We start from the raw sequence: 57440 nt of genomic DNA on the forward strand, positions 1-57440 counted from the left end.
GAGGTTGAACCGGCCGCCCCCCGTGGTTGACCAACCCCCCTCCCCCCCCCGTCCCTCGGAAGGGTTTGGGGTGGGGGGGTGGTGGGGGTGGGGGGGGGGGGGGGGGGTGGGTCCCCCCCCCCCCCCCCCCCGCGACCCCTCAGTGGCGGCGGTCCACCGAGCGCCTGCGGACGATGTACACGGTCGCCGCCGCTGCCGCCGCGACCATTGCGGCGCCTGCCGTGATCTCGGCGGTGTTCAGCCCGTCGAAGCTGCCGCCCAGGCCGCCGCTCACACCTGACGGGGCGATGCTGGTGGGCCGTGTGGAGCTGGCCGTGGGAGTGGACGAACCGCCGGCGATGGTGAGGTCGAGGGTGCCGATCCGTCCGATGCAGTTGAACTGGACGGAGTAGACGGCACCCGGCCTGGCGTCCCCGTCGACCACGGCCGTGGCCGCGCCGTTCTGGGGAATGGTGACGGTGTCGAAGATGCCGGAGGTCACGGTGGTCGTGCTCGGGCAGCCGCCCGCGGTCAGCGTGACACGGCCGCCCGCGGCGATCGTCGAGGGCGTGACGGCGTAGTCGTACGGCGTGTTGTTCACGGCGAATGCGGCGGTAGGAGCGGTCAGGGCGAGTGCGGCCGCTCCGAGCAGAGCGGCGGATGCGGCACGTATCGCACGCATGGTCGGACCTCCGGGTCCCCGAGGAGCAGTAGCGGACCGGTTCCGCAGGGGGCAGGGGGTGCTCCTCGATCAACGAAACGCTAAGAGGGGCCGCCGACGTACGCGATCGGTGTAGTGCAAACGGGTTACACGGTGCGCCTGTGCGGGGGAGTGTGCGGCGTGTCTGCGGGGCGGCCGGGGTGGCGGATGAGATCGGGGGTGACCGCCGTAATCCGTTCGCGCACGGGCCGGCGTACGAGGGCTTCGAGCGCCTCGTCGAGACCTGAGGTCTGTGGGAACGAAGGTTCGACCTCGAACGCGGAGAGCGTCTCGGTCGTGGCTCCCGCTCGGCGTCGAGGTGGGCAGGGCGTCCAGTGCGCGGGGGTGAGGGACGCGAGCCGCCTGTGGGCGCCCCAGTCGGGTGCGGCGCTCGCGAGCCCCTCCTCGGCCGCCTGCGTCACCGTCCGGCTCGCCGCCGAGTGCGTCGCGCCGTCCGCCGCCTGGTTCTGGATCGAACAGGGGTTCGTCTCGCCCTCGGCGCGCCCCTGGAAACCGCGTGGGGGCTGTCGCGGATCCGGGCCGATGCGGAATTGGCGGTGATGGAGGATTCCGGGCACCAGGGAAGCGCCTGGCTGCGGACGCAGGTGCGTGCTGCACTCGACTCCTGCCGCTGACCGGTCCTGTTCGGGGAGGGACGGAAGCGCCGCACGGTTCGTTGACTTCAAGCCAATTCCAGGCGGGGCTTCTTGGGGTGAATTGGCCCGGCTCCCACGGGATTTCATCCATTCGCGTCCGCGACTTCGAAGTTTCTTGCCGGTGCGTTGAACGCAGGCCGCCCCCACGTCCGTACCTAGGGCCATGAAGGCGCCCCACGGCGCCGGAACCGGCTGGGAGAACTACGGGAGTGGACATGAACACCTGGCGGAACGCCTCGCTCGCGGTGACTGCGGCGGCCGTACTCGCGCTGACGACGGCGTGCGGTCAGGAGCAGGGCACCGAGACCCCCAACGGACAGGCGGTCGGTGCGGCCAATCCGGCGCAGCCCGGCAGCGGTGGATACGGAGCGGACTACGGCTCGGACACCGGCGCGGGTGCCGGCGCAGCCGCAGGTGCGGCCAAGCCCGCCGGTCAACTCGCCGTCTGGGAGAGCAAGGACCTCGGCCAGGTCGTCACCGACAGCGCCGGCTTCACGCTCTACCGGTTCGACAAGGACACCCCCAAGCCGCCGAAGTCGAATTGCGAAGGCGACTGCGCGAAGGCGTGGCCCGTCGTCGCCGCCGGCGGCGCGACCGCGGCGCCCGGCGTCGACCCGTCCCTGATCGGTGAGGTGGCCAGGGCGGACGGCACCAAACAGCTCACCATCGGCGGATGGCCGATGTACCGCTACGCCAAGGACACCAAGGCCGGTGACGTCAACGGCCAGGGTGTCGGCGGCACTTGGTACGCCTCCGCCCCCGACGGCAAGAAGGCCGCCCCCGGTGGCGGCGCGGAGGCCGGCGGCGAGGCCGCGGACCTCGCCGGCCTGTCGGTCCGCAAGGACCCCAAGCTCGGCGAGATCGTCGTCGACAAGAACGGTATGACGGTCTACCGCTTCACGAAGGACTCGGCCTGGCCCATGAAGACGGCCTGCACCGGCGAGTGCCTCAAGAAGTGGCCCGTCGTCGCCCCGGTCGACAAGAACGACACCGAGGGAATCCTGAAGAAGGGCTTCGTCACCTTCGACCGTCCCGACGGAATCAAGCAGCAGACCATCGACTGCTGGCCCATCTACACCTTCGCGGGCGACGCAAAGCCCGGCGACACCAACGGCCAGGGTGTCGGCGGCACCTGGTACGCCGTCTCGCCCGAGGGTAAGCCGGTCGGAGCGCCGAAGTAGTCCCCACGCCGCGTATCCGGCCAGCGACGGCCCGCCTCACATCCTTCGGGTGGGGCGGGCCGACCGCATGTGCCGGGCTCCTCGTGCGCATGCCGTGTGCCTGACGACGGGACGGCTCCTGGCGCCCGGCCGGGAACGAGGGTGACCATCCGTCATGAGCCAGACGCATGACGAGGTGTGACCAAGAACGGACCGCTAATTTCCGTTTGGGGTCGCTCTCTTGGCGGGCGATCAGTAGCCTCGGCTCGAACGCTGGCCATGGACATGGCCTATCCGCCGTGGCGACTTGTTGGAGACATCGATGGAGCGTCCCGCCTGGGCCCCGCAGGGCATCGACATATCGGTGCCGAGCGTGTCCCGCATTTACGACTTCTACCTGGGCGGCTCCCACAATTTCGAGGTCGACCGGGAAGCGGCGCGCAAGGCGATGGAGTTCATGCCGGGCCTTCCCAAGATCATGCAGGCAAACCGTGCCTTCATGCGCCGTGCCGTCACCTACGCCGCGAGCGAGGGCATCACCCAGTTCCTCGACATCGGCTCCGGCATTCCCACGTTCGGCAACGTCCACGAAGTCGCCCGCAGGGCGAACCCGGACGCCCTCGTGGTCTACGCCGACCACGATCCCGTCGCCGTCGCCCACAGCCGGACCCTGCTCGACGGGGACAACAAGTCGGCGGTCGTGGCCGGTGACCTGCGCAAGCCGCGGCAGATCCTCGACAGCGACGAGGTGACGGGCCTGCTCGACCTGGACCGTCCGGTGGCCCTGCTGCTCGTCGCCGTACTGCACTTCCTGGAGGACGCGGACGACCCGGCGTCCGCCGTGGCGGAGCTGCGCGACGCGCTCGCTCCCGGCAGCATGCTGATCCTCACCCACGCCTCGTACGAGGGGATCCCGCTCCCGGCGGAGCAGGCCGGCGGCGCGGTCGGCGTCTACCGGGACATCCGCAACCCGTTGGTCATGCGCAGCCGCGAGGAGATCGCGGCGTTCTTCGAGGGATACGAAATGGTCGACCCGGGCCTGGTCGCCATGCCGCACTGGCGGCCGGACACCCCCGCCGAGCAGGAGGACCCGTACGCCTTCTCCGGTTTCTCCGGTGTGGGGCGCAAAGCGTGAAACCGTCGTCGAAGGTGACCGGATCCGCGGGGGATGCGGACGCCCTCCAGGACAGACTCAGGCGGTTCGCGACGATCTGGAGCCGGGCGATCTTCCCGGTGACGGCCACGTCGCTGACGCGGCCCGAGTTCGAAGAGCATCTGCTGCCTGTCGCGCAGGAGTTGAACCGGGTGCTGCACGAGCGCCCGTTCAACCCGCAGGCCGCGCAGCAGGTCGGCAAGGCGCTCGTCGACGCCCACTGCACGGACCCCGACGCGCTCAGCCGCACGCTCGGCGTCGTCGACGCGTATCTGGTCCTGTACTGCGGCGACCCGGAACAGACCGTCGAGGAGAGCAGGGCACGTTGCGCCCGGCTGCAGCACGCCGTCGCCGCCGGCTTCGCCCAGGCCCTGCGTGAACGCACCCTGGCCGAGCAGGAGTCCATCGCCCGCTCCTCGATGCTGGCACGCAGCGACGCGCTGCAGGCGATGCACGCCACGGAGGTGCGCTTCCGTGCCGTGTTCGACGGCGCCGCGATCGGGATAGGCATCGCGGACCTCGACGGCAATGTCCTGGAGGTCAACGACACCCTCACCCAGATGTTCGGTGGTCTCGAGCACCATGTGCGCGGCCGCCGTGTCACCGACTGGGCACACCCCGAGGACCGGCCACAGGTGTGGGACCTCTATGGGGAGCTGGTACGCGGCGAACGCGACCACTTCCGGACGGAGAAGCCGTTCTACCGCAACGACGGCACCGTGCTGTGGACCAATCTGACCGTCTCGCTGCTCCGTGACCCCGAGGGCCAGCCGCAGTACCAGCTGGCCCTGATGGAGGACACCACCGAGCGGCGGCTGCTCAACCTCCGGCTGCGCTACGAGGCCACCCACGATGCGCTGACGGGACTGCCCAACCGCACCCTGTTCTTCGAGCGGCTGGAGAAGGCGGTGACGGCGGGCGACGGAGCCCGGTTCGGTCTCTGCTACCTCGACCTCGACGGCTTCAAGGCCATCAACGACAGCCTCGGGCACGCGACCGGCGACCGGTTGCTGGTGGAGGTCGCCGACCGGCTGCAGAGCTGCGCTACCGCCCCCGGCGAAATGGTCGCCCGGCTCGGCGGCGACGAGTTCGTGGCACTGACGACGGGGCCCGACACCGCGCGCGAGGTCGACGAGCTCGCCGCCCGGGTCCTGGGCGCACTGGCCACGCCGATCAACGTCGACGGCCGGGAGTTCACGGTGCGCGGCAGCATCGGCATCGTCGAGGGTCCGGCGGGCGAGCGCACCACCGCGGAGGTGCTGCGCAGCGCCGACATCACGATGTACCGGGCCAAGTCGGCCGGCGGCAACCGCTTCGAGCTCGCCGACCCCGAGGCGGACGCCCGCGCCATCACCCGGCACGGGCTCACCAACGCGCTGCCCGCGGCGCTGGAACGCGGCGAGTTCTTCATCGAGTACCAGCCGCTCGTGCATCTCGGGGACGGCACCGTCCACGGCGCGGAGGCCCTGGTGCGCTGGTGTCATCCGCAGCACGGCGTTCTCGGCCCCGACCGTTTCATCCCGCTCGCCGAGCACACCGGTCTGATCGTGCCGCTCGGCCGCTGGGTGCTCCAGGAGGCCGTACGCCAGGCCCGGTACTGGAGCAGACGGCACACCGACGGCGGCCCGCTGCGCATCAACGTCAACCTCTCTCCGGCGCAGCTCCATCACCCGGGGCTCGTCGCGGACACCGTCGACGTCCTGGAGCGCTCGGGACTGGAGCCCGGGGCGCTGTGCCTGGAGGTCACCGAGTCGGCGCTCATCGGCGCGGACGAGGACCTGCTCAAGCCGCTGCGCCAACTCGCCGAGATGGGGGTGGACATCGCGCTCGACGACTTCGGCACCGGATACTCCAACCTGGCCAATCTGCGCAGGCTTCCGGTCAGTGTGCTCAAGCTGGACCGCTCCTTCACGCAGGGGATGCAGCAGCACCCGGCCGACCCCGTCGATCTGAAGATCGTCGAGGGCATCGTGTCGCTGGCGCACAGCCTGGAGCTGGCCGTCACCGTGGAAGGCGTCGAGACCGGGGCGCAGGCGGAGCAGCTGCGCGAACTGGGCTGCGACACGGCGCAGGGCTGGTACTACGCACGGCCCGGCGCACCCGATCGCATCCACTCCCTGGTGCTCTCCGACGCGGTGTAGGGCGTCCGGCGGATCACAGCCGGGCGCCGGTCACCACCGTCCGGGGCGTCAGGCGGCCCGCGAGTCCAGCAGCACGCGCTGCAACTCGCGGGCCGCCCGCGGCGGGGCGACATCGCTGCGATGCGCGAGCGCGATCGTTCTCCGCAGCCCCGGCCGGGCGAGCGGTGTCACCCGCAGGTCCCCGCCCGCCCCCTCGGCGACCATGCTCGGCACCACCGCCACACCGAGCCCGGCCCGTACGAAACCCAGGACGGCGTCCATCTCGCCGCCCTCCACCGTGAACGACGGCTCGAACCCCTCCGCCCGGCACGCGGCAACGGTCAGCTCCCTCAGGTCGTAGCCGTGACGGAACATCACCAGCGGCTCGCTCGCCAGATCGGCGATCCGCACCGGCCTGCGCGGAGCCCGTGACGCCCGTGACGACACGACCACCAGATCCTCCTGCAGCAGTTCCACCGTCGTGAGCGCGGGGGACGGCGACGGCAGCGGCAGCACGACCAGCGCCAGATCGAGCGAGCCGCGCGCCAGCTCCCGTACGAGGTCGTGGGAACCGGACTCCTCGATCAGCAGCTCGATGCCCGGATGCAGATCACGGAAGGTCCGCAGCACCTGGGGCAGCAGCCCGGTGCACAGACTCGGCGTCGCCCCCAGCCGGACCCTTCCGCGGCGCAGCTGCGCCAGCTCCTGCACCTCGCGGCGTGCCGTCTCGGTGTCCGCGAGGATCCGGCGGGCGAGCGGGAGCAGCGCCTCCCCGGCGTCGGTGAGCGCGATGTTGCCCCGTGCCCGGCCGAACAGATCGGCGCCCAGCTCCTTCTCCAGGGCCCGGATCTGCTGCGAGAGCGAGGGCTGGGAGACATGGACCCGCTCTGCGGCGCGGGTGAAGTGGCGGGTCTCGGCGACCGCGACGAAGTAGAGGAGCTGCTGCAGCTGCATGACACCACTCTAGGGGTGCATAGGCTGTACCTATCAAGATGAGCGGAATCATGTCTTGGACCTCTGGTGGCCACGGCGCCTAGCGTCGGAGGCATGGCTCTGGCAACGCGGACGGAACGAAAACCGTCCATGACGCGCACGTTCTGGGGATCGACCGTCGGCAAGAAGGCGGTCATGGCCGTCAGCGGACTGATCATGCTCGGCTATCTGGTCGCCCACATGTTCGGCAACCTGAAGATCTTCTTCGGGGCGGCGGAGTTCAACGCCTACGGCCACTGGCTGCGCACCATGGGCGCCCCGCTCCTGCACCACCACTGGGCGCTGTGGCTCGTCCGCGTCGTCCTGCTCGCCGCAGTCGTCGCACACGCCGTCAGTGCGTACCAGCTCAGCCGGCGCGACATCCGGGCCCGGCCGAACGCCTACGTCCACAAGCGGCCGCGCGCGAGCTACGCGACGCGCACCATGCGCTGGGGCGGCATCATCCTCGCGCTGTTCATCGTCTGGCACGTCCTCGACCTGACCACGGGCACCGTGCACACCGGCGGTTTCGAGGAGGGCCACCCCTACCAGAACGTCGTGGACACCTTCTCCACCTGGTACGGCAACGTCATCTACTGCGTCGCCGTGATCGCCGTCGGACTCCACATCCGGCACGGCTTCTGGAGCGCCGCCCAGACCCTCGGCGCCGGCAACGCCACCCGCGACCGCGCGCTCAAGGCCGTCGCCAACGCGCTGGCGCTCGTGCTGACCGCCGGATTCGTCTCCGTCCCCGTCGCCGTCATGACCGGACTGGTGAACTGACATGAACCACTTCTCCGACTACGCAGTCGGCACCCCGATCGCCGACACCACCGCACCCCGAGGGCCGGTCGCCGAACGGTGGGACACCCGCCGCTTCGAGGCCAAGCTGGTCAACCCGGCCAACCGGCGTGGCCACACCGTCATCGTCGTCGGCACCGGACTCGCCGGCGGTGCGGCCGGTGCCACACTCGCCGAACAGGGCTACCACGTCGAGCAGTTCTGCTACCAGGACTCCCCGCGCCGTGCCCACTCCATCGCCGCCCAGGGCGGCATCAACGCGGCCAAGAACTACCGCAACGACGGCGATTCGGTCCATCGCCTCTTCTACGACACCGTCAAGGGCGGTGACTTCCGCGCCCGCGAGTCCAACGTCCACCGCCTCGCCCAGATCTCCGTCGAGATCATCGACCAGTGCGTGGCCCAGGGCGTCCCCTTCGCCCGCGAGTACGGCGGACTCCTCGACACCCGCTCCTTCGGCGGCGTCCAGGTCTCCCGCACCTTCTACGCCCGCGGCCAGACGGGCCAGCAGCTCCTCCTCGGCGCCTATCAGGCGCTGTCCCGGCAGATCGCCGCCGGCACCGTCACAATGCACCCCCGCACCGAGATGCTCGACCTGATCGTCGTTGACGGCCGGGCCCGCGGCATCGTCGCCCGCGACCTGATCACCGGCGGGATCTCCACGTACTTCGCCGACGCGGTCGTCCTCGCGACGGGCGGCTACGGCAACGTCTTCTACCTGTCGACGAACGCCATGAACTCCAACGCCACCGCCGTTTGGCGCGCCCACCGTCGCGGCGCGTACTTCGCCAACCCCTGCTTCACCCAGATCCACCCCACCTGCATCCCGCGCACCGGCGACCACCAGTCCAAGCTCACGCTGATGAGCGAGTCCCTGCGCAACGACGGACGTATCTGGGTCCCGAAGGCCCGCGGCGACCACCGCCCCCCGCACGAGATCCCCGAGGACGAGCGCGACTACTACCTCGAGCGGATCTACCCCTCCTTCGGCAACCTGGTGCCCCGCGACATCGCCTCGCGCGCGGCCAAGAACGTCTGCGACGAGGGACGTGGTGTCGGCCCCGGCGGCCAGGGTGTCTACCTCGACTTCGCCGACGCCATCGCGCGGATGGGCCGCGCGAAGGTCGAGGAGAAGTACGGCAACCTCTTCGAGATGTACGAGCGGATCACCGCGGAGAACCCGTACGAGGTGCCGATGCGGATCTACCCCGCCGTGCACTACACGATGGGCGGGCTGTGGGTCGACTACGACCTGCAGACCACCGTGCCCGGCCTCTTCGCCATCGGCGAGGCCAACTTCTCCGACCACGGCGCCAACCGGCTCGGCGCCTCGGCGCTGATGCAGGGTCTCGCCGACGGCTACTTCATCCTTCCGTCCACGATCAACGACTACCTGGCGCGGGGGACGTTCGACGCCGTCCACGCCACGCACCCGGCCGTGGCGGAAGCCGTCGCCGAGACCGAGGACCGGCTGAACCTGCTGCTGAGCATCGACGGTGACCGCACCCCCGACTCCTTCCACCGCGAGATCGGCGAACTCATGTGGGAGTTCTGCGGCATGGCCCGAAGCGACGAAGGACTGCGCAAGGCACTCGACCGGATCCCGCAGATCCGTGACGAGTTCTGGCGCCGCATCAAGGTCCCGGGCACGGGCGCGGAGTTCAACCAGTCGCTGGAGAGGGCCAACCGCATCGTCGACTACCTGGAACTCGCCGAGTTGATGTGCCTCGACGCGCTGCACCGGACCGAGTCCTGCGGCGGGCACTTCCGCGAGGAGTCCCAGACCCCGGACGGCGAGGCCGCCCGGCGCGACGAGGAGTTCTCGTACGCCGCCGCGTGGGAGTTCCGGGGCACCGGCGAGGCACCCGCACTCCACAAGGAAGACCTCGTCTTCGAACACGTCCACCCCACCCAGCGGAGCTACGCATGAAGCTCAAACTGCGCGTCTGGCGCCAGAAGAACGCAGCGGCCGACGGCGCCATGGCCACCTACGAGGTGGACGGGATCTCCCCGGACATGTCGTTCCTGGAAATGCTCGACACCCTCAACGAGGACCTCACCCTGCGCGGCGAGGAGCCCGTCGCCTTCGACCACGACTGCCGCGAAGGCATCTGCGGCGCCTGCTCGCTCGTCATCAACGGCGACGCCCACGGCCCCGAACGCACCACCACCTGCCAGCTGCACATGCGGTCCTTCGACGACGGCGACACCATCGTTGTCGAGCCGTGGCGCGCCGCCGCCTTTCCGGTGGTCAAGGACCTGGTCGTCGACCGGTCCGCCTTCGACCGGATCATCCAGGCCGGCGGATACATCAGCGCACCGACCGGCTCCGCGCCCGAGGCGCACGCCACTCCCGTGCCCAAACCGGATGCCGACCTCGCCTTCGAGCACGCCGAATGCATCGGCTGCGGCGCCTGTGTGGCCGCCTGCCCCAACGGCTCGGCGATGCTCTTCACCTCGGCCAAGGTCAACCACCTCAATGTGCTGCCGCAGGGCGCACCCGAGCGGGAGACCCGCGTGCTCGACATGGTCGCCACCATGGACGAGGAGGGCTTCGGCGGATGCACCCTGACCGGCGAATGCGCGACGGCGTGCCCCAAGGGCATCCCGCTGCCGTCGATCTCGGCGATGAACCGGGAGTGGCTGCGTGCCGCCCGTAAGGTCAGGCGCTGACCGCGGGCCGAAGCCCGGCGTCGTAGACCGTCCCGTAGTCGGGGACGACGACCCGGGCCGCGGGGGCAAGGCGCCGGACCTCGGCGGTGAAACCGTCGAGGTCCATCGCCGGATCCCGCTGCGGCGGGTCGGTCAGCGGACGTTCGAAGTGGTCCCAGTGCACGGGGACCACAGTCCCCGGGGCGCCGAGGGTCTCCAGCAGCCGCGGCAGATAACGGTGCGTGGCGCGGCTGGAGTTGACGGCAGCCATCAGGACGTCCGGTCGCAGACCGCTCGCCGACCGCTCGTCGAAGTCACTGGCTCCCATCAGGAAGTACGACGGGCCCCCGGCCACGGTCAGCTGGAACGCCAGTGTGTCGCCCTCGGGGAGATCGGAGATCGTCCGCGGTGCCCGGCGGGGCGGGGCGGTCAGTGTGCCCGGCGCGAAATAGGACCAGGTGGCGTTGCGGCTGTGCCGGCTCGGGACGACCTCCACCGTGTATCCGCCGAAGTCCAGCACCTCACCGCCCCTGACCACACTGATCTGCCCCGCGTCCACGCCCATCGCCCGCAGCACGTGATACGTCGTCTCGGTCCCGATCACCCGCGCGCCCGTGGACTTCGCGAGGAACGGCACGTCGTTGATGTGGTCCCAGTGGGTGTGGCTGACGAGTACCACCTCGGGCCGGCCGCCGTGCCGTCGTACGAGATCGTGGTCGCAGACCAGTTCCGTCGTCGGGTCGAAGCTGCCCTTCGGGCCGAACAGCCCGGTCGGGAAACGGGTGATGTACGGGTCGAAGAGCACGGTCCGCCCGCCGACACCGATGTGCCAGCCCGACGTGCCGAGCCACCGCAACGTCGCCGCGTCCGCCCGCACGTCCGCGCGGCGGCCGTCCGCGCGCGCCGCCCCCGCCGGCAACAGGGGCGCCGCCGCTCCGACGGCCGCCCCACGCAACAAGGTCCGCCGTACGAATGCGCGCCGACCGTTGTCCTTCCCACCGCTCAACAGTTCGCTCATGGGCGGCAGAAGATCAGCCCATGCCCGGGTGTGTCCAAGACCGAATCAGCAACGCCGCGATACCCCAGGGCGTATGAGTGCAGGTCAGACGGCGTGATCCGAGTGCCGACCACGCAGGAAATCCACGGCGGTCCGGGCCGCCGTGCCGATCGCCACATCAGTGCTCGTACGGTTCGCCACCGGATCGGGTGTCCGGGCGAACACCGCGACCGCATACCGCCCGCCGTCCGGGTACTGCGCCACCCCGATCTCGTTGTGCAGCCCCGGCAGCGTGCCCGTCTTCGCCGCGACCCGCACGCCGTCGCCGAATCCGGCCGCGAGACGGTGCCGGAACACCTGGCGGCCCATCACCTCACGGACCCAGGAGCAGACTTCGGCCGGTCCCGCCTCGTCCCGCCAGATCATGCGCAACAGACGTGTCATCTCGCGCGGGGTGCTCGCGTTCGTCCGCGCCGGGTCGAACACCGACAGGCTGTTCACCTCGGCCGGGGCCAGGGCGGGGTACAGCGCCGCGAACTCCGCCTCGTTCCGCGCACCCACCTCCGCCAGCATCGAGGCCAGCAACTGCCGTGGACCGCCCGCGATCCGCGTGTTCACGAGGCCCAGTTCCTTCGCCAGCAGCGCCACCGTGTCCAGGCCCACCCGCTCCAGCAGGAGATCGGCGGCCGTGTTGTCGCTCACCGACATCGCGAAATGCGCCAGGTCGCGCAGGGACAGCTCCACATCGTCGAGACAGCCCGCCGTGCCCCAGCCACCCAGTCTGTGGGCCGCCGTCACCCGCACCCTCTCCCGGGGATCGAGCTGGCCGGAATGCGACTGCCGGGCGAACTCCAGCACCAGCATCACCTTGAACACCGAGGCAAGGACGACCGGTTCATCGACTCCGCACCCCGTCTCACCGGGCCCGTCGATGTCCGACGCGTGCAGCACACCCTCGGCCCCGGCCGCATCGAACACCGTACGCAGCCTCTTCGCCATCAGCATGTCCGGGGTCACTCCTGTCGTCTAGAGTCGTCACGTGGATCTTCTGCGCCACCTGCGCATCTTCTCCGTCGTTGCCGACGAGATGCACTTCGGGCGGGCCGCCGAACGCCTCGGCATGGCCCAGCCCCCACTCAGCCGCGCCGTCCGCAGACTGGAGGACGACCTCGGCGCCGAACTCTTCGACCGCACCCGCCGCCAGGTGCGGCTCACCCCGGCCGGAGCCGTACTCCTCGACGAGGCACGGGAGTTGCTCGCCCGCGAGGAGCGGACCAGAACGCTGGTGCGCCGGGCCCACGACGGCGGCCTCGGCACCCTGCGCGCCGGGGTGCAGCCGGACACGACGGCCGCTGCGCTCGGCGCGCTGCTCGCCGCGTGCGAGGAGCATGCCCCCGGGCTGCGTGTCGATCTCCAGGAGCTGGCGACGGATGAGCAGTTGAGGCTGCTGACGTCCGGCGGCCTCGACGTCGGCCTGGTGCACGCCCCGGTCGGCGCCACCGACCTCGTGCAGGGCCCCGAGGTCGCCACCGAACTCGGAGTGGTGCTGCCACGCACCTCGCCGCTGACGGGCCTCTCCGAGGTGGCGATCGGCGACCTCGCGGGCCACGACCTGGTCCTGTGCCCGCGCTCGACCGCACCCGGCTGGTACGACGGCGTCCTCGACGTCTGCCGTGCGGCGGGCTTCGTCCCCGGCCGGGTCCGGCACGCCACCAACCCCGAGTTCCTCGTGGGTCTCGTGGCCGCGGGTCGCGGCGTCGCCTTCGACCAGGGCCCGCTCGCCCGCAAGGAACCGCGGGTGACCTGGCGCCCGCTGGCCGGGCGGCCACTGGCCCGCCGGATCTGCGGCGCCTGGCCGCGGCAGTCACCGCACCCCGGCGCGCGCGAGTTCGCCGCCGTCGCGGCGAACGTGCTGGCACGTGAGCACGGCATGGCCGGCGCCGGCCCGGTGGGCGCGCCCGGCACGGACGCCACTGTGCGCCCGTGGTCCGTCGTCTTCGCCTGAACCGGCTGTGCCCGGCGCCGGTCAGCGACCGAGCGACCTGGCCAGATACGGTGCCGTGCGACTGCCCGCCGCCCGCGCCACCTCCCCGGGCGCGCCCGCCGCGACGACCGTCCCGCCCTCCGCGCCGCCGCCCGGGCCCAGGTCGATCACCCAGTCCGCGCCCGCGACCACGTCCATGTCGTGCTCGACCACCACCACCGTGTGGCCCGCTTCCACCAGACCGTGCAGCTGACGCATCAGCACCTCCACATCGGCCGGGTGCAGACCGGCCGTCGGCTCGTCCAGGACGTAGAGCGTGTGCGCCCGGCGCAGCCGTTGCAGCTCACTCGCGAGCTTGATGCGCTGCGCCTCGCCGCCCGACAGCTCCGTCGCCGGCTGCCCGAGACGCAGATAGCCGAGCCCGACGTCCAGCAGCGTGCCCAGGCTCCGCGCCGCCGCCGGGACGTCCTCGAAGAAACCGGCCGCCGCCTCGACCGTCAGATCCAGCACCTCGGCGATGCTCCGCCCGCGATAGTGCACCTGGAGCGTCTGCGGGTTGTAGCGCGCGCCGCCGCAGTCCGGGCACGGCGCGTACGTACTGGGCAGGAACAGCAGCTCCACCGAGATGAAGCCCTCGCCCTGACACGTCTCGCAGCGGCCGCCGGACACGTTGAACGAGAAGCGGCCCGCCTTGTAGCCCCTTTCCCGGGCCTCCGCCGTGGCGGTGAACAGTTTCCGCACCACGTCGAACAGGCCCGTGTACGTGGCCAGATTGGATCGCGGCGTGCGCCCGATCGGCTTCTGGTCCACCGTCACCAGCCGTCCCACGCCGGACAGTTCACGCGTGATCGAACCGACCAGTGTGGACTTCCCCGACCCCGAGACCCCGGTGACCGCTGTCAGCACCCCCAACGGCAGCGTCGTGGTCAGCCCGCGCAGATTGTGGCGGGTGACCGGACCGAGCGGCAGACGGCCGGAGGGCTCGCGCGGCGTCCGCGCAGGCGCGGGCCCCCTCTCGAACAGAAAGCGACGGGTAGCCGACTCCGCTACCCCGGCCAGCTCCCCGGGCGGACCGCTGTGCAGCACCCGGCCGCCGTGCTCGCCCGCCTGCGGCCCCACATCGACCAGCCAGTCGGCCCGTCGCACCACATCGAGATGGTGCTCCACCACGAAGACCGAGTTGCCGGCCGCCTTCAGCCGGTCCAGCACCACCAGCAGTGCCTCCGTGTCGGCCGGGTGCAGCCCCGCCGACGGCTCGTCCAGGACGTAGACGACACCGAACAGCCCCGACCTCAGCTGCGTCGCCAGCCGCAGACGCTGCAGTTCCCCGCTGGAGAGCGTCGGCGTCGGCCGGTCGAGACTCAGGTACCCGAGCCCCAACTCGGTGACGGTGGCCACGCGGGCCAGCAGATCGGTGGTCAGGACACGGGCGGTCCCGCCGTCCGGCGCCCGCAGCAGCACCTCGGCCACCTCCGTCAGAGGAAGTGCGGCGAGTTCGGCGATCGTCCGCCCGGCGAAGGTCACCGCCAGGGCCTCGGGCCGGAGCCTGCTGCCGGCGCACACCGGGCACGGCTCACTCGTCAGGAACCGTTCGGCCCGGGCGCGCAGCGTCTGGCTCCGCGAGTCGGAGAAGGTGTGCAGCACATAGCGCTGCGCGCTCATGTACGTGCCCTGGTATGGGCGTTGGATGCGATCCGCGTCCCGCTTCGGGTGCACCGTCACGACCGGCTGCTCGTCGGTGAACAGGATCCAGTCCCGTTCCTTCTGCGGCAGATCCCGCCACGGCCGGTCGACGTCGTACCCGAGCGCGTCCAGGATGTCGCGCAGGTTCTTGCCCTGCCAGGCACCGGGCCAGGCCGCGATCGCGCCCTCACGGATGGACAGTGCGGGATCGGGGACCAGCAACTCCTCGCCGGTGCGGTGCACGCGGCCCAGACCGTGGCACTCGGGACAGGCACCGGCGGCGGTGTTCGGCGAGAAGGCGTCCGAGTCGAGCCTTGCCGCCCCCGCGGGGTAGTCGCCCGCCCGGGAGAACAGCATGCGCAGCGAGTTCGACAGGGTGGTGACCGTACCGACCGACGAGCGCGACGTGGGGGAGGAGCGGCGCTGCCTCCAGGGAGACCGCGGGCGGCAGGCCGGTGATCTCGCCGACCTCCGGGGCGCCGACCTGGTGAATGAGCCGGCGGGCATACGGGGCGACGGACTCGAAGTAGCGACGCTGGGCCTCCGCGTAGATCGTGCCGAACGCCAGCGAGGACTTGCCGGAGCCGGACACACCGGTGAAGACGACGAGTGCGTCTCGCGGGATGTCGACGTCGACGCCGCGCAGATTGTGCTCCCGGGCGCCGCGGACGCGCACATACAGGTCGTGGGGGCTGTGCATGACGGACGATTCTAGGCGTTCGCGCTGGTCAGGCCCGTACCGTCCGCTCGGTGCGGCGCGCGACACCGGCCAGCCGCCGAAACGAATCCAGCAGCGCCTCCCGGTCGTACGTGCTCGTGGTCACCAGAACCTCGTCCGCGCCGCTGTCCCCGATCAGCGCCTCCAGCGCATCGGCCACCTGCTGCTCCGTGCCCGCCACATGGCCGCCGAGTCCCGCTTCGTAGAAGCCGCGCTCCTTCTCGGTCATCGCCAGCGTCTCGATCCGCTCCGGCGACAGCAGCGGCGGGAAGACACCGTGCGTCCGGGAGTACGCCAGCGACCAGGCCTCCGGCATCAGCAGCCTGCGCGCCTCCTCCTCGGTCCCGGCGACCGCCACGGTCCCCGCGACGACCACGTACGGCCGCTCGGACCAGAGGGACGGCCGGAATTCCCTGCGGTACGCGGCCACGGCACCCAGCAGCCGGTCGCGCCCCCTCAGATCGCCGATCACCAGCGGCAGCCCGGCCCGCGCCGCGATCCTCGCCCCCTCGCCGGTCGCCAGGAGATACGGCGGGACCCTGAGGCCCTCCGCGGGACGCGCGTGCACCTGCGGATACGTCCGCTGCTCACCCGTGAACCAGCCGAGCAACTCCTCCAGCTGCGCCGCGAAGTCGTCGGCGTCCTTCTTGTCCCGGCCCAGCGCCCGTCGTATCCCGTCCGTGAAGCCGACCGAACGGCCCAGACCCATGTCGATCCGGCCGGGAAAGAGCGACTCCAGCACACCGAACTGCTCGGCCACCACCAGGGGTTGATGGTTGGGCAGCATCACACCGCCCGTGCCGACCCTGATCGTGGAGGTGGCGGCGGCCACCGCGGCCGCAAGCACGGTCGGGGCGGAGCCCGCGACCCCGGGCACGCTGTGGTGCTCGGAGACCCAGAAGCGGTGATAACCCAGCGCCTGAAGATCCTGCGCGAGGCGGACCGTGCCCCTCAGCGCCTCCGCGCCGTCCTCGCCCTCACGGGTGCGGGAGCGGTCGAGTACGGACAACCGGGTGGACGCGATCAGGGTGCTCACCCCTCGTACAACGCCCGCCTCGCGTGAGGATTCCCCACCCCGTTGCCTACTGTGGTGGCGTGACAGGACAGAGCAGGCCACTGGCCGTATTCGACCTCGACGGGACCCTCTCCGACGCCGGGCACCGCCAGCATCTGCTGGAGCGCAGGCCGCGGGACTGGGACGGGTTCTTCGCCGCGGCACCCCAGGACCCCCCGCTGGCCGAGGGCGTGCGACGGTGCCTCGACGCCGCGGCGGAGTGCGAGGTCGTGTATCTCACCGGCCGGCCGGAGAAGTGCAGGCAGGACACCCTCGACTGGCTCGCCGCGCAGGGCCTGCCGGACGGCAGGATCTTCATGCGGCGCAACGACGACCGGCGGCCGGCCCGCAGGACCAAACTGGACATCCTGCGACGCCTCGGCCGCGACCGTGAGATCCGGATGCTGGTGGACGACGACGAGCTGGTGTGCGAGGACGCCGCGCGTGCGGGCCTCCCCATCGTGCGCGTCACCTGGGGCGCCGGCAGCACGAGCGCGGCGATGAAGGACGCCCAGGAGCGCGAGGGACGCACCTGACGGACGCCGCGGGCACCGCCCGCGGCGTGTCAGGCGCCGTCCTCCAGCCGGAAGCCGACCTTCAGCCCCACCTGATAGTGCTCGATCCGGCCTTCGACGATATGGCCGCGGACCTGCGTCACCTCGAACCAGTCGAGTCCGCGCAGCGTCTGGGACGCCCGGTCGATGCCGTTGCGGATGGCCTGGTCGATGCCCTCCTGGGAGGTGCCCACGATCTCGGTGACACGGTAGGTGTGGTTCGACATGCGTCGCGCTCCTCTCGATGCGTTCACTCCACGGTGCCCCACCATGAGGAGTCGCGCGAGGCGTCGGGTGCGGGCCGGTCGTCCCCGGACGCGCCGAGCGAGAGGCGGGAGACGACGCGGTAGCGGTCGCCCCGGTAAAGCGAGCGGACGTACTCCACCGGGAGGCCCTCCGCGTCCGAGGTGACGCGTTCGAACAGCAGCGCGGGTGACAGGACCGGCACCTCCAGCAGCTCCGCCTCCGCCTCACTCAGCACCGTGGGCTCGATGGACTGCTCGGCCCGCGCCGTGACGATCCCCCGCTCGACACGCAGATACCGGTAGAAGCCGCCCTCCATCTCACGCGCGGTCAGCCCGGGTACCAGCTCGGCCGGTATGTGCAGATGCTCCAGCGCGATCGGGGTGCCGTCGACGAGCCGCAGCCGGGCCACGTACACCAGCCCGGCTGCGGGGGACAGCCGTAGTCTGCGGCCGACACGGGCGCCCGCGGTGGTCGTACGGAACTCGAGCACCCGGCTCGACCAGACGCCGGCAGCCGGTGGCGCCACGGCCGGCGCCCCGTCGGTGACCAGCTCCTGGGTGACCTTGGCGGCAGCGACGAACATGCCACGGCCGTGCTCCCGAACGAGCTGTCCCGCGGCGACGAACTCGTCGACCGCCGCACGCAGCGTGGGCCGGGAGACGCCGAGCCGCGCGCACAGGACGCGTTCGGAGGGGACGGCGTCACCGGGCCGCCGGTCCTCGACGAGCGCCAGCAGATGCGCACGCACCCGCTCCCGCTTGAGCGCTGCTCCGGGTGAGCGGTCGTCCCCCATAACCCGTTCCCTCCGCGAGCGGTGCCGGGCCCCGAGGATACGGCCTGAGGGAGCGAGCGCCCAGGTCATGCCGCCGTCAGCTGGGCGCGGAAGGCGGCGACGGTCTGCCGTGCCTGCTGCAGCCCGATGCGCTCGAACTCGCCGTCGAGTTCGTCCAGTTCGGCCAGCGTCGTGTGCCGGGCGCGGCCGCTGCGGGAGCGGGACTTGGCCAGTCCCAGCCGGGCCAGTGCGGTGCCGCGCGCCTCGTTCATCTCGCGGAACTCGGCCAGTGCCACGGCATAGACGGCGCAGGCCTCCTCGTAACGCCCTGCCCGGAACAGGACGTTGCCGCGCATCTTGTGGTTGTAGGCGAGTGCCCCGGCCAGCTCCATCGCGCGGCAGATGGCCTCGCCCTCGCTCAGCAGCGCGAGCGCCCGGTCCGTGTCCCCCTGCAGTGACAGCACATCGGCCATGCCCCGCAGGGACCAGGCCCGCCCGCGGGAGTCGTCGGCACCGGTCGCGATCCGCACGCATTCGGTGAACAGGTCCAGCGCCGTGGCGTGGTTGCCCGTGTTGCGGTGCATCTGCGCGATCCCGGACATCGCCCACACCACATGGCGTGACTCGCCATGCTGCCGTGCCTGTCGGAGCAGCTCCTCGTGCAGGTCGGCCACGGCGTCGTAGTCGCCCTGTATCCGGCCGGTCTCGGCGAGACCGGCGAGCGCGTAGCCGTGGGCGAGCCGGTCGCCCGCGGCGTCGGCGAACGCGACGGCTGCGGTCAACAGCCTGCGGGCGAGCGGCAGGGTGCCGCACTGGCGGGCGAGCGTCCCGCCGCTCCACAGGGCCCAGGCCATGCCGGCCGCGTCACCCGCGCGCCGGGCGCAGCGGTAGCTGTCGTGCCATGCGGAGCGGGCTTCGGCGGCGTGCCCGAGCCGTCGGGCGGCCTCGGCGAGCGCCAGCGCCGCGCGTGCCTTGTCGAGATCCGACTGTGCGTCGCGGCGGGCGCGTTCCGCGGTGGCGAGGACGTCGTCGTACGAGGAGTTCACACTGAGCGCCGCGCCCAGTTCGCCCTGGTACTCCGGGGCGAATGCCTTGCCGTACATGGAGAGGTGGCCTCCTGACCGTGGGGGGTTCGATCAAGAAGCTACGGGCGGGCGGGGGTGCGGTGGATCAGCCTGCCTATGTGTTTCCGCATCGGTCGCAGGTGCTACTCGACAGCGGAGGGTCATCATCGCGACGTACGGGCTACCCGCCTGACCTGCAGGAATATGCGGCGTGGGGCAAGGGTGTGTGCTGTCGCCACCCTGGGTGACGGTCGTCACCCGGAGGCGGCCATGGCGTGCCGCCGCCAACTGGTCAACTGGTAAAGGTAGTTGGTTGCACCACGGCGGAAGGGGGTGCGTGAACAGGCCCTTCTTTCCGGGGTATTGACCTCTCCAATGGTCTATGCCACCTTCGGGTCGCACTGCTGGATGGTTGACCAATTGGTCAACTTGCTCTCGAGGTAGCCCCGTCAACGGGAGCCGCCCCCCACGCATCGACCTCCCGAGAGGAACTCCAGGTGACGACCACGAGCAGTAGTACCGACCGGCCTTCGGGCCGCGCGCACACCCTCCGCACCCGACGTGCCGGCCTGCCACGTCGCATCCCCCTGCGCCTGCGCGCCGCGCTCGCCGCGGCAGTCGTGGCCGGGATCGGCAGTGCCACCCTGGCTGCCCCTCCGGCGGCAGCCGTCGCCGACCCCGCCCTCTTCGACGACTTCGCCTACGCCTCGCACGCCGACCCCGCCCTCGCGGCCCACGGCTGGAGCGTGCGCGCGAACACGGGCGGCCCCGGCGTGCCGGGTGCCACCTGGGCGCCCGAGAACGTCACCTTCGCCGAGGAAGGTGCCAACTCGGTCATGAACCTGGAGACTTCGACCGCGGGCACGGGGCAGTCCACCGAGCAGACGGAGATCCTCACCCGCGCGATGAAGTTCAGGAACGGCACCTACGCAGCCCGGGTCCACTTCTCCGACGCCCCGAGGTCCGGCCCCGACGGCGACCACGTCGTCCAGACGTTCTTCACCATCAACGACCTCACGGCACCGATGGCGGACGACTATGCCGAGTACGACTTCGAGTACCTGCCGAACGGCGGTTGGGGCGAGCCCGCGAACATCCTCTTCACCACCTCGTGGGAGACCTACCGGCCCGACCCGTGGGAGGCGGTCAACCAGCATTCCGAGGTCCGGGCGAGCTACGCAGGCTGGCACGACCTCGTCGTCACCATCGACGACAGCGCCATCGTCTATTACGTCGACGGCCGGGAGTTCGGGCGGCACGACGCGCGATATCTGCCCGAACGCCCGATGAGCATCAACTTCAACCAGTGGCTCATCGACTTCGCGGGCCAGAGCAGTACCGCGCCGCGCGCCTACGACCAGAAGGTCGACTATGTGCTGCACGTGAAGGACCGAGTGCTCACCCCGGCTCAGGTCGGCGCCGAGGTCGCAGCCTACCGGGCCGCCGGGGTGGCCTTCGAGGACACAGTTCCGGCCGCCGAATAGCCGTGTTCCCGGGGCGGGCGCGGTCGCCGAGGCCGCCCCGGCCACGGCCGTCGGCGGTTCTCCGGGCTTGACCCGCCCTTTGGTCCATACCAAAATCCAGCCACACGCCCGTGCGAGCGACAGCTCCGCCCCCCACGTCGGGTCCATCCTCCGTGCCCTCACGCAGAAGGTGACCTACGTGAAGAACCGCTCGTTCACCCTGTCCACCGCCGTCGCGTGCGCCCTCACGCTCGGCGCCTGCGGGATCCTTCCGGGCGGCTCCGACACCCGCACCGTGCACATCTGGCTGATGAAGGGCAGCGTGTCCGAGGGCTTTCTCGACCGCTTCACCGAAGCCTTCGAGCAAGACCACCCCGACATCGAACTCGACGTCACCTTCCAGGAGTGGACGGGGATCGGCAAGAAGGTCACCGCAGCGCTCGACGGAGATGACGCCCCGGAAATCATCGAGGTCGGCAACACCCAGGTCGCGCAGTACGCCGACAGCGGCGGACTGCGCGACCTCACCCTCGAATCCGTGCGCGATCTCGGCAGCGAGGAATGGCTGCCCGGCCTCGCCGAACCGGGCAGCATCAGCGGATCCCAGTACGGCATCCCCTGGTACGCGGCCAACCGCGTCGTCATCTACAACAAGGACCTCTTCTCCGCCGCCGGCATCGACGCGCCGCCCAGGACCCGGACCGAATGGCTGAAGATCTCCGAACGGCTCAACACCGGTGGAAACGACGGCATCTACCTCTCCGGACAGGACTGGTACACCCTGGCCGGATTCATCTGGGACGAGGGCGGACAGCTCGCCGTCGAGAAAGGGGGCGAGTGGAAGGGGACGCTGGACACCCCGGCCGCGCTGCGCGGCATGAACTTCTACAAGCAGCTCCAGTCCCATGGCAGCGGACCCAAGGACGCCGACGAGGAGACCCCGCCCCAGGCGCAGGTCTTCGCCAAGGGCAAGGTCGCGCAGATGATCGCGGTGCCGAGCGCCGCCACCCTCATCGAGCAGGCCAACCCCGCCCTCGCCGGCAAGCTCGGCTTCTTCCCCGTCCCCGGCAAGACCGCTTCCGCACCGGGTTCGGTCTTCATCGGCGGGTCCGACCTGATCGTCCCCGACAACTCCGAGGAGCGGGCCGCGGCAGTGGAGGTCGTCTCCGCGCTCGCCGGCGAAACCTGGCAGATCGACCTCGCCCGCACCATGAACTACGTGCCGAACAAGACGACGCTCGCCGACGACCTGCAGGACGAGGAGAGCACAGCCGCGATGGCGGCGGGCGCGGCCAGAGGCAGAGCCACACCGAACTCACCGCAGTGGGCGGGCGTGGAGGCCGACAATCCGATCAAGCCCTACATGACGGCCGTCCTCCAGGGCCAGGACCCGGCACGTGCCGCACGCACCGCGTCCCAGAGGATCACTTCGGCGCTGTTGCCGTAGCACGGGCGGGACAGGTCCTGGCAGCAGGTCCGTCGGGTGAACGGGCCCGGACACCGAATGCCCGGCATTCAACGTTCGCACATCCACTCTCCGCCGGGCGGTCATGTCGAATCCAGCCGGCCACGGAAGAAGTAAGGAGCCGGGCCGTCGCAGTCGCGGTCCGTCCCCTACGTCCGGCACAGGAGACCGCCATGCCAGCAACCCCCCTCGCCGTCCCCGCCCCCCTGCCCGCGCAGGCCGCGCCCGTCCCCGCCCCCGTGCGGGCCGGCAACGCCGGTGAACCCCGTTACGTCGTCTCGCTCGCCCGCGACCAGGAGGACGTACGCGCGGCGCAGCGGCTGCGCCACCAGGTGTTCGCCGGCGAGATGGGCGCCAGGCTGGACGGCCCCGAGCCCGGCCTGGACATCGACGCTTTCGACGCGTACTGCGACCACCTCCTCGTGCGCGAGGCGGACTCCGGCGAGGTCGTCGGCACCTACCGGCTGCTGCCGCCCGAGCGTGCGGCGATCGCGGGCCGTCTCTACTCGGAAGGCGAGTTCGACCTCTCCCGTCTCGCACCCATCCGCGACGACCTCGTCGAGGTCGGCCGCTCCTGCGTCCACCCCCTGCACCGCAACGGCGCCGTCATCGCGCTGATCTGGGCCGGACTCGCCCGCTACATGACCCGTACCGGACACAACTGGCTGGCCGGCTGCTGCTCGCTCCCGCTCGCCGACGGCGGCACGCTCGCCGCCGCGACCTGGGACACCGTGCGCACGAAAAACCTCGCACCCGAGGAGTTCTGGGTCACCCCGCACAAGCTCTGGAACGCCGACTCCGTCGCGCTGCCCGCGGGCCGCACCGAGCTTCCGCCGCTGCTGCGCGGCTATCTGCGGCTCGGCGCCTGGGTCTGCGGCGCCCCTGCCCACGACCCCGACTTCAACGTCGCCGACCTCTACGTCCTGCTGTCCCTGCGCCGCACCAACCCCCGCTACCTGCGCCACTTCCTCTCCCTCGCCCCGGTGCGATGAGCGTCTGGCTGCCCACGGCGCCCTGCACCCCCGAGGTCTGCGCCACCCACACCGGCCGGGCGGCAGGCCCCCTCGTCGCCGCCCTGCGCCTGCTCGCCGGGACGGCGGCCGTTCTCGCCGGAGTCCTGCTGGCCCCCGCCGCGGCGCTGCTGGCGCTCGTGGCCGGTGCGCGTGTACGCCATGGACTGACCCGCTGCTGGGCACGCACCGTGCTCCGGGCCTTCGGCGTACGCGTCACCGTCACAGGCATCCCGCACGGCGAACGTGCCTCGCTCGTGGTCGCCAACCACATCTCGTGGCTGGACATCCCGCTGATCGCGGCCGTGCTGCCGGGACGGATGCTCGCCAAGACCGAGGTGCGCCGCTGGCCGGTCCTCGGCCCGCTCGCGGCGCGCGGCGGCACCCTGTTCCTCGAACGGGACCGACTGCGGGCCCTGCCCGGCACCGTCGCCGCGATGACCCGCGCGCTCGACGGCGGCGCCCGAGTGATCGTCTTCCCCGAGGGCTCGACGTGGTGCGGCCGGGGCCAGGGCCGGTTCCGCCCCGCCGCGTTCCAGGCGGCGCTGGACGCGGGCGTCGCCGTCCAGCCCGTCCACATCGCCTACGGCCCCACGGGTGCGGCCGCGTTCGTGGGGGAGGACCCGCTGGGCGCCTCCCTGTGGCGGGTCGCGACGGCCGGCCGGCTCACCGCGGAGATACGGCTGCTGCCGCCGATACTCCCCGGGAACCGCGCCGACCGCCGCTCGCTCGCCCTTACGGCTCAGCTCGCGGTCGCCAGGCTCAGCGCGAACCGCCCCGCCTCGTCCGTCCACCAGTGCGTCAGTTCCATGCCCGCAGTGGCGAGTTCGTCGCGCACACCCTCCTGACGGAACTTCGCCGACACCTCCGTGCGCACCTCCTCGCCCGCCTCGAACGGCACGATCAGATCCAGTTCGCGGATCTTCACGCTGAGCGCGGACCGGGCCCGCAGCCGCATCTCGATCCACTCGTGTTCCCGGTCCCACAGCGCCACATGGTCGAAGTCGCCCGGGTCGACGTCCGCACCCAGTTCCCGGGCGATGACGGCGAGCACGTTCTTGTTGAACCGGGCCGTCACCCCTGCCGCGTCGTCGTAGGCCCGCACCAGGACGTCCTCGTCCTTCACCAGATCCGTGCCGAGCAGCAGCGTGTCGCCGGGCGACAGCAGAGCGCGCACCGAGTCGAGGAACGTCGCACGTTCGGCCGGCAGCAGGTTGCCGATCGTGCCGCCGAGGAAGGCCACCAGCCGCGGCCCCGGTGTGCCGGGCAGAGCCAGCCCCCGGGTGAAGTCGGCGATCAGCGCGTGCACATTCAGCTCCGGCCGCTCCGCGAGCAGGGCCTGTGCGGCACCGGTGAGGGCGCTCTCGCTCACGTCCACGGGCACGTAGGTGTGCAGATCCGTGAGTGCGTCCAGCAGGAAACGGGTCTTCTCCGAGGAACCGGAGCCCAGTTCCACCAGCGTGCGGGCTCCGGTGGCGGCCGCGATCTCCCCTGCCCGCGCGGCGAGGATCTCCCGCTCCGCCCGGGTCGGGTAGTACTCGGGCAGCCGGGTGATCTCCTCGAACAGCTCGCTGCCGCGGGCGTCGTAGAACCACTTCGGCGGCAGCACCTTGGGCATGCGGGTGAGGCCGTGCAGCACGTCGGCGCGCAGAGCGGCGCCGGTGGCGTCCTCGGGCAGGGTACGGGTCAGCAGGAACGGGCTCACTGGGTCGGCTCCTTGAGCTCTGTCAGCAGGAGGTCGGAGCGCGTCGCCGTCAGCAGCGTGCGGTCCGGTACCTCCTGCCAGCGGGGATCGTCGTCGTAGGGTTCCGAGGCCACGACCGTGCGGCCATGGGGCCCGTCGAGGTACCAGAGGGTGTCGCCCCAAGCGGTCGCGGCGATCGCGCGGCCGTCGGTGAGGAGGAGGTTCAGCCGCGAGCCCGGCGCAGCTGCGGCCACATCGCGCACGGTGTCCCCGAGCGCTTGGCCGAGGCTGTCGCCGGCGCGCAGCCGGTGCAGTACCAGCGCCCATACGAGGGCGGAGTCGCAGCGCGCCTCCAGCGACAGCAGCTCGGCCGCGGGCAGGTGCGAGGACAGCGCCCCCATCGAGGCGGGCCAGCCCTTCACCGCACCGTTGTGGCTGAACAGCCAGTGCCCGGACGCGAACGGCGCGGCCGCCGCCTCGTCGTCGGCCCCGGCCTCGGTGGCGTCGCGCACAGCCCCGAGGAACGCGCTGCTGCGTACGACGCGTGCGACATCGGCGAAGGACTGGTCGGCCCACACGGGTCCGGCACGCCGGTAGCGGGCGGGCACCGGGTCACCGTCCGCGTACCAGCCGACACCGAAACCGTCCGCGTTGACCGTGCCGTACCGCTGCCGCCGCGGTGCCCAGGACTGGCGCACCAGCGAGTGCTCCGGTTCCACGAGCACCGTGCCGAGCGGCTCGTCCGGTCCGAGATACGCGAGATGGCGGCACATCAGGCCGGTCCCTGCGGGTGCACCTCGGCGTCCCGGGCGGTGCGGAAGCCGGAGAAGATCTGCCGGCGCACCGGCAGGTCCCAGTTGCGGAACGTGCCCCGGCAGGCCACCGGGTCGACGGCGAACGAGCCGCCGCGCAGCACCTTGTGCGCGCTGCCGAAGAACACCTCGGAGTACTCGCGGTAGGGGAAGGCGGCGAAGCCCGGGTACGGCAGGAAGTCGCTCGACGTCCACTCCCACACGTCGCCGATCAACTGCCGCACCCCGAGGGGCGACGCGCCCTCCGGGTAGTTGCCGGCCCGTGCGGGCCGCAGATGGCGCTGGCCGAGGTTCGCGTGCTCCGGCTCCGGGTCGGCGTCACCCCACGGGTAGCGCCGGGACCGTCCCGACCCGGGATCGTGCCGCGCCGCCTTCTCCCACTCGGCCTCGGTCGGCAGACGCCGGCCCGCCCAGCGCGCGTAGGCGTCGGCCTCGTACCAGCTGACGTGCAGCACCGGCTCGTCGGCGGGGACTTCCTCGGTGACCCCGAAACGACGCCGCAGCCACACGTTGCCCTCACGCCGCCAGAACAGGGGCGCACCGATGTCGTGGGCCCGGATCTGGTCCCAGCCGTCCTCGGCCCACCACCGCCGCTCCGTGTAGCCGCCGTCGTCGATGAACGCCTGATAGGCGCCGCACGTCACGGGCACGGTGTCGATCCAGAAGCCGGGCACGTCCTGCTGGTGCGCCGGGCGTTCGTTGTCCAGCGCCCACGGCTCCGTCGACGTGCCCATCGTGAACGGGCCGCCCGGCACCAGGACTTCGGCAGGCAGCGGACCCACCGGATGGACGGGCGGCTCCGGCGCGGTCAGCGCCGCCGGCCCCCGGCGCAGCTGATGAGTGATCAGCATCGTCTCGTCGTGCTGCTGTTCGTGCTGGGCGATCATGCCGAACGCGAAGCCCGCGTCGACGAGGGGGGTGCCCTCGAACGATGTGCGTTCCAGGATGTCGAGCACCCGGCCGCGTACGTCGGATGCGTAGACACGCGCCTCGGCCGGCGCCAGCAGCGGCAGCGTCGGCCGCGCCGCACGCGGATGCTCGAAGGCGTCGTAGACGGAGTCGATCTCGGGGCGCAGCGCTTCGATTCCGCCGACCGTCCGCAGCAGCCACTGCTCCTCCTGGTTGCCGATGTGGGCCAGGTCCCACACCAGCGGCGACATCAACGGCGAGTGCTGTGCCGTCAGTTCACCGTCGTCGACGCATGACGTGAGGGCAGCGGTGCGGGTACGGGCGGTGATCAGCGCATCAAGGGCGCGCTTGCGCAGGTCGTCGGTCATGTCGCAGGCTCCTTGGCCACGGAGGGGATGCGCAGATCGTCGGCGGGACAGCGGCCCCGCAGTACATGGCGCTCGTTGAAGGCGGCGACGCGCTCGATAAGGGCCGCCGGCGCACCGATACGGTCCAGCGCCTCCAGCGCGACGGCGAAGCAGACGATCGCCGCGCTGTGCAGTTCGGGGTCGCCCAGACCGTGCCGGGCGGCGGCCACCCACAGCGGATTGCGCGGCGCGGGCGCCGAACCGGCGTACTCGCCGAGGGGTTTGACCGCCCGGTACACCGTCTCGGCGGCCTCGGGGTCGTCGAACAGGGCCGTGGTGACGGCGACCGGCACCATCCAGGTGTCCTCGCCGTGCTGCGCGTCGAGCATGCGCAGCTCCAGATGGCCCCGCGGCCGTACCGGTGGGAAGAGCGTGGTCAGGTGGTAGTCGAGGTCGCCCCTCGTGGGCCGCGAAGTCTTCGCCCGCAGCCACTGCCGGAACGTGAGCCCGTCCGGGGTGTCCCAGGCCCCTTCCGCGCGGCGCACGCACATCACCGGCGCGTCCAGCGCGTGCGCGGCCCAGGCCGCGCGGGGCTCCCCGGCCGGGTCGGGAGCCATCGGGCGTACGGGGTCGAGGGCGGCCCATACGGCCTGCCGCGTCGAGCGCCAGCCCGTGCGACGGCCCTCGCGGGCAGGGGAGTTGGCGAATGCCGCGAGGAGGACGGCCCCCAGGAGGTGGGCGAGCCGCCAGCGGCGTGCGTGTCCGAGCGGGCCGGGTTCCTCCTCGCCCGCGTCCAGGCAGACCTGGATGGACGCCGAGGTGCACATCATCGCGCGCCCGGCGGGGCCGGAACGGTCCAGATACCGTTCCATGGCGTCGTAGCGGGGCTCGTGCAGCAGCCTGCGGGGCGGATTCCAGGGGTCGAGACCGAATCCCGCCGTGGTCAGACCTTCCGTGCGCAGTGCTGTTCGCACGGCCTGCAGATCGGTTGCGGTGGAGTCGATGCACTCCATCAGCGTCGCGGCGGGAGCCGAGCTGAGCTCCAGCTGACCACCCGGCTCGAAGGTCAGGGCCGAGGTAAGCGGCAGGGCGCGTACCCGGTCGAACGCCACCGCGAGGCGTTCCGGTGGTACGGGTGTCCGGGGCCGGTCGAGATCATGGACGAGCCATTCCAGCTCCACGCCCACGGTGCGTGGTGGACCCGTCTTGAAGCAGATACATCGAAGCAGGTCCTCGGCTTCGTCCTCGGATATCGGTGACCCGAAGTCGCCGGTATCTGGCGGGTGCATGATCGACTCCTCCTGTCGAAGGGACTCTGTAAACCTAAGGCCACCGCTGCCGCTTCGCACAAGGGTGCCCCTGAGGAGCGGAAATACGGTTGCCGGTGCCGACGCCGCTCAACGAGCATGTCGGCCATGAGTGCACGACTGCGGGGGATCGCGAAGCAGAACGAGGAGATCGTGGCGGCCGGGATGTACCGGCTTCCGGACGGCCGTGAGGTCCGACTGGAAGAGGCGATCACCGCGGCGCGGACCGGCACCCGGCTGTACGGGCCCGACCCCGTCCAGGTCGCACCGGACACCGGCCGTACCACCGTCTTCGACGTGACGGGCGAGTCCAGCACCGAGGCCGCCCGCCGGATGACCGCGGCAGACACCGGGTCCGTGGCCGTACTCAACTTCGCCTCCGCGCGCAATCCCGGCGGCGGCTACCTGAACGGTGCCCAGGCCCAGGAGGAGGCCCTGTGCCGGGCCTCCGCCCTGTACACCACGCTGCTGCAGGCGCCCGCGTACTACGCGCACCACCGGGAGGACCGCAGCCCGTTCTACTCCGACCGGGTCATCCTTTCGCCCGGCGTCCCGGTCTTCCGCGACGACCGCGGACGCCTCCTGGAGGTGCCGTACCGGGCCACGTTCCTCACCTCGCCCGCACCGAACGCGGGCGTGATCACCCGCCGCACGCCGCACGAGGCGCACCGCATCCCGGCAGCGCTCGCCGCCCGCGCCGAGCGGGTCCTTCAGACCGCGGCCGCGGGCGGTCACCGCCGCCTCGTACTCGGCGCGTGGGGCTGCGGAGTGTTCCGCAACGACCCGGCGGAGGTCGCCGGGGCCTTCCGCGGTCTGCTGGCGGCCGGCGGACGGTTCGCGGGCCACTTCGACGAGGTCGTGTTCGCCGTGCTGGACCGCACGGCGTCCCGGACGACGCTGGGCGCGTTCCGTACGGTTCTCGCGGGGCTGCCGGGGCCGACGCGTCAGTTCCAGCCGTAGAGCTCCCGCAGCCGCCGCACCACCCGGTCGAAACGCGGCCGGTCCAGGGCGCACGCCTCACGGCGCATACCGTCCTCGTGGACGCGCAGCACCCGGTCCAGATCCACCCACGACTCGCGCCCGGCGCTGTCCCAGGGGCCCGCGCCGATCGCGACCCATTCGCGGTCGTCGTCATGCCGCTTGCTGGACAGTTGCACGGCGAGCAGCGTCCCCGCCGCCTCCCTGGCCACCACCAGCACCGGCCGGTCCTTGCCCCGTCCGTCGTTCTCCTCGAACGGCACCCAGGTCCACACGATCTCGCCGGGATCCGGATCGCCGTCGCGGTCCGGTGCGTAGGAGGTGCGGACCCGGCCGACCTCGACCGGATCGGCCTCGGCGGTGGCCGACGGGCCGCCGCGGCCGCGAGGGGAGGGTGAACCGGGGGAGCCGTCGGGGCGGAAGGAGATCGTCACCGGCCCACCGTAGAGTCCCACCGCCCGCCGGATCCAGCCATCCGGCGACGACGGTCCGCTGCCCTCCTGCCGCCTCTCGCGGTACGTCCCGTGCGGGCGCCGCGGTGCACGACGTACGGCGCCCCTGCCCGCGTGCCCGAAACACTCCACCCGACCCGGCCCCTTGGCCGCCGATCTTCAACACCAGGGCCCCGAGGGCGACTTACCGTCGCCCGCGGCGGCGGGATGTTTCCGGCCATCGCCCTCAGTCGCCACAGGGCCGCTCTGGAAGGATGACGCGGGCGATGAGCCAGTCACCCGAACTGCCCGTGGAACGCTCCGCCCCGACCAGTGCCGATGTCGCCCGGAGGGCGGGAGTGTCCCGGGCCACCGTCTCCTACGTCCTCAACAACACGGCGTCGGTACGCATCAGCGAACCCACCCGGACCCGTGTTCGCACGGCCGCCGAGGAGCTGGGCTACGTACCTCATGCCGCGGCCCGCAGCCTGCGCGCCGGCCACACGCGCACCGTTCTGCTCCCCACCGCGCATCTGCCGCTCGGCACGCACTCCCGCCGCTTCCTCGACGAGTTCCAGGGCGCGCTGCGGCACCTCGACTACACCGTCGTCCAGTACGGCAGTCTCGGGCTCGACAAGGACGAAGCCGCCCGCGCCTGGGCCGAGTTGCGGCCCGTGGCAGTCGTCTGCCTCGGCGGGACGGAGCCGACGGCCGGCGGCGTGCACGTGCTCCGGCGCTCCGGGGCCAGGGCCGTCGTCACCATCGGCCGGCGCCCCGTCGAGGGCGCGTATTCCCTCGTCATGGACCAGAGTGCGATCGGCGGATGCGCCGTCGGTCATCTGATCCGGCGCGGCCGGCGTGCGATCGGCGTGATCATGCCGGCGGAACCGGCCCTCGAGCCGTTCGCCGAGCCCCGTCTCGCAGGCGCTCGGGCGGCAGCCGACGGCACCGGCGCGCGCGTCGTGCCCCTGACGATGGCGTACGAGGAGGAGTCGGCGAAATCCCTCGCGGCGGGCTGGCGCGCGCTCGGACTGGACGCCGTCTACGCGTACGACGACGAGTACGCGATGCTGCTCATGCGCGCCCTCCAGGACGAAGGGCTTGACGTGCCCGGTGAGACCGCGGTGGTCGGCGCGGACGATCTGCTGCTCGGCAGACTGCTGAGGCCCCGGCTGAGCACAGTGCGCATCGACATGATCAGCGGTCGCAGTCTCGCCGAGCTGGTGGACCATGTGGTGCGCGAACCCGGTGCCCGGCCCGAACCGGGCGAACTGATGGCCGCCCGCCCCGTGCACCGCGAGTCCAGCTGACCCCCGGGGCCGCCGGCGGGGCCGCGGGCCGCGGCCGACGACATGCGGGCGCGGCGGTGGGTGTCTAGCGTCGCCTCCATGAGCATTCAACCGCAGCGTTTCGGGATCCTGGTCCTCCCCGAGCATGCCGAGGGCGTCGACCCGGTCACCGCGTCCGAGGGCGTCATCCGCTCCGCGGTCGTGGACGCCACCGGGGCGCGCGGGGCATCGGGCTATCCGCGCTACGTCGGCGACGGGGTGGAGGCCGACATCGACCCGGAGACGCGCACGGTGGAGGCACTGCTGGTGGACGGCGCCGAACTGGGCTACGGCCTGACGGTGCGGGTCGTGGAGGCCACGGACGTGTGAGAGCCGGCCGCCCGGGCAGGCGGCCGTTGACAGTCGGCGGTGCCCGGCACAGACTCGGGCGACTCGATTGTGGACCATCGTTCACCGGACGAACGACGGTCCTGGCCCGGGAGAGATTCGATGAGCATCCGCGACGTCTACATCGTCGACGCCGTTCGCACGCCGATCGGAAAGTTCGGGGGCGCGCTGTCCTCCGTACGCCCCGACGACCTCGCCGCCCACGTCGTCAAGGCGCTCGTCGACCGCACACCGGAACTCGACCCCGCCCGCATCGACGACGTCGTCTTCGGCGACGCGAACGGCGCCGGCGAGGACAACCGCGATGTCGCCCGCATGGCGGTGCTCCTGGCGGGACTGCCCGTGAGCGTGCCGGGCGTGACCGTGAACCGGCTGTGCGGCTCCGGGCTGGAGGCGGTCATCCAGGCCGCCCGGGCCATCGCGCTCGGCGACGCCTCGATCGCGCTGGCCGGCGGCGTCGAGTCGATGTCGCGTGCGCCGTGGGTGCTGCAGAAGCCCGAACGTGCGTTCCCCGCCGGTCACCAGCAGTTGCACTCGACCACGCTGGGCTGGCGGATGACCAACCCGCGCATGCCCGCCGAGTGGACGGTGCAGCTCGGCGAGGGCGCCGAGCTGGTCGCCGACAAGCACGGGATCGGCCGCGAGCAGCAGGACGCCTTCGCGCTCGCCAGCCACCGCAAGGCAGCCGAGGCATGGGCCAAGGGGCTCTACGACGGCGAGGTCGTGGCCCACGACGGTGTGGAACTCGCGCGCGACGAATGCATCCGCGACAGCACCTCGATGGAGGCGCTCGCCAAGCTGAAGCCGTCGTTCCGCACCGATGGCACCGTGACAGCCGGCAACGCCTCCCCCCTCAACGACGGCGCCGCCGCGCTGCTCCTCGTCGACGACGAGGGACTGCGGGCGACCGGCAGGGAGCCGCTGGCGAGGATCCGCGCATCCGCTGTCACCGGGATCGAGCCCCAGCTGTTCGGGCTGGGACCGGTCGAGGCGGTGCAGCGGGCGCTGGCCAAGGCGGACAGGTCGTTCGGCGATCTGACGACGTTCGAACTGAACGAGGCATTCGCGGCGCAGTCACTGGGCTGCCTCGCCGAATGGCCGGAACTGGATCCGGCGGTCGTCAACCCGCGGGGCGGCGCCATCGCCATCGGCCACCCGCTCGGTGCGTCGGGTGCCCGTCTCGCGGGCGCGGTCGCGCACCAGTTGGCGGCCGCGGGCTCCGGCACGGGCGTCGCGGCGCTGTGCATCGGCGTGGGGCAGGGCCTCGCCCTCGTCCTGGAACGCTGACGCCTCTCGGCACGCACGACGGCCGGGGCGCACGGCGGGTGAGCCACCCGCTCTCGTCGCCCCGGCCGTTCCTGTACCGAAAGAGGGTCAGGCCCCGGCAGGACCGCCCGGCTCCGCCGCGCTGCTCTGCTGCGCGCTCTCGATCGACTTGCGGACCTCGTCCATGTCCAGCGCTCGCGCCTGGCCGATGACGTCCTCCAGCGCGGTCTCCGGCAGCGCGCCCGGCTGCGCGAAGACCGCCACGTTGTCACGGACGATCATCAGCGTCGGGATGGAACGGATCTCGAAGGCCGCGGCCAGTTCCTGCTGCGCCTCGGTGTCGACCTTGGCGAAGACGAGGTCGGGGTGCCGCTCCGATGCGCCCTCGTAGACCGGGGCGAACTGACGGCAGGGGCCACACCAGGAAGCCCAGAAATCGATCAGGATGAAGTCGTTGTCGGTGACGACCTGATCGAAGTTTTCCTTGGTGAGCTCAAGCGTGCTCATGGCCTGTGTACCTCTTCCTGATGTCCGGTGGACTCGCCCCGCACAACGGTGCCCGGGGCCGTGCTATTCCTGCCCCTGCCCATGTGGCCAGGAGGCACACCCAGCACCAGACTGACTCTATGACCCAAGCTGTGGAGTACGACGTCGTAGTGCTCGGAGCCGGCCCCGTGGGGGAGAACGTGGCCGACCGGACCAGGGCGGCGGGCCTGAGCACCGCGGTGGTCGAGAGCGAACTGATCGGTGGCGAATGCTCGTACTGGGCCTGCGTTCCCAGCAAGGCGCTCCTGCGTCCCGCCCTCGCCCGCGCCGACGCCCGGAAAGTTCCCGGGATCAGTGCCGCGGTGCAGGGGCCCCTGGACGCCGAGGCCGTGTTCGCCCGGCGGGACGAGAGGGTCGGCGACTGGAAGGACGACGGGCAGGTGGACTGGCTCGACTCGATCGGAGCCCGTGTCTACCGCGGCCACGGACGACTGCACGGCCCGAAGTCCGTCGTCGTCGACGGGGCCGAGGGCGAACACCACCTGCTGAGTGCTCGGCACGCCGTGGTCGTCGCCACCGGCAGCCGTGCGGTGCTGCCCGGCATCCCGGGCCTCGCCGGCGCGCGGGCTTGGACGAGCCGCGAGGCCACCAGCGCACGCCACGTCCCCGGGCGGCTCGCGATCGTGGGCGGCGGAGTGGTCGGGGTGGAGATGGCCACGGCCTGGCAGGCGCTCGGCTCACAGGTGACCCTCCTCGTCCGTGGCGACGGCGTGCTGCCGCGCATGGAGCCGTTCGTCGGCGAGTACGTCGTCGAGGCGCTGAAGGAGGCGGGTGCCGACGTACGGCTCGGCACATCGGTGGCGGCCGTCGACCGCCCGGGCGGCGGCACCGGCCCTGTCACCCTGGTGCTGGAGGACGGCAGCAGCATCGAGGCGGACGAGGTGCTCTTCGCGACCGGCCGCGCGCCGCGCACCGACGACCTCGGGCTGGAGTCGGTCGGCATGAAGGACGGCTCCTGGCTCACCGTCGACGACAGCTGCCGCGTCGAGGGAACGAACTGGCTCTACGCCGTCGGCGACGCCAACCACCGTGCCCTGCTGACGCATCAGGGCAAGTACCAGGCACGTATCGCGGGTGCCGCCATCGCGGCGAGGGCCCAGCACGTACCGCTGCTGGAGACCGACCGCTGGGGTGCGCACAGCGCGACCGCCGACCGCCTTGCCGTGCCCCAGGTCGTTTTCAGCGACCCCGAAGCGGCCGCTGTGGGCCTCTCGCTCGCCGAGGCCGAGCGCGCCGGCCACCGCGTACGCGCCGTCGACTACGACCTCGGCTCGGTGTCCGGCGCCGGACTGTACGCGGAGGGCTACCGCGGGCACGCGCGCATGGTCGTCGACCTGGACCGCGAGGTCCTGCTCGGCGTGACGTTCGTCGGGGCCTCGGTCGGTGAACTGGTGCACTCGGCGACGATCGCGGTCGCGGGCGAGGTGCCCATCGACCGGTTGTGGCACGCCGTTCCGGCGTTCCCCACGATCAGCGAGGTCTGGCTGCGGCTGCTGGAGACCTATCGCGGTTAGGCCGCCGGTGAACACGGCGGCCAGGGGGCGGACGGCCTGTCACAGGCCAGGTGGATATTTGAGGTCAGGCCGCCTTCGCGCCGTCCGAGCCCGTGATCGCGGAGCCCCTTTCAACCCGACTGCGACCTCGCCCAGGGTCTGGGTCAGGTCGGCGACCTCCGCCTTGAGCGTCGGCTTTGCCAGGCACGGAGGTCGCGGGCCCGGACCGCCGAGCGGCCGGAGGGCAACGTCTCCGGACCCGGCGGGCCGGGGCGTCGCGGTGCTCCCTCAACCACTGGTCACGGCGTCCCGGTGAACTCCCACCTGCCGTGCGGCACGCGGTAGACGACATGACCTCGCTCGGCCCGCACATAGGCCGCCCCGCGCGCCGCGGTCGTGTCCGCCCGACGGGCCGCCGGGACATGGACCTCGGCCTCGGTGCCCACCGGGACCTCGACCACAAGACGCAGACGGCCCCCGGAGCGCGCCCAGTCGACGGACGCACGGCCCCGGACCGTACGGATCGATGTGCGCGCCCAGTCGACTCCCGTACGGGCGTCGGGGCGCACGGTGAAAGTGCGGTAGCCCGCGTCACCGGGGCGCAGACCAGCCACGTTCTCGTAGAGCCACTGCGTGACCGTGCCCAGGAAGTAGTGGTCGCGCGAGCGTGAGTCGAGTTCCCACATCTCCCACATGGTGTCGGCGCCGTGGTCGAACCAGTAGCCCCAGCTCGGATAGGTCCGCTGGGTGGCGATGGCGTGGGCGACGTCCGGGTACCCCTCGGCGGACAGGGCCGGGAGCAGCACGCTGGTGCCCAGCGCACCGGTGTTGAGGTGGTTGCCGCGGGCGGTCACGTCGTCGACGAGGCTCTGGGCGACACGCGCGCGGGCGGACGCGGGCGCGAGGCCGAACGCCAGGGGGATCGCGTTGCTGGTCTGCCGGTAGCCGGGGTCCTTGGCGGTGCGGTAGTGACCGGATGCCGGATCGAGGAAGGCCGCGTTGAAGGCCTCCTTCAGCTTCCCGGCCTGCTCGCGGTAGCGGTCCGCGGTCCCGTTCTCACCGAGGATGTCGCCCATCTCCGCGGTGTGCACGAGCGCCCGGTACAGATAGGCGGTGGCGGTCAGCCGGGTGTCCTCTGGAGGGATGCCGCCGGGGTAGCCGGGCGGCACCCAGTCACCCAGCGCGGTGACCGCGAGACCGTCCCGCAGCCGGGAGATCTCCCAGTCGAGATAGCGGGTGAGCGTCGGCCAGTGGTCCCGGGCGAGACGGTCGTCGCCGTACACGCGGTACATCTCCCGGATCACGAAGGGATACACGGTCGTCCACTCCGGCGACGGGCCCAGGTCGTTGTAACCCCAGCCGCCGCTGGGCACGATGACCGGGAGATGCCCGTCGGTGAGTTGGCTGTCCGCCAGGTCACCGAGCCACTTGGACAGGAAGCGGTGGATTCCGAAGGTGTACGCCATGACAGGCGCGCCGAGTTGGGCATCGCCGGTCCACCCGTTCTTCTCGAACTTCGGGGTGTCGGTCGGGATGCCGTGCAGGTTGTTGAGCACGGTGCGCCTCATCGCCCGGTCGAGCCGTTCGTAGAACGGCTCGGAGCAGCGGAACTCGCTCACCTCGCCGACCCGGGTGTGCACCACCCGGCCGAGTACGTGCTCGGGTGCGGGACGCCCCGGCAGCCCGCTGACCTGGACGTAGCGGAAGCCCTTGTACGAGAACCTGGGCTCCCAGACCTCGTTGCCGCCTCCCGCGCACACGTACTCGTCCGTCTGGAAGCGCCCCGGCACATGGCCCGTCTCGGCCTGCACGCTGCCGTCGGCCTTGAGCTTTTCGCCGTGCACCAGACGGATGGTGGTACCGGCGCCGGCGGTGACGGTGAGCCGGGTCCAGCCCGCCAGGGTGCGTCCCATGTCCACGACGTACACACCCGCGCTCAGTTCGCGGACGGCGGTGGGGCGGACGGTCTCGATGATCTCTATGGGGTCGTGCGGCTGGGCCCGCACGGTTCCCTTCGGCGCGCTCTGCACGGCTGCCGCCCGCCAGCGGCTGTCGTCGAAGCCCGACCGGGTCCAGCCGTGCGGCGCCTGCCGTGCGTCGTAGGTCTCGCCCGCGTAGAGGGAGTTGATGAGTGTCGGGCCTTCGGTGAGGCGCCAGTCGGGGCCGCTCGCAACGGTGGTCCGTGTGCCGTCGGGGTGGTGGATCTCCAGCTGGGCGAGGAGCCGGGGCTCGCCGTGCCAGGGCGGGGTGTGCCAGTTCCACACGTTCGGGGTGGTCATGCCGAAGAAGCCGCGGCCGAGGGTGATGCCGATCGCGTTGGTTCCCTGCTCGATCCGGTCGGTGACGTCGTGGACGGCGTACAGGACCGTCTCGTCGTAGTCGGTGAAGCCGGGGTCGAGGACCTGCCGGCCGATCCGTCGGCCGTTGATCTCCGCGTCGTAGTAGGCCAGTCCGCTGATGTAGAGGCGGGCGCGGGTGACCGGCTTGCCCACGGTGAACTCCCGGCGCAGCAGCGGCGCGGGCAGTTCCGGTGTGCCGGTACTGACGCCCCGGCCCCAGGGCCCCTCGCCGTACGGTGCGACAACGGCGGCCACGGGCCACGCGCTGTCGTCGTGCTCCGGCCGCTGCCAGCCGTCCTGTTCGGTCGTGGAGGCCCGCCATCCCTCGCCGGTGACGAGCTGGTGGCGGCCTGCGCTCGTCTCCACGTCGAGCCGGAGCAGCAGCCCGGCAGGGTTGACCTCGCTGCCCCGGTTGGTGGCCACCGCGGCCAGCACGATGCGGCTGCCCGCCGTGCGGACCTGCTCGGTGACATCGGCCGTGTGTCCGATGCGCCAGCTGTCCGTGCTCACCGGCTGGTGAACCACCTGCTGTCCGCCCAGGTACAGCGTGAAGTCGTCGTCGGCGGTGACCGTCACCCGGGCCCGGGTGACGGTGGCACCGGCGGGCAGTTCGAGTGCGGCCCGGAACCAGCGAGGTCCGAGCGGCGTGCTCTGGACGGGCGGGCCGGGCGACCAGATCCATAACGTGCCGTCGAAGCCGGGCGGCGCCGGCGGCGCGTCCGCGCCGATCCAGCGGGCCTGCCAGCCACCTGCGGGCAGCGCGGTCTCCCACCAGCGCACGGCGCTCCAGGCGGAGGCGCGGTCCTGCTCGTCCCAGACGCGGACCTGCCAGTGGCAGCGGGTACGGTCGCGCAGCGCGGGGCCCTCGTAGGGGATGCCCACCGTACGGCCGGAGTCGACACGGCCCGAGTCCCAGAGCGGACGACGGCTCAGGTCATCGGGGTCGGTGGCCACACGCACCTGGTACGCGCGCTGCCGCGCCCCCTGACCGTCGGCAGACAGTTCCCAGCTCAGACGGGGTGCGGTGACATCGGTGCCCAGGAGATTCTCCGCGTATTCGACAGTGGTCCGCTCGACGCGGAGCCGGCCGGCTCCCCGCCCGGGAGGGCGGGGGGTGTCTGCAGCAGCGCTTCCGGCGGTTGCGTACGCTGCCGTCGCCCCCGCCGCTGTTGCCGCGGCGGCGCGAACGAAGGCACGACGGTTCCAGCTTCGGCTCATGGCTCATCGCTCTCTGTGTGGGGTGGAGCGTGAAAGAGGTGAGGTGACGTGATCGGTTCCGGGTCAGCGGACCCGGCGCGCGGGCTTCGCGAGAGAGGAACTTCTGACGATCAGTTCGGGTTGGAGGACTATCCGCTGATGGCGGTGGTCCACGGCGGACTCTCCGGTCTCCTCGATCAGGAGCTCGGCCGCGAGGCGTCCCATGCGGGCGGCCGGCTGGCGTACGGAGGTGAGTGGCACGGCGGCCGCGGAGGCGAACTCGATGTCGTCGTAGCCGACGAGGGCGATGTCGTCGGGGACGCTCACACCCGCGGCGAACAGTGTCTGCAGGACGCCGAGTGCCAGCAGGTCGTTCGCGCAGAACACCGCGGTGGGGCGGGGGGACAGACCGAGCAGCCGGGCACCGGCGTCCCGGCCGGCCGCCACGTCGAGTCGCTTCTCCTCCAGCACCTGCAGCCGGTCCTCCGGCAGCCCCGCCTCCCGCAGCGAGTCGAGGACTCCCGTGCGCCGGTCGTGGCACTGGGCGAGCCGCAGCGGACCGCTCACGTACACGATCCGGTCATGCCCCTGCTCCAGCAGATGGCGTCCGGCGAGTGCGCCTCCGGCGACGTCGTCGACCGACACCGAACAGGCCTCGGCGCTGGGCACCACCCGGTCCACGAAGACGAACGGAATCCCCTGACGCCGGAACGCCTGCAGATTGCGGCCGGTCGAATCCGCCGGGGTCACCAGCACCCCGCGCACCCGCTGCTCGCTGAACAGCCCCAGATACTCGGCCTCTTCGTCACTGCTCTGCGCGCTGTTGCAGAGCATGACGCCGAGCCCGGACTCCCGGGCCACCCGCTCGGCACCGGAAGCGACATCCACGAAGAAGGGGTTCGTCATGTCGAGCACGAGGACCGCGATGATCCGGCTGTGGCCCGCCCGCAGCTGCCGTGCGGACTCGCTGCGGATGTAGCCGAGCCGGTCGATCGTGGACAGGACCCTGATCCGGGTCGCCTCGGCGACCGACTCGGGACGGTTGATCACGTTCGAGACGGTGCCCACCGACACTCCGGCCTCGCGGGCGACGTCCTTGATACCCACCGACTGCCCCATCAGGCCGTGACCTCCACCCGCTCCACTGTGGTCGGAACCCTACCCGTGGCCATGCCTGCGGCCATCAGAAGTCGAAGTCGTCGATGTTGTTCCGGTCGAAGACCGTCGGCGGACCGAGGACGACTTCCCCGTCCTTGCCGATCGTGTATTCGCCGAGGTCGCCGGCAATGAACTTCTCGCCCTGCGCACCGGTGATCCGGCCGGAGGCGAGTGCCGCTGCCGCGTGCGCGCCGAGCCGGCCGAGCTTCTTCGGGTCCCAGAGCGCGAACTGCTCGACGGTGCCGTTCTTCACGTAGGCCCGCATCTGATTGGGGGTTCCGAGCCCGTTCAGCACGACCTTGCCCTTGTACGAGGAACCGCTGATGTAGCGGGCCGCGGCGGCGATGCCCACGCTGGTCGGCGAGATGATGCCCTTGAGGTTCGGGTAGGCCTTGAGCAGGCCCTGAGTCTCCTGGAAGGACTTCTGGTCGTTGTCGTCGCCGTAGGCGACGGTGACCAGCTTCATGTTCCGGTACTCGGGCTTCTTCAACTCGTCCTTCATGAACCCGATCCAGGTGTTCTGGTTGGTCGCGTTCTGCGTCGCGGAGAGCACCGCTATCTCGCCCTTGTGGCCGAGCTGCTCGGCGATGCTTTGGACCTGGCTGCGGCCGATCTGTTCCGAACTCGCCTGGTTGACGAACAGATCGCGGCAGTCCTTGCCGGTGTCCGAGTCGTAGGTGACGATCTTGATCTGCTGCTGCCTGGCGGTCTTCAGCGGACCGCAGACGGCGTTCGGGTCGTTGGCGGCGATCAGGATGGCGTCCTGGCGCTGCTGGACGAGGGTGTTGATGTACGAGACCTGTGAGGACGCCTTGGCGTCGGACGAGCCGACCTCCTTGGCGGTGGCGCCCAGCTCCTTGGCCGCGGCGATCCCGGAGTCGTCCAGGATCGTGAAGTAGGGGTTGTTGATCTGTTTAGGCAGGAAGGCGATCTTCAGCCCCTTCTTGATCGAGGCGTCGGGGTCGGCCTTCGCACCGGCATTGTTCTGGTCGGTGCCGTCCTTCGCGGACTCCTTGGTGGTGCCCGAGCAGCCGGCTACGGCCATGGCGAGGGCGCAGACGGCAGCCGTTGCCGCGACGGTGCGGCTGCGCCTGAGTGCGGCGAGGTCAGGGAGGTGCATGACGGGTGCCTTTCAGGAGTACGGGGATGCGGGTCGGGGGTCACTTCGCGGGGACGCGGGCGGCGCGCCGGCCGCGGCGTTCGCCGATCGAGTCGATGACTCTCGGGGTGAGTACGGACGCGACGAGCAGCAGACCGGTGACGATCACCTGGATCTCGCCGGACACGTCGTTGAGGGTGAGGAGGTTGCCCAGCAGGCCGATCAGCAGCACGCCGGCGACCGTGCCGCCGAGAGTGCCCCTGCCGCCGTCGAAGTCGGCGCCGCCGAGCAGGACCGAGGCGATGACCACGAGTTCGAGTCCGACACCGTTGTCAGCGCGGGAACTTCCGTAGCGGAGCGTGTACACGATGCCCGCGAACGAGGCGACCAGACCCGAGACCACGAACAGCGCCAGCTTGATCCGCTTGACGCGGACACCGGCGAAGTGCGCGGCCTCCTCCTGCGCGCCGATCGCGAACAACGAGCGCCCGAGACCGGTGCAGTGGAGGACGACGGCCGTGATGACGGCCAGCACGGCGAACAGCGCGACGGGATAGGGGACGAAGGTGCCCGGCACCGTCTCGGTGTACCTGGCCCACTGCGCGTACGTCTCCGGGAAGTCCGCCACGGCCTTGTCGCCGAGGGTGACGGAGGCGAGGCCCCGGTAGAGGGTGAGGGTTCCGATGGTCACGGCGAGCGAGGGCAGCCCGATCCGGGTGACCAGCCAGCCGTTGAGCAGTCCGCCGAGCGTCCCCGCCAACAGGCAGACGGGCACGATCAGTTCGAAGGCCCAGCCCGCGTCCCACAGCGACCCGGCCAGCGCGCTGGACAGGCCGAGCATCGAGGCGACCGACAGATCTACCTGGCCCGCGACGACCAGCAGTGTCATCGGCAGTGCGATCAGCGCGACTTCGGCGGCGTCGTTCAGTGCGCCGGCGAGGTTCGCGGTGCCGGCGAAGCCGTCGGTGGAACCGGCGCCTGCGAGGAAGACGGCGACGAGCAGGACACCCACGGCGGTGTCCCAGCGAAGGTACGTGGCAAACCTGCTCATCACCGGTTCCTCTTCCTCAGGGCGCGAGTGGTACGCACCTGCACGATGCGGTCGGTGGTGATGGCCAGGAGCAGCAGTACCCCCGTGATCGCCTGCTGCCAGAAGGAGTTCACCTTCAGCACGACCAGGGCGCTCCCGATGGTGGTGAGCAGCAGGGCGCCGAGCGCCGTGCCCCAGACGGTGCCGGTGCCGCCGGTGATGGCGACGCCGCCGACCACGACGGCGCTGACGACGGTCAGTTCCCAGCCGTTGGCCGCGCCCGCGACGACGGTGCCGAAACGGGCGAGCCAGAGCGCGCCCGCGAAACCGGCCACCGCGCCGGAGAAGGCGTACGCGGCCAGGATGCGGCGGCGTATCGGGACGCCGGCGAGCCGGGCGGCCTCCGGGCTGGATCCGATGGCGTACAGCTCCCGGCCGCTGCGGTAGGTACGGAGGTGGTACGCGGTGCCCGCGAGGACGGCGGCGGAGATCAGCGGGAGGTAGGGGACGCCGAGGACCGATCCGCTGCCGAGGGAGAGAACACCGCCCGGGATGTCGGCGGCGTTGATCTGCTCGCCTTCCGCCCAGGCGTGGCCGAGCCCCTGGATGACGTACAGCATGCCGAGAGTGACGACGAGGGCCGGGACGCGTCCGAAGCTGACCAGAGCGCCGCTCACCAGCCCGCACACCACTCCCAGCGCGGTGCCCAGCAGCAGCACGGTGAGTGCGCTGTGGTCGGTGCCGGAGACGAAGCGGCCGCAGGCGAACGCGCTGAGTCCCACGACGGAACCGACGGAGAGGTCGATGTTGCGGGTGATGACCACGACGGACTGGCCGACGGCGAGCAGCACCAGGATCGAGGAGTTGAGCAGCAGGTCCTTGACGCCCTGGTCGTCGAGGAAGGCGGGGTTGGCGAGCCAGGTCGCGGCGATCAGCATCAGCAGAGCCGCGCCGATGCTCAGCTCCCGGGCCTCGAGAGCCGTCTCGGCGAGGGAGCGGGTCCTGCGGACGGGCCGCACGGGTGCGCTGGGCGGTTTGTCGAGTGCGGTCGTCATGCGGGGCTCTTCTCGTCGGCACCGGGCACGGGCGTCGGGTCGGTGCGCACGCCGGTCGCGGCGGCCATGACCGTTTCCTCGGTGGCCTCGTGGCCGGGGAGTTCACCGACGAGCCGGCCTTCGCGCATGACGAGGACGCGGTCCGCGATACCGAGGACCTCGGGCAGATCGGAAGAGACCATGAGCACGGCGAGGCCGTCGGCGGCGAGCGAGCAGAGCAGCCGGTGCACCTCGGCCTTGGTGCCGACGTCGATGCCGCGCGTGGGCTCGTCGACGATCAGGACGGCCGGGTCGGTGGCCAGCCACTTGGCGAGCACGACCTTCTGCTGGTTGCCGCCGGAGAGCACACCGACTGGGTCGGACAGCTTGTTGTACTTCAGCCGGAGGCGCACCGCCCAGTCGGCGGCGCGCCCTCTCTCCAGCGTCCGGCGCACCAGACCGCCCCTGCTCAGCCTGTCGAGGCCGGTCAGGGCGACGTTGCGCTCAATGGACATCGTCATCACCAGACCGCGCTGCCGGCGGTCCTCGGGGACGAGCGCGAGCCCGGCGTCCATCGCGGCCGTGGGCGATCCGGCGGGCAGCTTCCGCCCCGCGACCTGTACCTCTCCGGCATCGGCCCGGTCGACGCCGAAGACCGCCTGGACCACCTCGCTGCGGCCGGCGCCCACCAGACCGGCGAGCGCCACGATCTCTCCCCTGTGCACGTCGAAGGAGACGTCACGGAAGGTGCCTTCGCGGGTGAGACGGCGCACGGACAGCGCCGTCTCACCGACGGGGCCCGCAGCGCCGCGCTGACGAGTGTGCAGCTCGCCGAGGTCGCGGCCGACCATGCGCCGTACGAGATCGGTCTCGGTCAGGCCGTCCAGCGGCTCGGAGGCGATGCGCCGGCCGTCGCGCAGTGTGGTGACCCGTTGGCAGAGCTGGAAGATCTCCTCGAGCCGGTGGGAGACGAACAGGACGGCGGTGCCTTCCCTGCGCAGTGCTTCCACCACGGCGAAGAGGCGCGCGGTTTCGCTCGTGGTGAGTGCGGCGGTCGGCTCGTCCATGATCAGGACTCGGGCGTCGAAGGACAGGGCCTTGGCGACCTCGACGATCTGCTGGTCGGCGATCGACAGGCCGCGCGCGGGTCGCCCGGGTCCGAGGGCGACGCCGAGCCGGCTCATCAGCGCGGCGGTCTGCTCGTGGACGGCGCGGCGGTCGATGCGGCGCAGCGCGCCCAGCGGCTGCCGGCCCATGAAGATGTTCTCGGCGACGGAGAGTTCGGGGAAGAGCGTGGGCTCCTGGTAGATGACCGCGATGCCCGCCTCCCGGGCGTCGGCCGGTCCCTGGAAGGCGACCGGCGCGCCGTCGAGCAGCACCGTGCCGGAGTCGGGCCTGTGCACCCCGGCGAGGATCTTGATGAGGGTCGACTTGCCGGCCCCGTTCTCCCCGGCGAGGGCGTGGACTTCGTGGGGAAGCACGCTCAGCGAGACGTTCTGCAAGGTCCGCACGGCGCCGAAGGACTTGGAGACGTCCTTCAGCGCCAGTACGGGGGTGGAGCCCGTATCGGGCTGGTACATGGGGACTCCTCACCATGAGCGGCCGGCATCCCCTGATGCCATGAAAGGTTTCAACGAACTTTCCACCGGAAGCTAGAGGGGTCGACCGTGCGCAGTCAATGGGGCTGCATAGCCTTGTTCCGCTGCCTGGCCGAGAGAGCAAGTGCCCGAAGAATCAACCTGCTTGACCTCTTGACGCTGTCCGATGGGCTCTCTAGCTTTCCCTTGATGAAACGATTCATAGCCGGGCTTGTCGTACGGGAGGGCTGACCGTGCCGAACCGAACCGACCTCCAGACCGTCAAGGCCCGACTCAAGGACCAGACCGTCGAGACGGCATCCTGGGCGTACGCCAACTCGGGCACCCGGTTCAAGGTGTTCGCCCAGCGGGGCGTCCCCCGCACCCCGCGGGAGAAACTCGACGACGCCGCCCAGGTCCATCGCCATACCGGCGTCGCGCCCACGGTCGCGCTCCACATCCCCTGGGACCGGGTGGACGACTACCCGGCGCTCGCGCAGTACGCCAAGGAGCAGGGCCTGCGGATCGGCGCGATCAACGCCAATGTGTTCCAGGACGACGATTACATGCTGGGCAGTGTGTGCCATCCCGACGCCGCCGTCCGGCGCAAGGCACTGGACCACCTGCTGGAGTGCGCCGACATCATGGAGGCCACCGACTCGCGCGATCTGAAGCTGTGGTTCGCGGACGGCACCAACTACCCCGGCCAGGACGACATCCGGTCCCGGCAGGACCGGCTCGCCGAGGCGCTGGCGGCCGTGTACGCGCGGCTCGGCGACAACCGGCGGCTGCTGCTGGAGTACAAGCTGTTCGAGCCCGCCTTCTACACCACCGACGTGCCGGACTGGGGCACCGCCTACGCACACTGCCTCAAGCTGGGAGAGAAGGCCCGGGTCGTGGTCGACACCGGGCACCACGCCCCCGGCACCAATATCGAGTTCATCGTCGCCGTCCTGCTGCGCGAGGGAAAGCTGGGCGGCTTCGACTTCAACTCCCGCTTCTACGCCGACGACGACCTCATGGCCGGCGCCGCGGACCCCTTCCAGCTCTTCCGGATCATGCACGAGGTGATCAGAGGCGGAGGACTCACCCCGGACATCGCCTTCATGCTCGATCAATGCCACAACATCGAGGCGAAGATCCCTGCGGTCATCCGCTCCGTGATGAACGTCCAGGAGGCCACGGCCAAGGCGCTGCTCGTCGACCGCGAGGCACTGGATGCAGCACAGCGTGCCGGCGACGTACTCGCCGCCAACGCCGCGCTGATGGACGCCTACAACACCGATGTCCGGCCACTGCTCGCCGACCTGCGCGAAGAGCTCGGTATCGATCCGGACCCGGTCGGCGCGTACCACCGATCGGGCTGGGCCCAGAAGATCATCGACGAGCGCGTGGGCGGCACCCAGGCCGGATGGGGAGCGTGAACCGCATGACGCAGCATCAGGTGACCGAGGCGCTGCTGGAACGCTCCCGCCGGCTCGGAGCCGACCCCCGCAACACCAACTACGCCGGCGGCAACACCTCCGCCAAGGGCACAGCCACCGACCCGGTCACCGGCGCCGACGTCGAGCTGATGTGGGTCAAGGGCTCCGGCGGAGACCTCGGCACACTCACCCACGACGGCCTGTCCGTACTCCGGCTCGACCGGCTGCGTGCGCTGCGGGACGTCTACCCGGGCTCCGCACGCGAGGACGAGATGGTCGCCGCCTTCGACTTCTGCCTGCACGGCAAGGGTGGAGCCGCACCGTCCATCGACACCGCGATGCACGGACTGGTGGATGCCGCGCACGTCGACCACCTCCATCCGGACTCCGGTATCGCCCTGGCCTGCGCGGCCGACGGCGAGGCAGTTACCAAGGCATGCTTCGGCGACCAAGTGGTCTGGGTGCCGTGGCGCCGGCCCGGCTTCCAACTGGGCCTGGACATCGCGGCCGTGAAAAGAGCCCACCCCGACGCGATCGGCTGCGTGCTGGGCGGCCATGGCATCACGGCGTGGGGCGCAACCTCCGACGAGTGCGAGCACAACTCCCTGCACATCATCCGCACCGCCGAGGCATTCCTTGCCGAGCGGGGCAGGACCGAGCCGTTCGGCCCGGTCATGAAGGGATACGAGCCGCTGCCGCGCGACCGGCGGCGAGCGCGCGCCGCCGCGCTCGCGCCGGTGATCCGGGGCCTCGCCTCCCAGGACGCGCCCCAGGTCGGCCACTTCACCGACGCCGACTCAGTGCTGGACTTTCTCTCCCGTGCCGAGCATCCACGTCTCACGGCGCTCGGCACCTCGTGCCCCGACCACTTCCTGCGCACGAAGGTACGCCCGCTGCTCCTCGATCTGCCGTCGACAGCCGGCCACGACGAGACGGTGGCCCGGCTGACGGAACTGCACCAGGAGTACCGGGCCGCGTACCGGGCGTACTACGAGCGGTACGCCGACGAGAACACCCCGCCGATGAGGGGCGCCGATCCGGCGATCGTCCTGGTCCCGGGCGTTGGCATGTTCTCCTTCGGCAAGGACAAGCAGACCGCGCGCGTCGCCGGGGAGTTCTACCTCAACGCCGTGTACGTGATGCGCGGCGCGGAGTCCGTCTCCACGTACACGCCGATCGACGAGTCCGAGAAGTTCCGCATCGAGTACTGGGAGCTGGAGGAGGCCAAACTCCGCCGGCTGCCCCGGCCCCGGGCGCTCGCCGCCAGAGTCGCCCTCGTCACGGGCGCCGGTTCCGGCATCGGCCGGGCCGTCGCCCGCCGGCTGGCCGCCGAAGGCGCGTGCGTGGTCGTCGCCGACCGCGCGGGGGACAGTGCCACCGCCGTGGCCGAGGAACTCGGCGGGCCCGACCGGGCGATCGCCGTGACGGCCGATGTGACGAGCGAGGAGCAGATCGCGGATGCGTTCGCCGCGGCTCACCTCGCTTTCGGCGGCGTCGACCTTGTGGTCAACAACGCCGGGATCTCCATCTCCAAGCCGCTGCTGCAGACCACGGCCGACGACTGGGACCTCCAGCACGACATCATGGCCCGGGGTTCCTTCCTGGTCTCCCGCGAAGCGGCCCGCACGATGACCGCCCAGGGTCTCGGCGGGGACATCGTCTACATCGCGTCGAAGAACGGCGTCGTCGCCGGACCCGACAACATCGCGTACGGCGCCACCAAGGCCGATCAGGCACATCAAGTGCGGTTGCTCGCGGCCGAGCTGGGGGAGCACGGCATCAGGGTCAACGGAGTGAACCCGGACGGAGTGGTGCGCGGGTCGGGCATCTTCGCGGGCGGCTGGGGCGCCCAACGGGCCGCGGTGTACGGCGTCGAGGAGTCCGAGCTCGGCGATTTCTACGCACAGCGCACGCTCCTGCGCCGCGAGGTGCTTCCCGAGCATGTCGCGAACGCGGTCCTCGCGCTCACCGGCGGCGAACTCTCGCACACCACCGGCCTGCACATCCCGGTGGACGGGGGGGTCCCGGCCGCCTTCCTCCGCTGACGGCCGCGGCCGTCGCTCTCGACCGTCCGGACCTTCCTGCGACGCTCTCCGGCCGTCCGGACGCCGTCCGCCGAAGCTCTCCAGCCGTTTCCCGTCGTTCTCCCACCGCTCTCCGACCGATCGAGGTGCACGTGTCCGCAGCCGAGCCACTCTCCTTCGCCGCGGTCGATCTGGGCGCGTCCAGCGGGCGGGTGATGCTGGGACGCGTCGGTCCCGGCGTACTGGAGCTGACCGAGGTGCACCGGTTCCCGAACCTCCCGGTCAGGGTGGGTTCCACGCTGCACTGGGACATCCTCGCCCTCTACCGCGGCGTCCTGGACGGGCTGCGCGCCGCGGCCGCGGCGACGGGTGGGCGGCTTGCGGGGGTCGGCATCGACGGATGGGCCGTCGACTACGGCCTGATCGACTCCTGCGGTGAGCTCCTCGGCAATCCCGTGCACTACCGCGACGAGCGCACGGTGGGAGTCGCCGAGAAGGTCACCGCCGTGTTTGCGCCGGAGGAACTGTACGAGGCGACCGGGGTGCAGTATCTGCCGTTCAACACGGTGTACCAGCTGGTCGCCGAGCAGGGCCGCCCCCGGCTCGCCGCCGCCGAGCGGCTGTTGCTGATACCCGATCTCATCAGTTACTGGCTGACCGGCCGGGCCGGGACCGAGATCACCAACGCTTCGACGACCCAGCTGATCGATCCCCGGACCCGGGACTGGTCACCGACCGTCGCCGGACGCCTGGGGATCGACCTCTCCCTCTTTCCTCCCCTGCGCAGACCGGGCGACGGGGCGGGCAGGCTCCGTGCCGAGGTCCTGGCCGAGACCGGTCTCACCGGACCGGTGCCGGTGACCGTGGTCTGCTCCCATGACACCGCATCGGCTGTTGTTGGCGTACCGGCCGAGGACGGCGAGTTCGCCTACATCGCCACCGGCACCTGGTCGCTCGCGGGACTGGAACTGCCCGCTCCGGTACTGGGGGAGGCGAGCCGGCGCGCCAACTTCACCAATGAGCTGGGTGTTGACGGCACCGTCCGCTATCTCCGCAACATCATGGGCCTGTGGCTGCTCCAGGAGTGCCTGCGCGCCTGGGAGGCGGACGGCCGCCCGCAGGATCTCGCCGCACTGCTGGACGAGGCCGCGTCGGCGCCGCCACACCGTTCGGTCGTCGACGCGAACGATCCCGCGTTCCTTGCTCCGGGCGACATGCCCCGTCGTATCGCCGCCGCCTGCGCGCGAACGGGCCGGCCCGAGCCCCGGACCGAGGCCGAGACCGCGCGCTGCGTGCTGGACTCGCTCGCCCTGGCGCACCAAAAGGCGATCGACGACGCCCGGCGGCTGTCCGGACGGAAGGTTTCCGCCGTGCACATCGTCGGCGGCGGCGCACGCAATGAACTCCTGTGCCGGCTGACAGCCGACGCCCTCGGCCTGCCGGTCGTCGCCGGACCGGTGGAGGCGGCTGCCCTGGGCAACGTTCTGATCCAGGCGCGGTCGGCAGGCGCCGTCACCGGCACTCTCGCCGAACTCCGCGGCCTGCTGCGGACCACTCAAGAGTTCCGGAGATACGAGCCGGGCGCGGGCGACCGGCTCGACTGAGCGGACCGTCGGCGACGCGGCGCCTCTTTACCGATCGCTGCAGAATGCCGTCCGGAGCGGTCGAAGGCAGATGAATGCTGCAGGCGAGTTGGAGCAGGCCGTGGTGGAGATCGGCTCGACGTGAGGGCCGCGAATCCCTTGCCCACTTCCTGCTTCAGGTGGTGAGTGGCCCGGTGACAGCGGCCTGATGCCGGGGAGGGCCTGATGCCGGGAGGGCCGGCGCCGCCCACCGCGGCTGATGCACGGCGGGCCCGGTTCGGCGGCGCGCGCCGTACCGGGCCGCTGCGTGGGCGGGCGAGGCCCGCGTGGTGTCGCGCGGCGGAGAACCTGTGCGAGGAGCCTTGACGGCTCGTGTCTGCGGGCAGATTCTGAGAGCGCTCTCAGAGCGCTCTCAGAATCCCCACCCCCCACGAGGAGGTAGCACGTGCCGGCTACACGGACGTTGTCGGCGGTGGCAGCCGCCCTCCTGTGCGCCGCTGGCCTCACGGCCGCGGTGCCCACCGCCCCGGCCGCCGCCGCGGTCCCGGAGACCATCCCGCTCACCTTCACCAACAACTCGGGCCGCAGCGGGCCGATCTACATCTACAACCTCGGCACGCAGCTCAGCAGCGGACGCCAGGGCTGGGCCGACGCCAACGGCACCTTCCACGCCTGGCCCGCCGGAGGGAACCCGCCGACCCCCGCCCCCGACGCATCCATCGCCGGTCCCGCCAACGGCGGCTCGATGACCATCCGCCTCCCCAAGTTCTCCGGCCGTGTCTACTTCTCCTACGGCCAGAAGCTCGTCTTCAAGCTGACCACCGGCGGGCTGGTGCAACCCGCCGTCCAGAACCCGACGGACCCGAACCGCAACATCCTCTTCAACTGGTCCGAGTACACGCTCAACGACTCCGGACTGTGGATCAACAGCACTCAGGTCGACATGTTCTCCGCGCCGTACGCGGCCGGCGTGAAAGCGGCCGACGGGACAGTGAAGAACACCGGCCATCTGAAGCCCGGCGGATACAACGGCTTCTACAACGCGCTCCGCGGCCAGCCCGGCGGCTGGGCGGGCCTCATCCAGACCCGCTCCGACGGCACCGTCCTGCGCGCCCTCGCGCCCGGCCACGGCATCGAGGCAGGCGCCCTGCCCGCCACGGTGATGGACGACTACGTCAACCGTGTCTGGAGCAAGTACACCGGCTCCACGCTCACCGTGACCCCGTTCGCCAACCAGCCGGGCACCAAGTACTACGGCCGTGTCTCCGGCGGCGTCATGAACTTCACCAACTCCTCCGGCGTCGTCGTCACCTCGTTCCAGAAACCGGACTCCGACAGCATCTTCGGCTGCTACAAGCGGCTGGACGCCCCCAACGACCTGGTACGCGGCCCGATCTCGCGCACCCTGTGCGCCGGGTTCAACCGTTCCACGCTGCTGGTCAACTCCAACCAGCCCGACACCGGCAACACCAACTTCTACAAGGACACCGTCACCAACCACTACGCACGGAAGATCCACGCCCAGATGGTGGACGGCAAGGCGTACGCCTTCGCCTTCGACGACGTCGGTGCCCACGAGTCACTGGTCCACGACGGAAACCCGCAGCAGGCCTACGTCACACTCGACCCCTTCAACTGACGCGCACCGCTTCACCTGGTGCATGCCGGCGGCCGGCCCTGTCTCGCGGGCCGGCCGCCGCCCCCGCGATCAGACCGGCTGCTCGCCGGACATCGCCGCTGCCAGGCGCAGATGAGGCGCCGCGTCCCCGGGCCTGCCCTGTCGCTCCAGCGTGCGTCCCAGCATCAGCCGCGCGTACTGCTCCACCGGGTCGCGCTCCAGCACCGCACGCAGCTCGGCCTCGGCCCTTATGAGCTGCGCCGAGTGGTAGTAGGCGCGTGCCAGCAGCAGCCGCGGCGCGACCTGCTCCGGCGCCTCGTCGACGAGCCCGCCGAGGATGCGGACCGCCGTCGTGTACTCCTTGGCGTCGAAGAACAGCTGCGCCCGGTCCCACCGCTCGGCGGCCGTCCCGAACTCGTAGTAGCGCTCGCTCACGTGCTCACCTTCCCGGTCGTGACTGCCGACCCTGCCAACACCGCGGGCCCGCCACCCATTCCTCCCGTTCCCGGTCACGTCGGGAGGTTCGGCTTCGGAACGTTCCACCTCTGAGGTTCCACTTCGGGAAGTCGCCGCCACGACCGCATGTCGGACCTGTCCAGGAACTAGGTTGGGCGGCATGAGCAATCTCGACCGTCAGGCCGCCCTCTCCGTGTGCGGCGGCCGGGGCTTCGTCGTTGCCGAGCCCGTCCGTGAACTCCTCAGCCCGCGCCGCGTCCAGCTCGGCGAATCCACCGAGGTCCGCCGGCTGCTGCCGAACCTCGGCCGGCGCATGGTGGGGGCCTGGGCCTTCGTCGACCACTACGGCCCCGACGACATCGCCGACGAGCCCGGAATGCAGGTCCCACCCCATCCCCACATGGGCCTGCAGACCGTCAGCTGGCTCCACGAGGGCGAGGTCCTGCACCGGGACAGCACGGGTTCCCTGGCCACGATCCGCCCGCGCGAGCTGGGTCTGATGACCTCCGGCCGGGCGATCAGCCACTCCGAGGAGAGCCCCGCGGCGCACGCCCGCTTTCTGCACGGCGCCCAGCTGTGGGTCGCCCTGCCGGACGCCCATCGGTCCGTGGAGCCCCACTTCCAGCACCACACCGACCTGCCGCGGGTCACCGCCCCCGGCCTGACGGCCACGGTCGTCCTCGGCGCCCTCGACGGTGCGGCCTCGCCCGGTACGACGTACACCCCCATCGTGGGCGCCGATCTCGCCCTGGCCGGCGGTACCGAAAGCACACTTCCACTCGAACCGGACTTCGAGTACGCGGTCCTGTCCATGTCCGGCGAGGTCCACGTGGACGGCGTCCCGGTCCTTCCGGGCTCGATGCTCTACCTCGGCTGCGGCCGCTCCGAACTCCCGCTGCGGGCCGAGTCCGACGCCGGACTGATGCTGCTCGGCGGGGAGCCGTTCGAGGAGGAGATCGTGATGTGGTGGAACTTCATCGGGCGCTCGCACCAGGAGATCGAGGAGGCCAGGAGGGAGTGGACGGAGAGCACTCGCTTCGGCGAGGTGAAGGGTTACGACGGTGCTCCGCTGCCCGCTCCCGAACTCCCGCCTGTGGCCCTGAAACCTCGGGGGCGGGTGCGCTGACCTGCAGCGATCCCGGCTCGGTTCCCCTGTTCATGTGACGCGTCCCTGTTCCCCCTCGGCCCGGTCGGCGGAGGGGGACGATGCGCGTGGCGGGCCGGGTCGGATCAGGGCAGCGTCCAGATCTGGGTCGTGACGACGTAGAAGAGAACGCCCCAGAACACGGTCACCGCGGCGACGATGCCCAGGCCGGCAAGGTTGCTCTTCGCCGTCGGTCTGTCCGGTGAGGGCCGCAGCCACCGCTTGAGCAGCGGGTTCACGTAGTAGGGCATCGTGAGGAAGCTCATGAGGAAACTCGACAGCAGGTTGCCCACGAGCAGCCCGAGCCAGAGCGGCATCCCCAGCGGCGACAGGGCGAGCGTCAGCAGCACCACGGTCGGGTACAGGCCGACCCAGACCGCGATGGCGGTTTTCGTCTCCGAGGGCGGCGGCGCTTCCTTGCCGTTCTCGTCGAACGCGAACCAGCTGCCGAAGGAGTTGTCGATGGTGCGCAGTTTGAAGTCGCTGAACTTCCTTCCCTCAGTGAGGACCTGCTGCCGCCTCGGCGACGTCAACCAGGCATCGAGGTGCTCGGCGTTGTCGAATCGGTACAGCGTGGTCCATTCGTCCTGAAGGCCCTCGACCGGTCGGAAGATCTCGGATCCCCGAAATCCCTCGAATTTGCTCTCCTCCTGGCTCATGCGGCGCTGCCATTCGAGGAATTCGTCCACGTGGTCCGGGTCGATGCGGTGGCTGACCACCACGGTCACCAGCGGATCCGTCGGTTGTTCGCCGCCGCTGACAACCTGCTGGGTACCGGGACCGTCGAGATACTTGTCGCCGATGTCCAGCAGGCTCTGCCTGGTCGAGCTGTTGATCCACGCCTGCAGATGGGCTGTCGAGTCGAATCGGTACACGACGACCCATTCGGGCTGAAGGGGTGTCGGCGGGGAGACCTCGACGCCGAGGTACCCGGCGTATTCGGCGGCGGCGGCGTTGACGCCCTCCTGCCACGTCGCGTACTCCCGCTCCAGGCCGGGCAGAACCTTCTGGCCGATGATCGCCGTCGCCGCGGCGCCCTCGTGCTTCTCGGTGTTCATGTGCTCAGGCCCGTCGGCATCGACTGCTTTTCGTTGAGCCGGCTGTAGATCCTTTCCGGAGTCAGGGGCAGCGCGCGGTAGCGGACGCCTGTGGCGTCGTGGAGTGCGTTCGCCAGCGCAGGGGCAACCGGGTTGATACAGCATTCCGCCATCCCCTTCGCCCGCATGGGTCCGACGGAATCCGCCGATTCCACCAGGAGCAGTTCGGTACGCGGGATGTCGGCGTAGGTGGGGATGCGGTAGTTGCGGAGGTTCGGGTTGACCATGGCACCGTTGGCGTCGACGTGGTGGTTCTCGGTCAGCGCGAAGCCGATTCCCTGGGCGACACCGCCTTCCACCTGGCCCCGGACCTGCGCGGGGTTGATGAGTACGGCAGCGTCGGTCGCCTGGACGCTGTAGAGGATTCGGATCTCACCCGTCACCCGGTGGACGGCGATGCGGAACCCCTGCGCATTGGAGACGACGCTCCGGGGCGAGCCGTACGCCTTGCGGGCGGCGGTGAAGCGAATGCCGCGCGCTCTGGCCGATGCGAGGAGCTCGGCCAACGGCACGCGCCGGTCGCCGCAGACGACACCCTCGTCGTCCATCGAGCACATCACGACATGGACACCCGTGTACGAGGCAGCAAATTCCAGGATGCGGTCGCGGACGGCATTGGCCGCTCGAAGGACCGCGTTGCCCGCCACGAAGAGGCCGGCACTCGCAAAGGCGCCGGTGTCGAACCCCGTGCGGTCGGTGTCGGATTGGACGAGGCGAATGCGCGACGGCGTCGTGCCCAGCTGGTTGGCCGCGATCTGGACATGGGCGGTCGAGGTCCCCTCGCCGAACTCGACTGTTCCGACGGCCAATTCGTAGACGAGGTCGTCACCAAGGGTCACCCATGCCTCGGAGACGTGTTCGGTCGGCGGCGCGGTCTCGTGCAACGAACACGCGACGCCGGCTCCGACGAGCCACTCGGGGCCGAGAGACGACTCACCGGCGGTACGGGCCATGGCCCCGTCCACCAGATCGATGCACTTCGACAGTCCGTCCTCGGTGAAGATCACGTCGTCGGGACCGTCGTGCGTGGCGACGAGCGGATCGCCCGGTCGCACGATATTGCGTCGTCGCAGTTCGAGCGGATCGATGTGCAGTGCGCGTGCCAGTTCGTCCATCGCCGATTCCACGGCGAATGCCGGCTGTGTCATCCCGTAGCCGCGCAGGGCCCCGCTCGGCACGGTGTTGGTATAGACGGAGTACGCGTCGTACCTCTTGTTGGGGCAGCGGTAGAGCATGACGGCGGCGCCGCCCGCGTACAGCGTCTCGCCGCCGTGGTTGCCGTAGGCGCCGGTGTTCGACACATTGCGGACCTGGAAAGCGGTGAGCGTTCCGTCCGCCTTCGCGCCGAGCTTGACCGTCAGCTTCATCGGATGCCGTGGAGAGGCGGTGGTGAACTCCTCCTCGCGGGTGTACTCGAAGCAGACAGGCCGTCCGGTGTCCAGGCTGGCGAGTGCGGCCAGATCCTCCGTGATCACTTCCTGCTTGCCGCCGAAGCCGCCGCCGACGCGTTTGCAGAACACACGGAGTTGGTCCGGGCGCAGGGCGAACAGGTAGGCGAGTTTGACTTTCGCGATCGACGGCGACTGGGAACTGGTGCGGACGTTCAGCCGGCCGTTCTCCATCCAGGCGATCGAACCGTGGGTCTCGAGATGCGCGTGCTGTACTCGCGGTGAGACGTATGTGCCTTCGTGGATCACGTCGGCCTCGGCGAACCCGGCGCTGACGTCGCCGATGTGCGAATGGATCTCGAGCAGGGTGTTGTGGACGGGATCGCGGACGAACGGATCGTCCGCGCCGTGCAGTTGTGGCGCTCCCTCGGCCCTCGCCTGCTCGGGTTCGAACACAGCCGGCATCACCTCGTATTCGACAACGACCCTGCGGCAGCCCTCCTCCGCCGCCGCGACCGTGTCGGCCAGGACCGCAACGACGCGTTGGCCGACGAAGCGGACCGTGTCGTCGAGGATGAACGTGTCGTCCGGATCGACAAGATGGTCGGTGTGGATCGCCGTGGTGAAGCGCTTCCGCGGCACGTCCTCCCAGGTGTAGACCCGGTGCACACCGGGGACCGCGAGCGCCGCGGTCTTGTCGACCGCGACGATCCGGGCGTGCGCGTGTGGTGAGTGCAGCACCTTGAGGTGCAGCATGCCTTCGATGTGGGTGTCCATGGTGAACTCGGCGCGGCCGGTCACCACATCATCGGCTGCCGGTGCGCCGACGCTGGTCCCGACGGCCTTTCCCGGCGCGGCTGTCTCCACGCCCACGACGCCCTGCACGGCATCCTCGATCCCGCGATAGCCGGTGCAGCGGCAGAGGTTGCCCTTCAGCGCCCGCGGCAGGTCCTCCTTCTGGGCATCGGTGAACGTCGCCGACGTCATGATCATCCCTGCGGTGCAGAAGCCGCATTGGAACCCCGGGGCATCGCGGAACTGCCGCTGCATCGGATGCAGGTTCCCAGGTGATCCGAGACCCTCGATGGTCGTCACTTCACGACCGTCCGCGCGGAACGCAGGAGTGATGCAACTGTGTACCGGTGTGCCGTCCAACCACACCGTGCACGCCCCGCAATCGCCCGCGTCGCAACCCTTCTTGACGCCGTGGTGGCCGAGTGAGCGGAGGAAGGTGCGCAGGCACTGGCCGGGGGAGGGTTCCTGGTCGAAGGTGTTTCCGTTCACGGTGTACGTCATTCCGGGCCCCCGGCCATGAGTTCGCGACGAATTTCTTCGGCGAAGTGCTTCGTGAGGTGGCGACGGTGGTCGGGCGTCCCGTTGGGATCGGCGAACCACACGTCGGCGGGGATGACGTCGATGCTCTGCTGCAGAGTCCCGGCATCGGGCATGGTGTCGAAAGCAATGCGCACCGGCCGGGTGGTTCCGGCCGTGACGGTGAGCAGCAGGTCGCTCCTTCCTGGCGTGCGCGTACCGATGAGGAACACCGTCGAACGGCCGAGGTGGGTCAAGGAGAAGCGGCGGTGCGCGGTGCGTTTCCTCAGGGCGTGCGCCGGAATGTGGATACGACGCAGGACTTCGCCGGGAGCGAGAATGTTCCGATTGTCGGCGGTCACGAAGTCGAGGGCGTCGACGAGACGCGTCGACCCGTCAGGGGCCCACAGTTCGTACGTCGCCTCCAGGGCGACCGTCAGCGTGATCATCGGGCCGGCAGGCAAGGACAGGCAGATATTGCCGCCTATGGTCGCCGAGTTCCAGACTTTGAACGAGGACAGGAACGCCTCGCAGCTCTTCGCGAAAAGGGGGCCCGCGATCCAGCCATCCGGCAGCGCACAGGCATACAGGTCGCGGATCGTGCACGTGGCGCCGATGTCGAGACCCGTGTCGCTCGGGACCAGGGCATCCCAACGCAACGCCGTCAGGTCGATCAGGCGGCGCAGGCTCGGCTGCTCCGCGGAGAACAGATACGTTCCGCCCGCGAGCCAGGCGTCCCCTTCGCGCCAGTCCACGCCTGGCCGATCGGGCGGTCGCCGGACAACTTCGCTGATGGTGTTGAGGTCCATGGGAAGTGGTCTCCCTGCCGACGCAATAGTTGCGAAGGACCGGCTACCGAACCAGGGCTGCGAACTCGCGGACATTCGTATCGGGGCACTCGCCGAATACCGACGGTCTCGATATGCGCGGGGAGCGGCGCAATCTCGAGCGACGGAATTGCACGGCGGCTGCCGCGATCGAACTGCCCGATGAGGACCGATGGGCGCGAAGATCCTCTCCATGATATCGCCGGCGGAGTCGGCCTCGCCATGTCGGGGCATCAGCGCCAGGTCGCGATACCGGGTTGGCGGTCATGTCCTCGTGACGGGTCAGGGACGTACGGGAGATCCTCACGACCCCGCATTCGGAGCCCGGCAGCCACCGGATCGGTCCTCGTCCCGCCCGGCCGTTGTCAGAGTGTCCAAATCGCAAGATAAACGATCAATTGGCGAGAAAGTACCTTAATTCACCCATACATCCAGTGTGTGGCCACGAATAAGGGTCATGACGACCGACTATCGCGCGCTTC

General features: G+C 70.7%; 47 protein-coding genes and 2 pseudogenes (1 of these 49 running past the window's edge). 23 read left to right on the forward strand and 26 right to left on the reverse strand.

Annotation, left to right across the window (positions count from 1 at the left end; all coding sequences use genetic code 11):
* Window positions 1-139 precede the first annotated feature (139 nt).
* Window positions 140-661 (reverse strand): hypothetical protein, encoded by a 522-nt coding sequence (locus AC067Z_RS16925; protein ID WP_478790294.1) that lies wholly within the window; start codon window positions 659-661, stop codon window positions 140-142.
* Between the two features lie 125 nt (window positions 662-786).
* A complete protein-coding gene (locus AC067Z_RS16930) occupies window positions 787-1257 on the reverse strand; it encodes a hypothetical protein (RefSeq protein ID WP_478790295.1) in 471 nt (156 codons plus the stop codon).
* Window positions 1258-1550: 293 nt separating this feature from the next.
* Here AC067Z_RS16930 and AC067Z_RS16935 point away from each other — a divergent pair, with 293 nt between their 5' ends.
* The 3 genes from AC067Z_RS16935 (at window position 1551) to AC067Z_RS16945 (ending at window position 5789) form a co-directional block, all read left to right on the forward strand.
* A complete protein-coding gene (locus tag AC067Z_RS16935) occupies window positions 1551-2516 on the forward strand; it encodes an SCO0930 family lipoprotein (RefSeq protein ID WP_478790296.1) in 966 nt (321 codons plus the stop codon).
* Window positions 2517-2817: 301 nt separating this feature from the next.
* Entirely contained in the window at window positions 2818-3630 is an 813-nt protein-coding gene (locus AC067Z_RS16940) for an SAM-dependent methyltransferase (protein WP_478790297.1), read from the forward strand.
* Window positions 3631-3644: 14 nt separating this feature from the next.
* Window positions 3645-5789 (forward strand): putative bifunctional diguanylate cyclase/phosphodiesterase, encoded by a 2145-nt coding sequence (locus AC067Z_RS16945; protein WP_478790298.1) that lies wholly within the window; start codon window positions 3645-3647, stop codon window positions 5787-5789.
* Between the two features lie 48 nt (window positions 5790-5837).
* Here the strand turns inward: AC067Z_RS16945 and AC067Z_RS16950 are convergent, their stop codons facing one another.
* Window positions 5838-6722 (reverse strand): LysR family transcriptional regulator, encoded by an 885-nt coding sequence (locus tag AC067Z_RS16950; RefSeq protein ID WP_478790299.1) that lies wholly within the window; start codon window positions 6720-6722, stop codon window positions 5838-5840.
* 93 nt (window positions 6723-6815) lie between these two features.
* On the opposite strand from AC067Z_RS16950, the gene AC067Z_RS16955 reads away from it, so the two are divergent.
* From AC067Z_RS16955 to AC067Z_RS16965, 3 genes are read left to right on the forward strand one after another with little or no spacing between them, the layout of a single operon-like run.
* Complete coding sequence (locus AC067Z_RS16955) at window positions 6816-7523, forward strand: succinate dehydrogenase (RefSeq protein ID WP_478790300.1); 708 nt, start codon at window positions 6816-6818, stop codon at window positions 7521-7523.
* Between the two features lies 1 nt (window position 7524).
* Window positions 7525-9471: a fumarate reductase/succinate dehydrogenase flavoprotein subunit gene (locus tag AC067Z_RS16960; RefSeq protein ID WP_478790301.1), complete on the forward strand. Its 1947-nt coding sequence runs from the start codon at window positions 7525-7527 to the stop codon at window positions 9469-9471.
* Window positions 9468-10214, forward strand: a complete 747-nt coding sequence (locus AC067Z_RS16965; protein WP_478790302.1) for a succinate dehydrogenase/fumarate reductase iron-sulfur subunit — start codon at window positions 9468-9470, stop codon at window positions 10212-10214. The genes AC067Z_RS16960 and AC067Z_RS16965 overlap by 4 nt, the downstream gene beginning before the upstream one ends.
* On the opposite strand, the gene AC067Z_RS16970 is transcribed toward AC067Z_RS16965, so the two are convergent.
* Together AC067Z_RS16970 and AC067Z_RS16975 are read right to left on the reverse strand one after the other, a co-directional pair.
* On the reverse strand, window positions 10204-11211 hold the full coding sequence (locus AC067Z_RS16970) for an MBL fold metallo-hydrolase (protein ID WP_478790303.1): 1008 nt from the start codon (window positions 11209-11211) through the stop codon (window positions 10204-10206). The genes AC067Z_RS16965 and AC067Z_RS16970 overlap by 11 nt on opposite strands.
* 84 nt (window positions 11212-11295) lie before the next feature.
* A complete protein-coding gene (locus AC067Z_RS16975) occupies window positions 11296-12192 on the reverse strand; it encodes a serine hydrolase (RefSeq protein ID WP_478790425.1) in 897 nt (298 codons plus the stop codon).
* A gap of 46 nt (window positions 12193-12238) precedes the next feature.
* On the opposite strand from AC067Z_RS16975, the gene AC067Z_RS16980 reads away from it, so the two are divergent.
* Window positions 12239-13195, forward strand: a complete 957-nt coding sequence (locus AC067Z_RS16980) for a LysR family transcriptional regulator (RefSeq protein ID WP_478790426.1) — start codon at window positions 12239-12241, stop codon at window positions 13193-13195.
* A gap of 21 nt (window positions 13196-13216) precedes the next feature.
* Here the strand turns inward: AC067Z_RS16980 and AC067Z_RS16985 are convergent.
* Both AC067Z_RS16985 and AC067Z_RS16990 read right to left on the reverse strand, forming a co-directional pair.
* Window positions 13217-15557 (reverse strand): annotated as a pseudogene (locus tag AC067Z_RS16985) (ATP-binding cassette domain-containing protein).
* Between the two features lie 28 nt (window positions 15558-15585).
* On the reverse strand, window positions 15586-16611 hold the full coding sequence (locus AC067Z_RS16990) for an LLM class flavin-dependent oxidoreductase (protein WP_478790304.1): 1026 nt from the start codon (window positions 16609-16611) through the stop codon (window positions 15586-15588).
* Window positions 16612-16670: 59 nt separating this feature from the next.
* Between AC067Z_RS16990 and AC067Z_RS16995 the strand changes: the two genes are divergently transcribed.
* Entirely contained in the window at window positions 16671-17165 is a 495-nt protein-coding gene (locus AC067Z_RS16995; protein ID WP_478790305.1) for a phosphatase domain-containing protein, read from the forward strand.
* Between the two features lie 29 nt (window positions 17166-17194).
* Here AC067Z_RS16995 and AC067Z_RS17000 read toward each other — a convergent pair whose 3' ends face one another.
* From AC067Z_RS17000 to AC067Z_RS17010, 3 genes are all read right to left on the reverse strand, one after another.
* Window positions 17195-17410, reverse strand: coding sequence for a dodecin (locus tag AC067Z_RS17000; RefSeq protein WP_478790306.1), 216 nt, complete (start codon window positions 17408-17410; stop codon window positions 17195-17197).
* 23 nt (window positions 17411-17433) lie between these two features.
* A complete protein-coding gene (locus AC067Z_RS17005; RefSeq protein ID WP_478790307.1) occupies window positions 17434-18222 on the reverse strand; it encodes a GntR family transcriptional regulator in 789 nt (262 codons plus the stop codon).
* 65 nt (window positions 18223-18287) lie between these two features.
* The gene (locus tag AC067Z_RS17010; RefSeq protein WP_478790308.1) at window positions 18288-19304 is read right to left on the reverse strand and encodes a tetratricopeptide repeat protein; all 1017 of its coding nucleotides are present in this window, start codon (window positions 19302-19304) and stop codon (window positions 18288-18290) included.
* A 638-nt stretch (window positions 19305-19942) separates the two neighbouring features.
* On the opposite strand from AC067Z_RS17010, the pseudogene AC067Z_RS17015 reads away from it, so the two are divergent.
* From AC067Z_RS17015 to AC067Z_RS17030, 4 genes and pseudogenes are all read left to right on the forward strand, one after another.
* Window positions 19943-20749: pseudogene (locus AC067Z_RS17015) on the forward strand (glycoside hydrolase family 16 protein); the annotation flags it as partial.
* A 178-nt stretch (window positions 20750-20927) separates the two neighbouring features.
* Complete coding sequence (locus tag AC067Z_RS17020; RefSeq protein WP_478790309.1) at window positions 20928-22175, forward strand: extracellular solute-binding protein; 1248 nt, start codon at window positions 20928-20930, stop codon at window positions 22173-22175.
* 191 nt (window positions 22176-22366) lie between these two features.
* The gene (locus AC067Z_RS17025; protein WP_478790310.1) at window positions 22367-23185 is read left to right on the forward strand and encodes a GNAT family N-acetyltransferase; all 819 of its coding nucleotides are present in this window, start codon (window positions 22367-22369) and stop codon (window positions 23183-23185) included.
* A complete protein-coding gene (locus AC067Z_RS17030) occupies window positions 23182-24051 on the forward strand; it encodes a lysophospholipid acyltransferase family protein (protein WP_478790311.1) in 870 nt (289 codons plus the stop codon). The genes AC067Z_RS17025 and AC067Z_RS17030 overlap by 4 nt, the downstream gene beginning before the upstream one ends.
* Here AC067Z_RS17030 and egtD read toward each other — a convergent pair.
* Genes egtD through egtA form a run of 4 tightly spaced genes read right to left on the reverse strand, consistent with a single transcriptional unit; the run spans window position 23946 to window position 28244 of the window.
* Window positions 23946-24908 carry an L-histidine N(alpha)-methyltransferase gene (gene egtD, locus AC067Z_RS17035; RefSeq protein WP_478790312.1) on the reverse strand — a complete coding sequence of 321 codons (963 nt, stop codon included), beginning with the start codon at window positions 24906-24908 and terminating at the stop codon, window positions 23946-23948. The two genes, AC067Z_RS17030 and egtD, sit on opposite strands and share 106 nt — an antisense overlap.
* Window positions 24905-25660, reverse strand: coding sequence for an ergothioneine biosynthesis protein EgtC (gene egtC, locus AC067Z_RS17040; RefSeq protein ID WP_478790313.1), 756 nt, complete (start codon window positions 25658-25660; stop codon window positions 24905-24907). The genes egtD and egtC overlap by 4 nt, the downstream gene beginning before the upstream one ends.
* Window positions 25660-26976 carry an ergothioneine biosynthesis protein EgtB gene (egtB, locus tag AC067Z_RS17045; protein ID WP_478790314.1) on the reverse strand — a complete coding sequence of 439 codons (1317 nt, stop codon included), beginning with the start codon at window positions 26974-26976 and terminating at the stop codon, window positions 25660-25662. The genes egtC and egtB overlap by 1 nt, the downstream gene beginning before the upstream one ends.
* Window positions 26973-28244 (reverse strand): ergothioneine biosynthesis glutamate--cysteine ligase EgtA, encoded by a 1272-nt coding sequence (gene egtA / locus AC067Z_RS17050; protein WP_478790315.1) that lies wholly within the window; start codon window positions 28242-28244, stop codon window positions 26973-26975. The genes egtB and egtA overlap by 4 nt, the downstream gene beginning before the upstream one ends.
* Before the next feature lie 126 nt (window positions 28245-28370).
* Between egtA and AC067Z_RS17055 the strand changes: the two genes are divergently transcribed.
* Window positions 28371-29222 carry a TIGR02452 family protein gene (locus AC067Z_RS17055; RefSeq protein WP_478790316.1) on the forward strand — a complete coding sequence of 284 codons (852 nt, stop codon included), beginning with the start codon at window positions 28371-28373 and terminating at the stop codon, window positions 29220-29222.
* Here AC067Z_RS17055 and AC067Z_RS17060 read toward each other — a convergent pair.
* Window positions 29207-29668, reverse strand: coding sequence for a type II toxin-antitoxin system PemK/MazF family toxin (locus AC067Z_RS17060; protein ID WP_478790427.1), 462 nt, complete (start codon window positions 29666-29668; stop codon window positions 29207-29209). The two genes, AC067Z_RS17055 and AC067Z_RS17060, sit on opposite strands and share 16 nt — an antisense overlap.
* A 290-nt stretch (window positions 29669-29958) precedes the next feature.
* Between AC067Z_RS17060 and AC067Z_RS17065 the strand changes: the two genes are divergently transcribed.
* From AC067Z_RS17065 to AC067Z_RS17075, 3 genes are all read left to right on the forward strand, one after another.
* Complete coding sequence (locus AC067Z_RS17065) at window positions 29959-30981, forward strand: LacI family DNA-binding transcriptional regulator (protein WP_478790317.1); 1023 nt, start codon at window positions 29959-29961, stop codon at window positions 30979-30981.
* 78 nt (window positions 30982-31059) lie between these two features.
* Window positions 31060-31329 carry a hypothetical protein gene (locus tag AC067Z_RS17070; RefSeq protein WP_478790318.1) on the forward strand — a complete coding sequence of 90 codons (270 nt, stop codon included), beginning with the start codon at window positions 31060-31062 and terminating at the stop codon, window positions 31327-31329.
* Window positions 31330-31449: 120 nt separating this feature from the next.
* Window positions 31450-32634 carry a thiolase family protein gene (locus AC067Z_RS17075; RefSeq protein WP_478790319.1) on the forward strand — a complete coding sequence of 395 codons (1185 nt, stop codon included), beginning with the start codon at window positions 31450-31452 and terminating at the stop codon, window positions 32632-32634.
* Between the two features lie 87 nt (window positions 32635-32721).
* Here AC067Z_RS17075 and trxA read toward each other — a convergent pair whose 3' ends face one another.
* Window positions 32722-33120, reverse strand: a complete 399-nt coding sequence (gene trxA / locus AC067Z_RS17080) for a thioredoxin (protein WP_478790320.1) — start codon at window positions 33118-33120, stop codon at window positions 32722-32724.
* 119 nt (window positions 33121-33239) lie between these two features.
* On the opposite strand from trxA, the gene AC067Z_RS17085 reads away from it, so the two are divergent.
* Window positions 33240-34673, forward strand: a complete 1434-nt coding sequence (locus tag AC067Z_RS17085) for a dihydrolipoyl dehydrogenase family protein (RefSeq protein WP_478790321.1) — start codon at window positions 33240-33242, stop codon at window positions 34671-34673.
* 278 nt (window positions 34674-34951) lie between these two features.
* Here AC067Z_RS17085 and AC067Z_RS17090 read toward each other — a convergent pair whose 3' ends face one another.
* The 6 genes from AC067Z_RS17090 to AC067Z_RS17115 form a co-directional block, all read right to left on the reverse strand.
* On the reverse strand, window positions 34952-38209 hold the full coding sequence (locus AC067Z_RS17090; RefSeq protein ID WP_478790322.1) for a family 78 glycoside hydrolase catalytic domain: 3258 nt from the start codon (window positions 38207-38209) through the stop codon (window positions 34952-34954).
* A 63-nt stretch (window positions 38210-38272) separates the two neighbouring features.
* The gene (locus AC067Z_RS17095) at window positions 38273-39307 is read right to left on the reverse strand and encodes a LacI family DNA-binding transcriptional regulator (RefSeq protein ID WP_478790323.1); all 1035 of its coding nucleotides are present in this window, start codon (window positions 39305-39307) and stop codon (window positions 38273-38275) included.
* A 64-nt stretch (window positions 39308-39371) separates the two neighbouring features.
* Window positions 39372-40466, reverse strand: coding sequence for a rhamnose ABC transporter substrate-binding protein (rhaS, locus tag AC067Z_RS17100; protein ID WP_478790324.1), 1095 nt, complete (start codon window positions 40464-40466; stop codon window positions 39372-39374).
* A gap of 40 nt (window positions 40467-40506) precedes the next feature.
* Window positions 40507-41496, reverse strand: coding sequence for an ABC transporter permease (locus tag AC067Z_RS17105; RefSeq protein ID WP_478790325.1), 990 nt, complete (start codon window positions 41494-41496; stop codon window positions 40507-40509).
* Window positions 41496-42530 carry an ABC transporter permease gene (locus tag AC067Z_RS17110; protein ID WP_478790326.1) on the reverse strand — a complete coding sequence of 345 codons (1035 nt, stop codon included), beginning with the start codon at window positions 42528-42530 and terminating at the stop codon, window positions 41496-41498. Before AC067Z_RS17110 ends, AC067Z_RS17105 begins: the two co-directional genes overlap by 1 nt.
* Window positions 42527-44089, reverse strand: coding sequence for a sugar ABC transporter ATP-binding protein (locus AC067Z_RS17115; RefSeq protein ID WP_478790327.1), 1563 nt, complete (start codon window positions 44087-44089; stop codon window positions 42527-42529). Before AC067Z_RS17115 ends, AC067Z_RS17110 begins: the two co-directional genes overlap by 4 nt.
* Window positions 44090-44340: 251 nt before the next feature.
* Between AC067Z_RS17115 and rhaI the strand changes: the two genes are divergently transcribed.
* From rhaI to AC067Z_RS17135, 4 genes are all read left to right on the forward strand, one after another.
* Window positions 44341-45510: an L-rhamnose isomerase gene (rhaI, locus tag AC067Z_RS17120; RefSeq protein ID WP_478790328.1), complete on the forward strand. Its 1170-nt coding sequence runs from the start codon at window positions 44341-44343 to the stop codon at window positions 45508-45510.
* A 5-nt stretch (window positions 45511-45515) separates the two neighbouring features.
* A complete protein-coding gene (locus AC067Z_RS17125) occupies window positions 45516-47555 on the forward strand; it encodes a bifunctional aldolase/short-chain dehydrogenase (protein ID WP_478790329.1) in 2040 nt (679 codons plus the stop codon).
* Window positions 47556-47749: 194 nt separating this feature from the next.
* Window positions 47750-49138: a rhamnulokinase gene (locus AC067Z_RS17130; RefSeq protein WP_478790428.1), complete on the forward strand. Its 1389-nt coding sequence runs from the start codon at window positions 47750-47752 to the stop codon at window positions 49136-49138.
* 442 nt (window positions 49139-49580) lie between these two features.
* A complete protein-coding gene (locus tag AC067Z_RS17135) occupies window positions 49581-50756 on the forward strand; it encodes a glycoside hydrolase family 64 protein (protein WP_478790429.1) in 1176 nt (391 codons plus the stop codon).
* A 69-nt stretch (window positions 50757-50825) separates the two neighbouring features.
* On the opposite strand, the gene AC067Z_RS17140 is transcribed toward AC067Z_RS17135, so the two are convergent.
* Complete coding sequence (locus AC067Z_RS17140; protein WP_478790330.1) at window positions 50826-51170, reverse strand: tetratricopeptide repeat protein; 345 nt, start codon at window positions 51168-51170, stop codon at window positions 50826-50828.
* A 181-nt stretch (window positions 51171-51351) separates the two neighbouring features.
* Between AC067Z_RS17140 and AC067Z_RS17145 the strand changes: the two genes are divergently transcribed.
* The gene (locus AC067Z_RS17145; protein WP_478790331.1) at window positions 51352-52317 is read left to right on the forward strand and encodes a pirin family protein; all 966 of its coding nucleotides are present in this window, start codon (window positions 51352-51354) and stop codon (window positions 52315-52317) included.
* A 104-nt stretch (window positions 52318-52421) separates the two neighbouring features.
* Here the strand turns inward: AC067Z_RS17145 and AC067Z_RS17150 are convergent, their stop codons facing one another.
* Genes AC067Z_RS17150 through AC067Z_RS17160 form a run of 3 tightly spaced genes read right to left on the reverse strand, consistent with a single transcriptional unit; the run spans window position 52422 to window position 56940 of the window.
* Window positions 52422-53393: an antibiotic biosynthesis monooxygenase gene (locus AC067Z_RS17150; protein WP_478790332.1), complete on the reverse strand. Its 972-nt coding sequence runs from the start codon at window positions 53391-53393 to the stop codon at window positions 52422-52424.
* Complete coding sequence (locus tag AC067Z_RS17155) at window positions 53390-56116, reverse strand: molybdopterin-dependent oxidoreductase (protein WP_478790333.1); 2727 nt, start codon at window positions 56114-56116, stop codon at window positions 53390-53392. Before AC067Z_RS17155 ends, AC067Z_RS17150 begins: the two co-directional genes overlap by 4 nt.
* Entirely contained in the window at window positions 56113-56940 is an 828-nt protein-coding gene (locus tag AC067Z_RS17160; RefSeq protein WP_478790334.1) for an FAD binding domain-containing protein, read from the reverse strand. Before AC067Z_RS17160 ends, AC067Z_RS17155 begins: the two co-directional genes overlap by 4 nt.
* Window positions 56941-57415: 475 nt before the next feature.
* On the opposite strand from AC067Z_RS17160, the gene AC067Z_RS17165 reads away from it, so the two are divergent.
* On the forward strand, window positions 57416-57440 hold the start of the coding sequence (locus AC067Z_RS17165) for a Pls/PosA family non-ribosomal peptide synthetase (protein WP_478790335.1). The gene runs 2504 nt beyond the window's last position; only the first 25 of its 2529 coding nucleotides appear in the window; the start codon lies at window positions 57416-57418; its stop codon lies beyond the right edge, outside the window.

This window comes from Streptomyces sp. NPDC043812, assembly GCF_056436245.1.

Coding starts and splice junctions, on each gene's coding strand:
- AC067Z_RS17055 (WP_478790316.1), top strand. CDS start 28,371: ATGAGTGCACGACTGCGGGGGATCGCGAAGCAGAACGAGGAGATCGTG.
- egtA (WP_478790315.1), bottom strand. CDS start 28,244: ATGCACCCGCCAGATACCGGCGACTTCGGGTCACCGATATCCGAGGAC.
- AC067Z_RS17150 (WP_478790332.1), bottom strand. CDS start 53,393: ATGAACACCGAGAAGCACGAGGGCGCCGCGGCGACGGCGATCATCGGC.
- AC067Z_RS17115 (WP_478790327.1), bottom strand. CDS start 44,089: ATGTACCAGCCCGATACGGGCTCCACCCCCGTACTGGCGCTGAAGGAC.
- AC067Z_RS17005 (WP_478790307.1), bottom strand. CDS start 18,222: ATGGGGGACGACCGCTCACCCGGAGCAGCGCTCAAGCGGGAGCGGGTG.
- AC067Z_RS16965 (WP_478790302.1), top strand. CDS start 9,468: ATGAAGCTCAAACTGCGCGTCTGGCGCCAGAAGAACGCAGCGGCCGAC.
- trxA (WP_478790320.1), bottom strand. CDS start 33,120: ATGAGCACGCTTGAGCTCACCAAGGAAAACTTCGATCAGGTCGTCACC.
- rhaS (WP_478790324.1), bottom strand. CDS start 40,466: ATGCACCTCCCTGACCTCGCCGCACTCAGGCGCAGCCGCACCGTCGCG.
- AC067Z_RS17125 (WP_478790329.1), top strand. CDS start 45,516: ATGACGCAGCATCAGGTGACCGAGGCGCTGCTGGAACGCTCCCGCCGG.
- AC067Z_RS17145 (WP_478790331.1), top strand. CDS start 51,352: ATGAGCAATCTCGACCGTCAGGCCGCCCTCTCCGTGTGCGGCGGCCGG.
- AC067Z_RS17155 (WP_478790333.1), bottom strand. CDS start 56,116: ATGACGTACACCGTGAACGGAAACACCTTCGACCAGGAACCCTCCCCC.
- AC067Z_RS17025 (WP_478790310.1), top strand. CDS start 22,367: ATGCCAGCAACCCCCCTCGCCGTCCCCGCCCCCCTGCCCGCGCAGGCC.
- egtC (WP_478790313.1), bottom strand. CDS start 25,660: ATGTGCCGCCATCTCGCGTATCTCGGACCGGACGAGCCGCTCGGCACG.
- AC067Z_RS16925 (WP_478790294.1), bottom strand. CDS start 661: ATGCGTGCGATACGTGCCGCATCCGCCGCTCTGCTCGGAGCGGCCGCA.
- AC067Z_RS17030 (WP_478790311.1), top strand. CDS start 23,182: ATGAGCGTCTGGCTGCCCACGGCGCCCTGCACCCCCGAGGTCTGCGCC.
- AC067Z_RS17160 (WP_478790334.1), bottom strand. CDS start 56,940: ATGGACCTCAACACCATCAGCGAAGTTGTCCGGCGACCGCCCGATCGG.
- AC067Z_RS17010 (WP_478790308.1), bottom strand. CDS start 19,304: ATGTACGGCAAGGCATTCGCCCCGGAGTACCAGGGCGAACTGGGCGCG.
- AC067Z_RS16950 (WP_478790299.1), bottom strand. CDS start 6,722: ATGCAGCTGCAGCAGCTCCTCTACTTCGTCGCGGTCGCCGAGACCCGC.
- AC067Z_RS17105 (WP_478790325.1), bottom strand. CDS start 41,496: ATGAGCAGGTTTGCCACGTACCTTCGCTGGGACACCGCCGTGGGTGTC.
- AC067Z_RS16960 (WP_478790301.1), top strand. CDS start 7,525: ATGAACCACTTCTCCGACTACGCAGTCGGCACCCCGATCGCCGACACC.
- AC067Z_RS17070 (WP_478790318.1), top strand. CDS start 31,060: ATGAGCATTCAACCGCAGCGTTTCGGGATCCTGGTCCTCCCCGAGCAT.
- AC067Z_RS17095 (WP_478790323.1), bottom strand. CDS start 39,307: ATGGGGCAGTCGGTGGGTATCAAGGACGTCGCCCGCGAGGCCGGAGTG.
- AC067Z_RS16970 (WP_478790303.1), bottom strand. CDS start 11,211: ATGAGCGAACTGTTGAGCGGTGGGAAGGACAACGGTCGGCGCGCATTC.
- AC067Z_RS17110 (WP_478790326.1), bottom strand. CDS start 42,530: ATGACGACCGCACTCGACAAACCGCCCAGCGCACCCGTGCGGCCCGTC.
- AC067Z_RS17065 (WP_478790317.1), top strand. CDS start 29,959: ATGAGCCAGTCACCCGAACTGCCCGTGGAACGCTCCGCCCCGACCAGT.
- AC067Z_RS17000 (WP_478790306.1), bottom strand. CDS start 17,410: ATGTCGAACCACACCTACCGTGTCACCGAGATCGTGGGCACCTCCCAG.
- AC067Z_RS16955 (WP_478790300.1), top strand. CDS start 6,816: ATGGCTCTGGCAACGCGGACGGAACGAAAACCGTCCATGACGCGCACG.
- AC067Z_RS16940 (WP_478790297.1), top strand. CDS start 2,818: ATGGAGCGTCCCGCCTGGGCCCCGCAGGGCATCGACATATCGGTGCCG.
- AC067Z_RS16935 (WP_478790296.1), top strand. CDS start 1,551: ATGAACACCTGGCGGAACGCCTCGCTCGCGGTGACTGCGGCGGCCGTA.
- AC067Z_RS17090 (WP_478790322.1), bottom strand. CDS start 38,209: ATGAGCCGAAGCTGGAACCGTCGTGCCTTCGTTCGCGCCGCCGCGGCA.
- AC067Z_RS17130 (WP_478790428.1), top strand. CDS start 47,750: ATGCTGGGACGCGTCGGTCCCGGCGTACTGGAGCTGACCGAGGTGCAC.
- AC067Z_RS17075 (WP_478790319.1), top strand. CDS start 31,450: ATGAGCATCCGCGACGTCTACATCGTCGACGCCGTTCGCACGCCGATC.
- egtB (WP_478790314.1), bottom strand. CDS start 26,976: ATGACCGACGACCTGCGCAAGCGCGCCCTTGATGCGCTGATCACCGCC.
- AC067Z_RS17085 (WP_478790321.1), top strand. CDS start 33,240: ATGACCCAAGCTGTGGAGTACGACGTCGTAGTGCTCGGAGCCGGCCCC.